The 57,671-nt window shown below is 46.9% G+C and carries 55 protein-coding genes (1 of these 55 running past the window's edge); 40 read left to right on the top strand and 15 right to left on the bottom strand.

Annotated features, from left to right (window positions below; all coding sequences use genetic code 11):
* The 8 genes from ACESLK_RS14075 to ACESLK_RS14040 form a co-directional block, all read left to right on the top strand.
* Positions 1 to 821, top strand: the 3' portion of a protein-coding gene (locus tag ACESLK_RS14075) for a glycosyltransferase family 2 protein (RefSeq protein WP_373230139.1). The gene continues 79 nt to the left of window position 1, outside the view; 821 of the gene's 900 nt are visible here — the last part of the coding sequence; its start codon lies off the left edge, out of view; its stop codon occupies positions 819 to 821.
* A gap of 9 nt (positions 822 to 830) precedes the next feature.
* On the top strand, positions 831 to 2,183 hold the full coding sequence (locus ACESLK_RS14070) for an oligosaccharide flippase family protein (RefSeq protein ID WP_373230138.1): 1,353 nt from the start codon (positions 831 to 833) through the stop codon (positions 2,181 to 2,183).
* A 1-nt stretch (position 2,184) separates the two neighbouring features.
* Positions 2,185 to 3,171, top strand: coding sequence for a polysaccharide pyruvyl transferase family protein (locus tag ACESLK_RS14065; RefSeq protein WP_373230137.1), 987 nt, complete (start codon positions 2,185 to 2,187; stop codon positions 3,169 to 3,171).
* A 50-nt stretch (positions 3,172 to 3,221) separates the two neighbouring features.
* Positions 3,222 to 4,595 carry a sugar phosphate nucleotidyltransferase gene (locus ACESLK_RS14060; RefSeq protein WP_373230136.1) on the top strand — a complete coding sequence of 458 codons (1,374 nt, stop codon included), beginning with the start codon at positions 3,222 to 3,224 and terminating at the stop codon, positions 4,593 to 4,595.
* Positions 4,596 to 4,622: 27 nt separating this feature from the next.
* Positions 4,623 to 5,963 (top strand): UDP-glucose dehydrogenase family protein, encoded by a 1,341-nt coding sequence (locus ACESLK_RS14055; RefSeq protein WP_373230135.1) that lies wholly within the window; start codon positions 4,623 to 4,625, stop codon positions 5,961 to 5,963.
* Positions 5,964 to 5,992: 29 nt separating this feature from the next.
* The gene (locus tag ACESLK_RS14050) at positions 5,993 to 8,212 is read left to right on the top strand and encodes a hypothetical protein (protein ID WP_373230134.1); all 2,220 of its coding nucleotides are present in this window, start codon (positions 5,993 to 5,995) and stop codon (positions 8,210 to 8,212) included.
* 405 nt (positions 8,213 to 8,617) lie between these two features.
* Positions 8,618 to 9,139, top strand: coding sequence for a hypothetical protein (locus ACESLK_RS14045; protein ID WP_373230133.1), 522 nt, complete (start codon positions 8,618 to 8,620; stop codon positions 9,137 to 9,139).
* Between the two features lie 61 nt (positions 9,140 to 9,200).
* Positions 9,201 to 10,094 (top strand): hypothetical protein, encoded by an 894-nt coding sequence (locus tag ACESLK_RS14040; protein WP_373230132.1) that lies wholly within the window; start codon positions 9,201 to 9,203, stop codon positions 10,092 to 10,094.
* Between the two features lies 1 nt (position 10,095).
* Here ACESLK_RS14040 and ACESLK_RS14035 read toward each other — a convergent pair whose 3' ends face one another.
* Positions 10,096 to 10,452, bottom strand: a complete 357-nt coding sequence (locus ACESLK_RS14035; protein ID WP_373230131.1) for a helix-turn-helix domain-containing protein — start codon at positions 10,450 to 10,452, stop codon at positions 10,096 to 10,098.
* A 202-nt stretch (positions 10,453 to 10,654) separates the two neighbouring features.
* Between ACESLK_RS14035 and ACESLK_RS14030 the strand changes: the two genes are divergently transcribed.
* The 6 genes from ACESLK_RS14030 (at position 10,655) to ACESLK_RS14005 (ending at position 16,398) form a co-directional block, all read left to right on the top strand.
* The gene (locus tag ACESLK_RS14030; RefSeq protein WP_373230199.1) at positions 10,655 to 11,287 is read left to right on the top strand and encodes a YigZ family protein; all 633 of its coding nucleotides are present in this window, start codon (positions 10,655 to 10,657) and stop codon (positions 11,285 to 11,287) included.
* Positions 11,288 to 11,539: 252 nt separating this feature from the next.
* Complete coding sequence (gene cysT, locus ACESLK_RS14025; RefSeq protein WP_373230198.1) at positions 11,540 to 12,346, top strand: sulfate ABC transporter permease subunit CysT; 807 nt, start codon at positions 11,540 to 11,542, stop codon at positions 12,344 to 12,346.
* Entirely contained in the window at positions 12,343 to 13,140 is a 798-nt protein-coding gene (locus ACESLK_RS14020) for a sulfate ABC transporter permease subunit (protein WP_373230130.1), read from the top strand. Before cysT ends, ACESLK_RS14020 begins: the two co-directional genes overlap by 4 nt.
* Before the next feature lies 1 nt (position 13,141).
* Positions 13,142 to 14,206 (top strand): ABC transporter ATP-binding protein, encoded by a 1,065-nt coding sequence (locus tag ACESLK_RS14015; RefSeq protein WP_373230129.1) that lies wholly within the window; start codon positions 13,142 to 13,144, stop codon positions 14,204 to 14,206.
* Between the two features lie 45 nt (positions 14,207 to 14,251).
* Complete coding sequence (locus tag ACESLK_RS14010) at positions 14,252 to 15,343, top strand: sulfate ABC transporter substrate-binding protein (RefSeq protein WP_373230128.1); 1,092 nt, start codon at positions 14,252 to 14,254, stop codon at positions 15,341 to 15,343.
* Positions 15,344 to 15,396: 53 nt separating this feature from the next.
* Positions 15,397 to 16,398 (top strand): GNAT family N-acetyltransferase, encoded by a 1,002-nt coding sequence (locus ACESLK_RS14005; RefSeq protein WP_373230127.1) that lies wholly within the window; start codon positions 15,397 to 15,399, stop codon positions 16,396 to 16,398.
* 17 nt (positions 16,399 to 16,415) lie between these two features.
* Here the strand turns inward: ACESLK_RS14005 and ACESLK_RS14000 are convergent, their stop codons facing one another.
* Positions 16,416 to 16,622, bottom strand: a complete 207-nt coding sequence (locus ACESLK_RS14000) for a hypothetical protein (RefSeq protein ID WP_373230125.1) — start codon at positions 16,620 to 16,622, stop codon at positions 16,416 to 16,418.
* Complete coding sequence (locus ACESLK_RS13995; protein ID WP_373230124.1) at positions 16,619 to 16,747, bottom strand: hypothetical protein; 129 nt, start codon at positions 16,745 to 16,747, stop codon at positions 16,619 to 16,621. Before ACESLK_RS13995 ends, ACESLK_RS14000 begins: the two co-directional genes overlap by 4 nt.
* A gap of 149 nt (positions 16,748 to 16,896) precedes the next feature.
* Between ACESLK_RS13995 and ACESLK_RS13990 the strand changes: the two genes are divergently transcribed.
* Complete coding sequence (locus tag ACESLK_RS13990; protein ID WP_373230122.1) at positions 16,897 to 17,262, top strand: helix-turn-helix domain-containing protein; 366 nt, start codon at positions 16,897 to 16,899, stop codon at positions 17,260 to 17,262.
* A gap of 147 nt (positions 17,263 to 17,409) precedes the next feature.
* Positions 17,410 to 17,631: a glycoside hydrolase family 95-like protein gene (locus ACESLK_RS13985; RefSeq protein WP_373230121.1), complete on the top strand. Its 222-nt coding sequence runs from the start codon at positions 17,410 to 17,412 to the stop codon at positions 17,629 to 17,631.
* Positions 17,632 to 18,016: 385 nt separating this feature from the next.
* On the opposite strand, the gene ACESLK_RS13980 is transcribed toward ACESLK_RS13985, so the two are convergent.
* Entirely contained in the window at positions 18,017 to 18,820 is an 804-nt protein-coding gene (locus tag ACESLK_RS13980; protein WP_373230197.1) for a Cof-type HAD-IIB family hydrolase, read from the bottom strand.
* A 140-nt stretch (positions 18,821 to 18,960) separates the two neighbouring features.
* Here ACESLK_RS13980 and ACESLK_RS13975 point away from each other — a divergent pair, with 140 nt between their 5' ends.
* From ACESLK_RS13975 to ACESLK_RS13940, 8 genes are all read left to right on the top strand, one after another.
* Positions 18,961 to 19,956, top strand: a complete 996-nt coding sequence (locus ACESLK_RS13975) for a Gfo/Idh/MocA family protein (RefSeq protein WP_373230120.1) — start codon at positions 18,961 to 18,963, stop codon at positions 19,954 to 19,956.
* Between the two features lie 392 nt (positions 19,957 to 20,348).
* Positions 20,349 to 21,113: a hypothetical protein gene (locus tag ACESLK_RS13970; protein ID WP_373230119.1), complete on the top strand. Its 765-nt coding sequence runs from the start codon at positions 20,349 to 20,351 to the stop codon at positions 21,111 to 21,113.
* Positions 21,114 to 21,218: 105 nt separating this feature from the next.
* Positions 21,219 to 22,565 (top strand): GH1 family beta-glucosidase, encoded by a 1,347-nt coding sequence (locus ACESLK_RS13965; RefSeq protein WP_373230118.1) that lies wholly within the window; start codon positions 21,219 to 21,221, stop codon positions 22,563 to 22,565.
* Between the two features lie 226 nt (positions 22,566 to 22,791).
* Positions 22,792 to 26,943 carry an S-layer homology domain-containing protein gene (locus ACESLK_RS13960; protein WP_373230117.1) on the top strand — a complete coding sequence of 1,384 codons (4,152 nt, stop codon included), beginning with the start codon at positions 22,792 to 22,794 and terminating at the stop codon, positions 26,941 to 26,943.
* A gap of 23 nt (positions 26,944 to 26,966) precedes the next feature.
* Complete coding sequence (locus tag ACESLK_RS13955; protein WP_373230116.1) at positions 26,967 to 28,457, top strand: hypothetical protein; 1,491 nt, start codon at positions 26,967 to 26,969, stop codon at positions 28,455 to 28,457.
* Positions 28,458 to 28,624: 167 nt separating this feature from the next.
* The gene (locus tag ACESLK_RS13950) at positions 28,625 to 30,370 is read left to right on the top strand and encodes a B12-binding domain-containing radical SAM protein (RefSeq protein ID WP_373230115.1); all 1,746 of its coding nucleotides are present in this window, start codon (positions 28,625 to 28,627) and stop codon (positions 30,368 to 30,370) included.
* Positions 30,371 to 30,391: 21 nt separating this feature from the next.
* Complete coding sequence (mgrA, locus tag ACESLK_RS13945) at positions 30,392 to 31,381, top strand: L-glyceraldehyde 3-phosphate reductase (RefSeq protein WP_373230114.1); 990 nt, start codon at positions 30,392 to 30,394, stop codon at positions 31,379 to 31,381.
* Between the two features lie 227 nt (positions 31,382 to 31,608).
* The gene (locus ACESLK_RS13940; protein WP_373230113.1) at positions 31,609 to 32,568 is read left to right on the top strand and encodes an acetylxylan esterase; all 960 of its coding nucleotides are present in this window, start codon (positions 31,609 to 31,611) and stop codon (positions 32,566 to 32,568) included.
* Between the two features lie 48 nt (positions 32,569 to 32,616).
* Here the strand turns inward: ACESLK_RS13940 and ACESLK_RS13935 are convergent, their stop codons facing one another.
* From ACESLK_RS13935 to mnmL, 6 genes are all read right to left on the bottom strand, one after another.
* A complete protein-coding gene (locus ACESLK_RS13935) occupies positions 32,617 to 33,135 on the bottom strand; it encodes a MogA/MoaB family molybdenum cofactor biosynthesis protein (RefSeq protein WP_373230112.1) in 519 nt (172 codons plus the stop codon).
* 48 nt (positions 33,136 to 33,183) lie between these two features.
* Entirely contained in the window at positions 33,184 to 33,705 is a 522-nt protein-coding gene (locus tag ACESLK_RS13930; protein ID WP_373230111.1) for a hypothetical protein, read from the bottom strand.
* 78 nt (positions 33,706 to 33,783) lie between these two features.
* On the bottom strand, positions 33,784 to 34,755 hold the full coding sequence (locus ACESLK_RS13925; protein ID WP_373230110.1) for a type I phosphomannose isomerase catalytic subunit: 972 nt from the start codon (positions 34,753 to 34,755) through the stop codon (positions 33,784 to 33,786).
* Position 34,756: 1 nt separating this feature from the next.
* Positions 34,757 to 35,158 carry a VOC family protein gene (locus tag ACESLK_RS13920; protein WP_373230109.1) on the bottom strand — a complete coding sequence of 134 codons (402 nt, stop codon included), beginning with the start codon at positions 35,156 to 35,158 and terminating at the stop codon, positions 34,757 to 34,759.
* Between the two features lie 53 nt (positions 35,159 to 35,211).
* A complete protein-coding gene (mnmM, locus tag ACESLK_RS13915; RefSeq protein WP_373230108.1) occupies positions 35,212 to 35,772 on the bottom strand; it encodes a tRNA 5-(aminomethyl)-2-thiouridylate-methyltransferase MnmM in 561 nt (186 codons plus the stop codon).
* Between the two features lie 19 nt (positions 35,773 to 35,791).
* On the bottom strand, positions 35,792 to 36,757 hold the full coding sequence (mnmL, locus tag ACESLK_RS13910) for a tRNA modification radical SAM protein MnmL/YtqA (protein ID WP_373230106.1): 966 nt from the start codon (positions 36,755 to 36,757) through the stop codon (positions 35,792 to 35,794).
* Between the two features lie 307 nt (positions 36,758 to 37,064).
* Between mnmL and ACESLK_RS13905 the strand changes: the two genes are divergently transcribed.
* Positions 37,065 to 37,250, top strand: a complete 186-nt coding sequence (locus ACESLK_RS13905) for a hypothetical protein (RefSeq protein ID WP_373230105.1) — start codon at positions 37,065 to 37,067, stop codon at positions 37,248 to 37,250.
* 141 nt (positions 37,251 to 37,391) lie between these two features.
* Here ACESLK_RS13905 and ACESLK_RS13900 read toward each other — a convergent pair whose 3' ends face one another.
* From ACESLK_RS13900 to ACESLK_RS13890, 3 genes are read right to left on the bottom strand one after another with little or no spacing between them, the layout of a single operon-like run.
* Positions 37,392 to 38,249: a YitT family protein gene (locus ACESLK_RS13900; protein WP_373230104.1), complete on the bottom strand. Its 858-nt coding sequence runs from the start codon at positions 38,247 to 38,249 to the stop codon at positions 37,392 to 37,394.
* 24 nt (positions 38,250 to 38,273) lie between these two features.
* Positions 38,274 to 39,500 carry a cation:proton antiporter gene (locus ACESLK_RS13895; RefSeq protein ID WP_373230103.1) on the bottom strand — a complete coding sequence of 409 codons (1,227 nt, stop codon included), beginning with the start codon at positions 39,498 to 39,500 and terminating at the stop codon, positions 38,274 to 38,276.
* A gap of 5 nt (positions 39,501 to 39,505) precedes the next feature.
* Positions 39,506 to 40,000: a cation:proton antiporter regulatory subunit gene (locus ACESLK_RS13890; RefSeq protein WP_373230102.1), complete on the bottom strand. Its 495-nt coding sequence runs from the start codon at positions 39,998 to 40,000 to the stop codon at positions 39,506 to 39,508.
* Positions 40,001 to 40,640: 640 nt separating this feature from the next.
* Between ACESLK_RS13890 and ACESLK_RS13885 the strand changes: the two genes are divergently transcribed.
* Positions 40,641 to 41,297: a phosphatase PAP2 family protein gene (locus tag ACESLK_RS13885; RefSeq protein WP_373230101.1), complete on the top strand. Its 657-nt coding sequence runs from the start codon at positions 40,641 to 40,643 to the stop codon at positions 41,295 to 41,297.
* A complete protein-coding gene (gene trmB, locus ACESLK_RS13880) occupies positions 41,294 to 42,052 on the top strand; it encodes a tRNA (guanosine(46)-N7)-methyltransferase TrmB (RefSeq protein WP_373230100.1) in 759 nt (252 codons plus the stop codon). Before ACESLK_RS13885 ends, trmB begins: the two co-directional genes overlap by 4 nt.
* Positions 42,053 to 42,167: 115 nt before the next feature.
* Here the strand turns inward: trmB and ACESLK_RS13875 are convergent, their stop codons facing one another.
* Positions 42,168 to 42,692: a phosphatase PAP2 family protein gene (locus ACESLK_RS13875; protein ID WP_373230099.1), complete on the bottom strand. Its 525-nt coding sequence runs from the start codon at positions 42,690 to 42,692 to the stop codon at positions 42,168 to 42,170.
* A 165-nt stretch (positions 42,693 to 42,857) separates the two neighbouring features.
* Between ACESLK_RS13875 and ACESLK_RS13870 the strand changes: the two genes are divergently transcribed.
* From ACESLK_RS13870 to ACESLK_RS13835, 8 genes are all read left to right on the top strand, one after another.
* The gene (locus tag ACESLK_RS13870; RefSeq protein WP_373230098.1) at positions 42,858 to 44,015 is read left to right on the top strand and encodes a glycosyltransferase family 4 protein; all 1,158 of its coding nucleotides are present in this window, start codon (positions 42,858 to 42,860) and stop codon (positions 44,013 to 44,015) included.
* A gap of 137 nt (positions 44,016 to 44,152) precedes the next feature.
* Positions 44,153 to 44,356 (top strand): hypothetical protein, encoded by a 204-nt coding sequence (locus ACESLK_RS13865; RefSeq protein WP_373230097.1) that lies wholly within the window; start codon positions 44,153 to 44,155, stop codon positions 44,354 to 44,356.
* Between the two features lie 22 nt (positions 44,357 to 44,378).
* On the top strand, positions 44,379 to 45,617 hold the full coding sequence (locus ACESLK_RS13860) for a glycosyltransferase family 2 protein (RefSeq protein ID WP_373230096.1): 1,239 nt from the start codon (positions 44,379 to 44,381) through the stop codon (positions 45,615 to 45,617).
* A 257-nt stretch (positions 45,618 to 45,874) separates the two neighbouring features.
* The gene (gene infC / locus ACESLK_RS13855; protein ID WP_373230095.1) at positions 45,875 to 46,465 is read left to right on the top strand and encodes a translation initiation factor IF-3; all 591 of its coding nucleotides are present in this window, start codon (positions 45,875 to 45,877) and stop codon (positions 46,463 to 46,465) included.
* 16 nt (positions 46,466 to 46,481) lie between these two features.
* Complete coding sequence (gene rpmI, locus ACESLK_RS13850; RefSeq protein WP_373230094.1) at positions 46,482 to 46,682, top strand: 50S ribosomal protein L35; 201 nt, start codon at positions 46,482 to 46,484, stop codon at positions 46,680 to 46,682.
* Between the two features lie 33 nt (positions 46,683 to 46,715).
* On the top strand, positions 46,716 to 47,075 hold the full coding sequence (rplT, locus tag ACESLK_RS13845) for a 50S ribosomal protein L20 (RefSeq protein ID WP_373230093.1): 360 nt from the start codon (positions 46,716 to 46,718) through the stop codon (positions 47,073 to 47,075).
* Between the two features lie 532 nt (positions 47,076 to 47,607).
* The gene (locus ACESLK_RS13840; RefSeq protein WP_373230092.1) at positions 47,608 to 49,650 is read left to right on the top strand and encodes a methyl-accepting chemotaxis protein; all 2,043 of its coding nucleotides are present in this window, start codon (positions 47,608 to 47,610) and stop codon (positions 49,648 to 49,650) included.
* 207 nt (positions 49,651 to 49,857) lie between these two features.
* Positions 49,858 to 50,130, top strand: coding sequence for a hypothetical protein (locus ACESLK_RS13835; RefSeq protein WP_373230090.1), 273 nt, complete (start codon positions 49,858 to 49,860; stop codon positions 50,128 to 50,130).
* Between the two features lie 58 nt (positions 50,131 to 50,188).
* Here the strand turns inward: ACESLK_RS13835 and ACESLK_RS13830 are convergent, their stop codons facing one another.
* Entirely contained in the window at positions 50,189 to 50,632 is a 444-nt protein-coding gene (locus ACESLK_RS13830; RefSeq protein ID WP_373230088.1) for a GNAT family N-acetyltransferase, read from the bottom strand.
* A gap of 551 nt (positions 50,633 to 51,183) precedes the next feature.
* Between ACESLK_RS13830 and ilvB the strand changes: the two genes are divergently transcribed.
* The 5 genes from ilvB to ACESLK_RS13805 all read left to right on the top strand — a co-directional run bounded on the left by ilvB (position 51,184) and on the right by ACESLK_RS13805 (position 57,487).
* Positions 51,184 to 52,929 (top strand): biosynthetic-type acetolactate synthase large subunit, encoded by a 1,746-nt coding sequence (ilvB, locus tag ACESLK_RS13825; protein ID WP_373230087.1) that lies wholly within the window; start codon positions 51,184 to 51,186, stop codon positions 52,927 to 52,929.
* Complete coding sequence (ilvN, locus tag ACESLK_RS13820; protein ID WP_373230086.1) at positions 52,926 to 53,408, top strand: acetolactate synthase small subunit; 483 nt, start codon at positions 52,926 to 52,928, stop codon at positions 53,406 to 53,408. The genes ilvB and ilvN overlap by 4 nt, the downstream gene beginning before the upstream one ends.
* Before the next feature lie 176 nt (positions 53,409 to 53,584).
* Positions 53,585 to 54,577 (top strand): ketol-acid reductoisomerase, encoded by a 993-nt coding sequence (ilvC, locus tag ACESLK_RS13815; protein ID WP_373230085.1) that lies wholly within the window; start codon positions 53,585 to 53,587, stop codon positions 54,575 to 54,577.
* 125 nt (positions 54,578 to 54,702) lie between these two features.
* Positions 54,703 to 56,253 (top strand): 2-isopropylmalate synthase, encoded by a 1,551-nt coding sequence (locus ACESLK_RS13810; protein ID WP_373230084.1) that lies wholly within the window; start codon positions 54,703 to 54,705, stop codon positions 56,251 to 56,253.
* Between the two features lie 37 nt (positions 56,254 to 56,290).
* Positions 56,291 to 57,487 (top strand): aminotransferase-like domain-containing protein, encoded by a 1,197-nt coding sequence (locus tag ACESLK_RS13805; RefSeq protein WP_373230083.1) that lies wholly within the window; start codon positions 56,291 to 56,293, stop codon positions 57,485 to 57,487.
* Positions 57,488 to 57,671 lie beyond the last annotated feature (184 nt).

Here is a 57,671-nt window from a genome sequence, read left to right as displayed (position 1 = left end):
ACTTTGCTAAAAAGGAAATCGAAATTATCGTCATCGACAATAGATCGACGGACAATACGGCTGAGGTTGTGAACGGATTGCGGCAGCGGCACGGACCAAGGGTACGCTATATTCTCGAAAATAAGCTTGGACTGTCGGTTGCCCGTAATCGAGCGATCAGGGAGGCGAGCGGCGAATACATCCTCTTCTTGGATGACGATGCGCTTGCCTCAAGCAAATGGGTGCAGCATATTGTGGACGTCTTTGAAAGAGATATAACCATCGGCTGCGTCGGCGGTAAAATCGACCCAATCTGGGAGGCAGAGGAACCGGATTGGATTCCGGAGGAATATCGCTCGGTTTTCACCATTCTCGATTTTACAAATGGGGTAAAGGAAATGCCTTCTCCATCGATTCCTTACGGTGCGAATATTGCTTTCCGGATGAGTGTCTTCAATCATATCAAACCGTTCCGCGAGGATTTGGGAAGGGTTGGTAAAAATCTGCTGTCGAGCGAGGAAAGCGAGCTGATCGCGAGGCTACGCGCTAGGTATAAGGTCTATTATACGTCGTATGCGTCGGTTAAGCACAAAATCGCCAAAGAACGAACGACCAAGAAGTGGTTCCTGAAGCGGATTTTCTGGCAGGGGGTGAGCGATGCGGTGAAGCGGCAGGATAAAAGCGTTCTGGCCGTCGTGAAGCATACGATCCGAATGCTGCAGGCGGTTGGTACATCGCTGCTCTCCATCTTCCATTTCAAGAAATTTATAAGGCAGGTCGTTAAAATTTATTACCGCAACGGATCGCTTGTCGGTATCCTGCGCTATAACAGTAGGGGTTGACGGAAATCTATGGCACAACTCGCCATTCATAAAGCGTGGAAAGGAAACGGCCTCGTTCAAACGGTTCTTCGCACCAGCGCAACCAATTTTCTAGTCATGGTCATTAGTACGTTGACCTCGATCGTGACTGCCCGGATGTTCGGTGTCATCGGTAAAGGGGAATTCTCGGCCATTCTTTTCTGGCCGACGCTGCTGGCGGGGCTGGTCGGGTTCGGCCTGCCGACCTCGCTTATTTATAACATGAAGCAAAACAAAAGCGGCGGAGGAGACTTCGTGAGAGCGGGTTTCCTGTTCCAAATTCCCGTCAGCGTGGTCGTAGGCATCATCGCTTGGATTTGGCTTCCGGTTTGGCTTGGAAATTATCCTGCCGCCGTCATCCAAATCACGCGTTGGTTTACGGTGCTGATGCTGCCGATTTTACTCGCAATTAATTTAATTTCGGCGCTGGCTCAGAGTACGGGCAATTTCAAAATTTATAACGGCGTACGCTTATATGTTCCGCTATGTAACCTGGCCGGACTGGCCGTTCTTTGGTCGGTCGGCAATTTCAGCCTTCATTTTGCTGCACTGGTCTTTCTGGTAACCAGCGTGATGGTCATTTCTTGGTCCTTGTACAACATTAGGGACGTAATCCGAATAGATTGGTTCAAAGGCTTAGGAAACCGAGTGGCTGCAAGGGCATTGTTCGGATACGGCAGTAAGGTGTTCGGGGTCGAATTGCTCGGCACGCTGTATTCCCAATTCGATAAAATTATCATTCTTTCCATGCTGACTGCGAGGGACCTTGGGCTTTACACCGTCGTCTACGCGCTGTCCCGTATATTCAACGTCGTCCAGATGGCGATTACGAATGTCATTTTCCCGAAGGTAACCGGTATGGATAAGGACAAAGTCATCGCCACGGTCGGCCGGGCATTCCGGCTGTCCTTGATTATTATGACGATCGTCGTTATCCCGAGCATGTTCATAGGCCGCTTCCTAATGGGCTTCCTGTTTGGAGCGCCGTTTCTTGAAGCCAGCACCGCATTTTATCTCCTTTCCGTTGAATGTATTCTCGGAGGGGGCTCGTGGATTCTGGCATCCTCGTTTAATGCGATGGGGCGGCCCGGACTTGTTCTGATCAGACAGTTGATTGCGCTTGCGGTAACGATTGGATTGTTTTTCGTGTTTACGCCGTTGTACGGGCTGAACGGAATTGCTCTTGCTTTATTAATAGGCGCCGTTATCCGGTTGATTGTGACAATGGCATCGATGCGAATCGTCTTTAACGTGCGGATGAGCGGCATGCTGTTTGATAAAAAAGATTTTGGTTTTTTAATGGAGCGATTAAAAGCGCAAAAACAGCGTAAAGGAGAGCGTTGAAATGCAAAATGTACCGAACGTTCACCCGATGGATGTATTGAAAAAGGAGCTGCTCCACATTTTGAATGTAATTCCGCCGGGCTCGAGCATTTATTATATCGATTACCCCGTTTATAACAACGGCGGAGACATACTGATCATGAAAGGCGCGGAGGCATTTTTCAGAGACAATGGCATTCGCGTGAAGGCGCGCTACAGCGTTCATGATTTTCCTGAGACGCTGATGATTCCTAAAAACCACATTATCGTGCTGCACGGCGGAGGGAACTTCGGGGACCTTTATCCAGTGCATCAGAGGCTGCGCGAGAAAATCGTTGCGAGCTATCCTAATCATCGTATCGTCATATTACCGCAGACAATCTTTTATAAGAAAGAATCGGAATTCGATCGGACGGCTCACATTTTTAATAGGCACAATGATGTTCATCTTTTCGTCCGAGATCCCTTATCTTATGAAATGGCAACAATGAAGTTCCACCTATGCTCTGTTTACTTATCGCCTGACATGGCTCATCAGCTGTGGCCGATCCTGCCCAAAAGCAGCCCAGGCAAAGACTTGTTATGCTTCTTCCGCACAGACATTGAGAAAACGAAAGAGCAGGAGCAGCTAGAAGAGTCCGGTCGGGGCGATTTTCTGGATTGGGCTTCCTTGTATAACCGAGTAGAGAAAAAGTCGATTAACATGATCGCCAATATGATGAGAAAAGGGAGCAGGATGCTGCCGATGCAGGCAATCTGGGGCAAGTATACCGATTACTTGATGGATAAAGCGGTAAAACGCTTCAGCGGATACCGGAATGTGCAGACCTCCAGGCTGCATGGCCACATCCTGTCCTGCTTGTTGGACAAGCCTAACACTTTGCTCGATAATTCGTACGGCAAAAATTCCAACTATTATAATACCTGGACCAGGGGAATCAAATCCGCTCAATTAGTCGAGATGAGCAAGGGACAGTCAGTCGATTCGACTGCTTCACAAATTAGTTAACAGTTAACGAGATAAATATTGCTTCACAAAACTTTATGGGGGGAATTGCCATGAAAATTGTTCTTCTTTCAGGAGGCTCAGGGAAACGTCTGTGGCCGCTGTCGAACGAGTCGCGATCCAAACAGTTTTTGAAGGTGCTTAAGAATGTCGAGGGTAAGCCGGAGTCGATGGTACAGCGGGTATGGCGGCAAATTTCCAATGCGGGATTGCAGGAGCATGCTTATATCGCGACCAGCAAGCCTCAGGTTGAAATGATTCACAGCCAGCTCGGAAGCGATATTGATGTCATCGTCGAACCGGAAAGAAGAGATACCTTTCCAGCTATCGCACTGGCGGCCACCTATTTATATTCGATACAAGGCGTCAGCCTGAATGAGACCGTCGTCGTGATGCCGGTCGATCCTTACGTGGATGAATCTTTCTTCCACAAGACCAAGGAGCTTGAGCTTGTCCTGAACGAATCCGGCGCGGATTTAGCTCTTATGGGCGTGAAGCCGACGTTTCCCTCGGAGAAATACGGTTATATCGTACCAGACAACGACGATACCCGGGCGGATAAGCCTTTCGTAAGCGTGAACAGCTTTAAAGAAAAACCCCGTGAAGAAGAAGCGGCAGCTATGATTGAGCAGGCTGCGCTTTGGAACTGCGGGGTTTTTGCATTCAAGCTTGATTTCCTTATTAATATCTTGATCGCTCATGAATATCCGATCCAGTACGACGAGATGTTGAAGCAATATGGCAGGCTTCCGAAGATCAGCTTTGATTACGAAATTGTGGAGAGATCCAATCATATCGTAGCGCTGCCTTACGAAGGTGATTGGAAGGACCTCGGAACGTGGAACACGCTTACCGAAGAAATCGAAACCGCGTTAACCGGTAAAGGAATCATAGCCGGTGACTCGCATAATACACATGTGATCAATGAACTCGATATTCCGATTACGCTGCTCAATTTATCCAACGTTATTGTAGCGGCGAGCCCTGATGGCATTCTAGTGTCAGATAAGTCATCAAGCCCGATGATCAAAGAGGTGATGAAGCATTCGGATCAGCGTCCGATGTATGAGGAGCGGCGCTGGGGACGTTACCGTGTGCTCGATTATTTGAAATATCCGGACGGAAAAGAAGTGCTGACCAAAAGAATCTGCGTCGCACCTGGCCAAAATCTAAGCTACCAATACCATCTGCTTAGAGACGAGGTATGGACGATCGTTTCCGGTCACGGGGAAATGGTCCTCAATGGCAAAAGCTTTGCGGTAAAGGCCGGCGACGTCTTGATAATTTCTAAAGACAGCAAACACAGCTTGCGGGCGGAGACGGAAATGGACATCATCGAAGTGCAAACCGGGACGGAGCTTATTGAAGAGGATATCGTCAGGCTCGCCTTCGATTGGAACGAGATTATGCAAATCTGCAGCGTGTGAATGGATCGCAATAAAGGAGCGAAGAGAATGAACATTACGGTTATCGGAACCGGTTACGTCGGGCTCGTATCGGGCGTCTGTTTCGCGGAGCTCGGCAACAAAGTCATCTGCGTGGATAACGATCCGGGTAAGATTGACACATTGAACTCCGGCGGCATTCCCATCTATGAGCCGGGGCTGAAGGAGCTGGCTGCGGCTAACCGAATGGCGGGCAAACTTTCGTTTACGACCGATTTGCCCGGCGCCGTGCGTCAATCGGACATTATTATTTTAGCAGTCGGGACGCCTCCGCTGCCGAGCGGTGAGGCGAATCTCGCTTTTATCGATCAAGCTGCTCTTGAAATCGCGGAAGCGATGAACGGCTACAAAATTATTGCTGTTAAAAGCACCGTTCCCGTTGGAACGAACGAGCGGCTCGCAAACCTAATACGATCCCGTACGGACAAGCGCTTTGACAGCATCTCGCTTCCGGAGTTTTTGCGGGAAGGCTCGGCGATTAAGGATACGCTGCACCCCGACCGGATCATCATCGGAGCGGACTGTCAGAGTGCGGCGGACACGATGGCCCTGCTTCATAAACCTCTGACCGAACAAATCGTTGTGACGGATATCCGCAGCGCGGAAATGATTAAGTACGCGTCCAATGCGTTTCTCGCAACTAAGATTTCATTTATTAATGAGATTGCCAACATTTGCGAGAAGGTCGGGGCGGACGTAACGCAAGTGGCGGAAGGAATGGGTTATGACAAACGGATTGGCTCGTCGTTCCTGAAAGCCGGGATTGGCTATGGAGGCTCCTGTTTTCCGAAGGATACTCGTGCGCTTATTCAAATCGCCGGCCATGTCGATTACGAATTCAAGCTGCTGCGCTCGGTTGTGGAAGTGAATCAGGATCAACGTTTCAACGTCATCCGGAAGCTGGAGACGATATTCGACGGCGGGCTCCATGGAAAGACGATTGCCATATGGGGTCTGGCATTCAAGCCGAATACCGATGATGTACGCGATTCTCCCGCTTTGGAAATCATTCAGCATTTGGTAGACAACGGAGTGAAAGTAAAAGCCTATGACCCTATTGCCATTGATAACTTTCAAGCTTTATTCGGAAAGGAGGGGGTTGCATGGTGCGATAATGCAATGGATACTGCACAAGGAGCTGATGCGCTTTGCTTGCTAACGGAGTGGGATGAATTTTCCGGGGTTGACCTCAAACAGCTGCAAACGGTATTGAAACGACCGATCTTGATTGACGGGCGCAACGTGTTTAAGGAAGAAAATTTGCTCGGAACCGACTTCATTTATTATTCCGTTGGCCGCCCCAGCTTAAATCAAGGCGTAAAACAGCAAATGCCCGTTCTTCTATTTTAGTCCTAAATATTATGACAGAGGTGAAGAAGATGACTACAACATTTAGAAAAAAAGTGACCTTATCTGCGCTTGCGGTTTCCATGCTTACCGCTTCGCTAGGAGGATTGCCGCTCAGCCAGAAAGGGCTGACCGAGAAGCTTGGACTTATTCACGTGGTGAACGCCGCGGAATCGGAATTGCCATCAAGCGTTTTTCTGGAACGAATGATCCGAGTTCAAGCCGCGCTTGCAGCCGGTGATCCGGCGGATGTGCAGGATGTCAGGAATTTGCGCGATGAAATTGCCGGACTCGACGTTGCGGCAAACCAGTATCTGATTGATCCTATATGGAACAAAATTAGCGACAATCTCCCGGCGTCCGTCGACCAAGCAGAGCTAAAGGCCAGCCTGTTCCGAATCGTCAAGGCGGTCGGCTCGTTCCGATATGACCCGCAAGCTTCGGAATTGGAGAAGATCCGCACGAATCCTGAATTCCGTGCAACTCTGAAGACGATCGCAGCCGCAGGCGGCAACGCGAACATTAAAATGGATGATTTCCTCGTGTTTCTGTTCGGTGACGGCGGCACTCGTAAAGGTGTTGAAGGCACGATCGCCGGTATACTCGCGGAGAAGTCAATGCTTGAGCTGGCTCAGCTTCTCGGGGATAAGCAGGGTATTACTGCGGTCTTGCTTGAAGCGACGGAGAAGCTGCTCGGTGAAACCGATGCCTACAAGTTCAGCTCGATTCTGAATAATCTAGGCGTTACTCCACAGGATGTTCGTGCGACAGTGCTGGGTTTCCAGCTTAAGCTGCAAAAGGATGTGCCTGCTATTAATGCGATGACGGTCGCTTATATCCGCTCAGCTGCGAAATCGGAAGTGGAAATAAGCGAAGATGGCCGTCAGCACAAGTACAGTCTTAATGTCTTCGGAGTGAACGTGCCGTCCATGGTGCTGCAGTGGACAAAGGTATCGGGTAGCCAGGACATAAGTGTAACGCCGAACGGTACCGTTACGATTCCGGAAGGAGTTAACAGTGGCTCGGCAGTCATTCAGGCTAAGCTTAACAACCCTTACGGCGGTGCGGCCAAAGTCATTTTTGAGAAAGAAGTGACGTTAACTGCGGCGGAAGATCAGGGAAGTACCTTCCCGGCTGAACAATTCCTTGAAAGGATGAATAAGCTGCGCGCCGAGCTCCTTGCAGGTGATCCTGCGGATGTGCTGGATGTGCGGAAATTGCGGGATGAAATTGCCGGTCTGGATGTTGCGGCAGACCAAGTGTTAATTGATCCGGTCTGGAACAAAATCGCCCCTCATTTACCGGCTTCCGTTAACCAAGCGGAGATGAAAACAAGTTTATTCAAGATCATTAGAGCGGTCGGTTCGTTCCAGTACGACCCGCAGGCGTCGGATTTGGAGGCTATTCGGACTAATCCGGAATACCGGGCAACATTGAATACAATCGCGGCCGCAGGCGGCGAAACGAACTTGAAGATTGACGATTTCCTGATATTCCTGTTTGGGGATGGAGAGGAACGCAGGGGTGTTGAAGGAACGGTTCTCGACATCCTAGCGGATATGAAACCGAAAGAGCTTGCCGGGCTGCTCGGCAACAAGGTGGAAATCAATGCTGTCTTGAACGATGCAATGGCTGAGATTTTATCCAAGAAGGACGATTATACGTTAAGCGAGGTACTGGACAACCTAGGCGTAACACCGGTTGATGTACGTTCTACCGTTCTTAACTTCCAAGTTAAGCTAAAGTATGATGTACCGGCTATGAATGCATTAGCTGTAGCTTATATCCGTTCGGAAGCGAAGCCAACAGTGAAAGTCACTGCGAACGGACGCCATCATCAATATGGATTGACGATTCTGGAAGTTGAGATTCCTTCCTCTGTCCTGAAATGGACGAAAGTATCCGGAAGCAAGGATGTCACGGTTGACTCGAAAGGAAAAATATCGATTCCGAATAAAGTAGCGAAAGGAACCGCCGTTATTCAAGCATCGCTCCTCAATCCTTACGGAGGTCCGGCAAAAGTCATCTTCGAGCAAGAGGTGACACTCGTCAACGGAAAGGACAAGGGCGATGACAAGGGCGATGACAAGGACGATGACAAGGGCGATGACAAGGGCGATGACAAGAATGATGACAAAGACAATGACAAGGATGATGACAAGGATAATGACAGGGACAATGCAATTAATGATAAGAGAAATCAGGTTAAACTAATGATTAGCCTTATTATCCGAAATTTGATGGGTTCCTAAGATCAGGCGAGGCTTTCCCAAGGTAATCCGTGCAGGAATTCTTTTCTTGGTTTTTTAATGCTAAATCCCACTTTGCATTTCGATTTTATTTATACAAGACAAACTGCAAAAAGTGCAGCTTGTTTCGCGAAAACTGGTTTTTGGAACCGTTGAACTGCAAAAACTGCAGGTGTTCGAGGTTAGTTTGAATCATTCTAAACGAATGGGTCTGAACACCTGTAGGGAATGCAGGTTGATAGGCGAATATCCCGTTTTTAAGCAATATTAACTGTAGTAAATACAGGTTCTCACTAAAGGGGCTGTCTCTCAGGTCATTAAAGGCCTTATGGGACAGCCCCTTTATTACTTTAAAAACAAATATCCCATCAGCCTTCTCGAAAGATTTTAAGGAAGGAAGGTTTACTTATGAAAAATAAAAAATTCAATAAAATGATCGTACGGTGCATCTGCCTTGTCGTTGTGCTCAGTATTTTTGGTTTGTTTATGGTCAATTATGCGGTAAACCGGGTTATAGATTCCTTTGCGGCTGGTGTCCCGAATAATCAAACGCTGGTTGAAAGCGGAGATCAACCTCCAACACCATCAGAATCCACCGAAGCCAAACAAGAGAAAGGCAATGACAGCCTTGGCAAGCCGACTGGCACGGTGACCAAGGAGAAGGCCAAGGAAGTGCGTGAAAAATTGACTGTATCGGATAAAACGACTGTTGTTTCCGTGATTATAAAAAGTCTAAGCGTATCTGACATGAAAAAACTGCAGGATATTGCCAAAGGAGGTCTGACCGTAGAGGAGAAGCGGGAAGCGAAGGAGCTGCTGCTTGCTCAGTTGTCGTCCGATGATTATAACGAATTGTCAGCGCTTGCGAAGAAATACGGGATCAGCAGAGGTAATACCTATGATGAAGCCAAACGAGAGCACAACTCATAACCGGATCATTCTCACCCTAGACTTTAGCTTTTACATTTTAACAGAAAGTGGTGTCAACATAATGATGGGAAAACAACGTATACGCAGGAAAAGGCGGCGTGGATTCCGGAAGCCCGATGCCGTTATCGTTACTTTAACCTCCGTGACTGTTATTCTTCTTTTTGTATGGGGCGGATTGCATTGGAAGGAGTCTTCGGGGCGAGCGCTATTCGTTAATGCGAATGGAGCAGAGCGGGGCGAACAAACACTGCAGGAGGAAGGCGGTCTGCAAGCAATGGATTCTGAAGGTATGAACGCAGGGGTAGATGAACAGTCTTCAGCAACAGCCGAGACTTTCGCTCCCGTGCAACAACCAAATGATAAACCGGACGCCACGGGAGGAGTGCCGCAATTACCGGAATCTGACGAGCCGGCTCAAGACACGGTCACGAAGATGGACGAGGTCGAGCAAAGCCCAGTAAATTCTGAATCACCAAGTGCAACGGAAACCAATCACTCAAGCACGAACCAAACCGATCCGGCAAGTACGAACCAAACCGATCCGGCAAGCACGAACCAAACCGATCCGCCAAGCACGAACCAAATCGACCCGCCAAGCACGAACCAAACTGATCCTCCAATAAGTCAGGCACAGAAATACGAACAAAAGATCATCCAGGTTCAAGCGAGTTGCACGAAGGATATGAACGAGGTGTTAAGCGGAGCGGAATCAAGTATCCAGCAGTTGGATAGGACAGATCCTGTCGCTGTTCAGGCATGGAAAGAGAAATTGACAAAGGAGTTGGCGGATGCTGAATCCAAATGTGACGGTAAATTCCAAGAGGTATCTCAAAACGCGGAGAAAAACTCTGTATCGCCGAAGGTTATTGAGGAGTGGAAACAAACCTTCAGTACTTTGAAGGAGAAGCTTCAAATTGAGTCGAGGGCGAAGCTGCAACAGTTAATGGGAGGATAAATTATTCTCCCTTGGGCAAGGTCCGGTCGCGAAGCACGCGTTCGAGCAAATTGCGAATCAAATCCAGGTCATCCTTTTCCAAAGGAACCCCATCCCAATGAAGCTGTTCGTAATTCAAATATTCTTTCGCATTATGGTTTAGTTCTGTTGGAGGTTCCGGATATTCGGTAAGCCCTAGAAGATAATCCGCCGACGTGCGAAGTTTTCGTGATATCGTTTGAATGGATTCGATAGTCGGCTGCCGGTATCCGGATTCATACCCCGCATAGGTGCTTTTTGCAACCCCAACGTAATCGGCTATTTCTTGCATGGTGAATTTCCGCTTTTTCCGCAGCTGCTTCAGTCGCTTAGCGAACATCCTCAACCTCCTCCCGAACTCATAAATTTCCTCTTCCATTTAGCTTCATCCAATTGTATATAGTCCTAGTAAATGCCCGTACAATTATAGCATATTTTCCAGTTGCTTGCACCAAGGTACAATGTTGCAACAGAATAAGGAGCGGTGTGGTATCATAAGTTCGATCCGATTGATTACTGTTTACATGGAAGGAAGAATGCTTGTGTTGGCGCGTTATTCAACAATAAGGTATTACGGCACCACGGAAATTGTTATTAAGAAATCGCGCTTTATCGGTCATGCCAAGCCAGTGGAATCCGAGGAAGAAGCGGTCGCTTTTATAGAAGAACTGAAGAAGAAGTATTGGGATGCCACGCATAACTGCTCCGCTTACTTGATCGGAGAGCGGGATCAATTCCAGAAGGCTTTGGATGACGGCGAGCCAAGCGGAACGGCAGGAAAACCAATTCTGGAAGTGATCAAACATCGTGGCTTGAAAAATGTAGCTGTAGTCGTTACCCGGTATTTCGGCGGAATTATGCTGGGGGCAGGCGGCCTGGTTCGTGCGTATACCGACGGAGCGGTTGCCGGCATTGATGCGGCTGAAACCATTGTGAAGGTGCTGCATCGCGAGGTGATTGTCGATGTGGACTATACTTGGTATGGTAAGCTGGAGAACGAGCTTCGCGGTCGCGGCTTCAGAGTCGGTGAGGTTGCGTTTACGGACCGGGTGAGGGTACAGTGCCTTCCTGAAGCGGGGGAAGCAGTAAGGTTTCAAGCTTGGATTACAGATGTGACACAGGGACAAGCCTTGATAGAGCAAGGTGCCGAAATGTATTTTATACAGGGGGACTAGAACGTTTCGTTCTTCCTGTGGTCGTGGAACATGGCACCATTAAGGTGTCTTTTCTTTATGGAAAGACAAAACACCACTCATAAGGTTTACGAATAGGCTACATTAGATTTTTTTATGAAAAGACGTTTGACACGCTAATTTGCATTGACGGGGGAAGTTGTCATCTGGTAAAGTATTAATACCAACTAATTTAATAGGAATTATTCTATATAGCTCTTAAGGCTTCAGGAGGTACATGACAACGTGAGTTCCATGGTGCAAGGCAGATGGTGGAGTTGGGGATTTCGCAGCGCCGTCATGCTCTATTTTATGGTATTGATCGTTTTTCCTATTCTAGGAATTTACGGACAGTCCTTGTCCGCAGGCTGGTCTGCTTTTGCATATAATATTACAGAGCCCCTTGCTTGGAAAGCGGTACTCTTGACGGTAAAGCTTGCAATCATAGCGACAATTTTAAATGTATTCGTAGGAACGATGTCTGCATGGGTTCTGATACGTTACCGATTCCCAGGAAGGCGCATATTGAATAGTCTTGTTGATTTACCGTTTGCTCTTCCTACTGCTGTAGCAGGTCTTATGATCCTGCTCCTTTTAGGTCCTCACAGCTACGTTGGAGAGTTAGCGGAAAAGCTTGGCTTCACGATTTTGTTCCATCAGCCGGCTATTATTATAGCTATGGTTTTCGTTACTTTTCCATTTGTCATCCGTGCTGTTCAACCGTTGCTTGAGGAGATGGATGCCGCTGAGGAGGAAGCCGCTTATACGCTTGGCGCATCGAAAGCTGTTACCTTCTGGCAGGTCATTCTGCCATCCATGCTTCCTGGAATTCTTAGCGGGGCGATGCTTGCGTTCTCTAGAGCATTGGCCGAATTCGGCGCTGTCGTACTCGTTGCTGGCAACATCCCGGGTAAGACCTTGATCGCCTCTGTATATATTTTCGGAGAGATCGAGAGCGATAATGCGATAGGCGCAACAGCCGTCAGCGTATTACTGCTTAGCTTCTCATTCCTCATTCTGTGGCTAGTCAACTACGTGCAGATGCGGAGGAAAAACGGATGAGGCGGCTATGGATTGGACTAACTGTTTTTGTATTCGGATTATTACTAATCATACCGGTTGTTCGGATCGCAATGGGGGCCATGAACGAAGGCTGGAGCGGTTTTACTGCTGGCTTATCCAGACCTGAAACTCTTCATGCCCTATTCATGACAGGTTTGATCGTGGTCATCGTCACCGTGGTGAATACGGTTTTCGGCGTCATGCTCTCTCTCTACTTAGTTAGGGCAACCTGGCTCGGCAGGCGCTTGAAGCAGCTCCTTAATAGTGTTGTCGATTTACCTTTCGCTGTATCTCCGGTCATCGGAGGTCTCATGATTGTTCTATTGCTAGGACCGGAAACAGCACTCGGAGCCCTGTTCAATAAGGCGGGCGTTGATATTGTATATGCATTGCCGGGAATGATTATAGCGACATTGTTCGTTACTTTTCCATTAGTTGTTCGTGAGGTCATGCCAGTGCTTCAAGAAATCGGAAGCCAGCAGGAAGAAGCGGCATCAACGCTCGGCGCAGGCGCGTGGACGACCTTCTGGCGGGTGACTTGGCCTTCCATACAGTGGAGTGTCGTTTATGGAGTCGTTCTTACAGTTGCAAGGGCGCTTGGAGAATTCGGCGCTGTGCTAGTCGTCTCCGGGAACATCCTGTTTAAGACACAGACGGCAACAACACTCGTCTATCAAGATGTGGAGAACTTTAATCTGACCGCTGCGAATTCTATTGCCCTTGTTCTCGCCGCAGGCTCAGTAACCTTGCTGTTGTTTATGGAATGGGCCAAGTCAAGAAAGGAAGTGCATTGACGTGCATGTAGAAGTCCGCGGTTTGAATAAGAAGTTCGGCAGCTTTCAAGCTGTTCAGGATGTAAACTTCGAGATCGAAAAAGGTCAATTGATCGGATTGTTGGGTCCAAGCGGCGGCGGTAAAACTTCAATCCTGAGAATGCTTGCTGGATTGGAGTCGGTGGATAATGGGGATATTATTTTTCATGGCAAGCGCGTCAATGACCTTCCGCCTCAAGAGCGAGGAATCGGATTCGTTTTCCAAAATTATGCTTTATTTAAACATATGACTGTTGAAGCTAATATTGCTTTCGGTCTTGAGGTAAAGAAGTGGCCTAAGCCAAAGATCAAAGCACGAGTCGCTGAATTGGTCGAGCTCACTGGCCTATCCGGATTCGAGAAGCGTTTGCCGCACCAGCTCTCCGGAGGACAGCGTCAACGCGTTGCATTCGCGCGAGCATTGGCTCCAGAGCCTCAGCTGCTTCTTCTCGATGAACCGTTTGCGGCGATTGATGCGAAGATTCGTCATGAGCTTCGTTCCTGGCTTAGAGACATGATCGATCGCCTTGGGATCACTTCAATATTCGTTACGCATGACCAAGACGAAGCGATAGAAGTCGCTGACCAAATCATGATTATTAACAAAGGGCGTTTGGAGCAGAAAGGCACCCCTTGGGAAATTTATAAGAACCCGCAAACTCCGTTTGTTGCAAGCTTTATCGGAGAATCAACGATTGTTGAAGATGTTTCCTCCTTGCGCGGATTCGAGAACGCATCCGCTTGGCCGGGAACGAAAGCTCTTATCAGACCGGAATATGTGGAAATCGGCAAGGCTTCGGAGTTCAAGATTTTCTCCGCTACGGAGCTTGGGCGTGTCCGTCATTTGCATTTCCGTGGGAGTGAATGGCTTGTAGAAGTCGAGGTGGGCACCTCGCGATTAGTGACTTATCGTTCACTGGAGAAGGAAGTTCTTCATCCGGGAGCAGAAATTCAAGTGCTTATTCATCGTGCATACCTGTTCAATGATAATGACAGCTGGGTTATGGAGAACAAGCTCAAGGAAGATCCAATGCCGGTTCATATCTAAAGGGGTAGTGCGGGAGCCTTCGAAGGCATCGCAGGGAGGACAGCTATGAAACCGGGAAACCGAAAAAATAGATCACGACTAAAAACTGCAATATCCGGAATATTTATGCTGTTGACGCTATCGCTTCTCTTGGCAGGTTGTACAGGAAATCAGCCGCTAGAGGGGGCTTCAGCTACAAATGCGACAACAAATGCGCAAGGAGATGTCACGCTTGTTCTGGGTGCCTATTCTGTAGCCAAAGATGCGTTAGCAGATTTATTGCCTGCCTTCAAAGCCGATTGGAAGGCTAAGACGGGACAGAATGTTTCCTTTCAAGAATCTTATGAGGCATCCGGAACCCAAGCTCGGGCCATTATCGGGGGATTCGAGGCAGACGTCACTTTGCTTGCCCTGGAAGGTGATATGGAAAAGCTTGTGAAAGCTGAACTCGTTCATCCGAACTGGAACAAGGATACTTACAAAGGGATGGTCACTCGTTCTATTGTCGTTCTAGGCACGAGAGAGGGAAATCCGCTTGGGATTAAAGGGTTCGAGGATTTAACCAGACCGGGGGTAAAGGTGCTTTATCCGAATCCGAAGACGTCTGGAGGAGCGCAGTGGGATATTAATGCGATCTACGGAGCGGGATTGAAGAAGTCGGAGGAAGATACAGGCTCGAAGGATCCGGCAGCCGCGAAGAAGTTTCTAGCGGATATCCATAGTAACATTGAATCCATGGACAAGAGTGGACGTGCATCGATGGCTGCTTTCGAATATGGAGTCGGCGACGTCATCGTAACCTACGAGAACGAACTGCTCGCGCGTATCGCGAAGGGCGTGCAGTATGAAATTGTCATGCCTCGAAGCACGATATTGATTGAGAATCCAGCTGCTGTAGTTAACCGTAATGCAGATCGTCACGGTGTTCGTGAGGCGGCTGATGCATTCGTACAATATTTGTATTCTGAGCCTGCTCAGAGGATTTTCGCACAGCATGGATTCCGGCCGGTACAAGATGAATTGACTGCAGAGCTGCAGGACAAATTCCCTGAACCGCCTGGGCTGTTTACAATCGAATATCTCGGGGGTTGGGATGAGGTTCGCGACACCTTATACTCCAAACGCGGAATCTGGTATCAAGTTTTGGCTGGTGACTGAAATACGCTATAATTAGAAGAACGATAAGCAACACAGCATTAGGAGGACTCATTTTGCCAAAACCAACTAGTATTCGCGCCATGCAATTCATTGTTTATTTCAAGCTTGTAATGATTCTTATTGTTCTTGTTTTATCCTTTCTGTTGTTTGCTATACCTGCTGATTTCTCCGGAGGCTGGAATGATTTCAGAACGGACACCCTTAAGTCTATGTTTGGTATTGCGGATCAGATTTTTACGATCGGCCATCTCGGAACAGTTGCCCTCAATTTCTCTATTCCGATTGCAGCTATGGTGCTTATGCTCTTCTTTATCCGAAGACGCAAGCAATTCCCTGCGCTAATCACCGGTTTTGTCGTTCTATGGTTTTCTTCCAATAATCAAATTCAGCTCCTGCTGTCCATAGTTATTCTTTTGTTGTTCTTCTTACGTTCAACTCGACTCTACTTCCGCAGCGCGAATTCGGTCGAGCCGGAGCAAGAAATCGCGGCACAGCCCGAACTGCCGAATACCGTAAACGGCGAATTACAAGATACGCCGAAGCTTGCACCGAAGTCTTTGACTAAGAAGAAAGATGTACAAGTTACAATTCGCGAGGCAACGCCAGAGGACTCAGAAACCATTCATTCCTTGATGCACATTGCATTTGAAGAGTATAAATCAGCGATACCGCCTTCCAGTGCGCTTACGGAAACGGATGAATCGGTTCAGGAAGCGATGCGAAGCGGTAAAGAGTCTGCTGTAATCCTGTTCGAAGACGATACGGCTACAGCAATGGTTCGCTATAAGTATATCGACGATGCCATTTATTTCTTCCGTCTCTCGGTTATTCCTTCTAGACGCAGAAGAGGGTATGCTCGACAGTTAGTGAAATGGATTGAGAAGCAAGGGGTATCGAAGGGCCTTAATATCAGTCGATGCAGAGTCAGACAATCCATTCAGAACAATCTTGTCCTTTATCAGAATATGGGTTATGAAATTGTTGATCAGGAGCTTATCGTAAGGCCTGATGGAACAGTTAAAGCTCTGACATTGGAGAAGAAGCTCGGCGTTTAAAGCTAACAGACATTAAGTTAGATCGGATTTTCTCCCATTGGCAGTAAAATGACGGATACCGACAGTTGATCCTCTTCGACGATTAGCTCGGTGCCGTCAATTTGGTATCGTTCACCTTTAAGCGTCACTCTATTGACAAGCCGAAGAAGAAACATCATTTGCTCGATATCCGATACAATGGTTTCTGAGATGATGTTATCAGAAATGCGCCACTGAACCTTCATAGGCTCGGATCACCCGAAGAGGATTGCTCCTTCTTTTCACGCCGAGAACGCAGCTCCAATACGATTAAAGTAACAATGCAAAAAGCCCCTAATACCCAAAACCACCATGGTCGATCGATATTCATAGCTTTCTCTCCGTTCTTCTTCAAATATTTTACAAACTCTATTCTATATTGAATTTATTGCAAATGTAAACAAAAATATTGAATATTCTTCAAGTATATATGGACCGATACCTTTATCCCTTATACTGAGGGGAAGAGGGGATGAATTTGTGACTACTTTCGGCAAGCGGCTTAAGGAAGCCAGAGCGCAAAGGAAGCTGACTCAGAATGAGGTAGCAGGTAAGTTGGGTCTCGATTTCACGACCATCTCTAAATATGAAAACAATAAGTCTCAACCCGATAATGAAATATTAAGGGAACTTGCTACTATGTATGAAGTTTCGCTTGATTGGCTATTAACCGGCCGGCTGAGCGGCGTTGAACCGGCTAACCAAATATTCGCAGGCGGAACCCTCGAACCATTGACGGACGAGGAAGCCCAGCATCTTATGGATAGTCTGGAGATGTTTCGTTTACTCAAAGCCAAACGCAATAACCAACTCAATAAGCTGAACAAAAAAAAGCCAATTCTCTGAATCGGCTTTTTTCAAATGAATGAAAATCTGTAAGGCTAAGGATGATAAACAAGTTGTCAGTATCTTCAACCTTTATTTCGGAGGTGCAGCGGGTATTGTGGAAATGCTCTGCAAAGTCATGCAGGTGAGATTTACCTGCTTCCAGCTTTGCCGAAGGCTTGGGCGAATGGTGCGGTATCCGGCTTGAAGGCTCGCGGAGGCTGGCAGATCGATATGAAGTGGCAGAATGGATTGCTGACGGAGGCTGCCATTACAGCTTCGTATTCTCAAGCTTGTCGGGTGCGTGTAGAAGCACAAGTAGAAGCGAGTCGCAGGAAAGTTAATTCAAATAGAGTCAGTATCTGCAGGAACAGTGGATTGGAATGCTGAAGCCGGCCAATCTTACGTCATTCATCGTCGATGAAGGAACCGCCCAGACGGACTGGCTCAAGGTGGAGAGAACGCGAGGAATCTATGCTCGATTGATCTGATCTCAAACTGCATAAACTACAGGTGTTTTTTGCCCAATTCCTGTTTCTTTAACTTTTACCTGCAAATAGTGCAGGTGTTTTTAAGAAAATCAAGGAAATGGATAAGTTTCACGAAAAACACCTGTACGAAATACTGGTTATCTGATCAATAATGGAATTGCGGAGGGAAATACCTGTACCCAATGCAGGTTGTGCGACTGTGGAGGTCGCGAATCAGCTGTACTATGGCGTTATTCATCTTAAAAATAGAAAAAAACCCTTGCGTAAAGGGTTTTTTTGCTAGCTTATACGTTCAATACAAACTTATCAATGACATGCTTAACTCCATCTTCATTATTGCTTAGTGTGATGAAATCAGCGATTTCCTTTAGCGCGGGAACCGCATTTGCCATCGCAACGCCCAATCCTGCCGCTTCGACCATCTCATGATCGTTCATGGCATCGCCCATCGCGATTGTCTCTTCCATCGGAATACCATAATGAGCGGCAAGGAATCGAAGCGCATGGCCTTTAGTTCCTTCAGGATGCATGAACTCCAAGTAGTTAGGCTTGGATTTGGTTATATGCGCTCTGCTGCCGAAGAAAGCCTTGATCTCTGGAAGTATAACATCCAATTTATCCGGATCATCGATGATGATGAGCTTAGTTTGTTTATCGTGATTAATGATCCGGTTAAAGTCTGGCTCAATCGTGTAGGGGATGTTGGATTGTTTGGCGTAGCCGCGTATTTTATCATTATCCTCAGGCGTATACAGCTTGTCGTCTATATAGCTTTGCAGATGCAAGCCGTTCTTTAGGCAATATTCATATACCTGCATCGCAACATCCACAGGAACGGAGCGCTCGTAGAGCACTTCTTCGTCCAATAAATTTTTGATAAGCGAGCCTTGATAGGTAATGATCGGCACATTTAGTCCGACTTGGCGAGCGATTTTCTGTGCGGAGTCAAACATTCTTCCCGTTGCGATAGTGAGGTGAACCCCGTGTGCAATGGCTTCTTTCATGGCTTGCCGGGTCGGTTCTGATACCGTTAATTCATCTGTTAACAGCGTGTCGTCGAGATCCATAGCAATAAGGCGATAAGGCATGATGTTCTTCCTTTCTAATAAGAGCAGGTTAGTTGACGTACGGATTATTGTATTATTGTAACGCATATCGTTCTTGTCGAAAAGGCTGGGAGCCGTGCTATAATGGTTTAGAATTCGAGAGGTTGAAGGGGGACTTGAACGTGAAAACATTGCGCTGGGGAATATTGGGATGTGCAGCGATAGCGGATCGAGCAGTTATACCGGGTATTCAAGCTTCGGAAACCGGGCAGTTAGTCGGAATTGCCAGTCGTGACGAGAGCAAAGCCAAGAATAAGGCGGAGCAATTCGGCATTCCTAAATTTTACGGGAGTTATGAGGCATTACTCGCTGATCCAGATATCGACGCGGTCTATATTCCGCTGCCGAATCACTTACATAAACAGTGGACCATTGCAGCAGCGCAGGCGGGTAAGCATATTCTGTGCGAGAAGCCATTGGCATTAAATGCTCAGGAAGCACAAGAAATGGTCGATACCTGCAAAGAAGCGGGAGTTCATTTGGCGGAAGCCTTTATGTACAGACATCATCCTCGTATAGCTAGAGTGAAGGAAATCGTAGCAAGCGGCGAGATCGGAGAGCTTAGAGTCATTCGTGGTACTTTTACCTATAATGGCGCAGCGAATGAAGGAGATATCCGGCAAGTAAAAGATTGGGGCGGCGGAGGACTGTTTGACGTTGGCTGTTATCCTCTGAGCGCTGCCCGTCTCATTATAGGTGAGGAACCAGAAGCGGTTACGGTGCATGCCTTATTTTCTCCCGAGCACGATGATGTAGATATGATGGCATCTGGTTTGGTTGAATTTCCAGGGAATGTCGCTCTAACTTTCGATTGCGGGATGTGGGCCGCCTTCCGTAATGACCTAGAGATCGTGGGAACCGAAGGAACGATTGTCCTTAAACCTTCTTTTCTGCCTTCAAAGGAGAATGATACTATCATGGTCCAAGTCGGCGACAAAACGCGCCAAGAAGGTCCTTATGGGATTGACGCTTATGTCTCGCAATCCGACCAATTCGCCCGTACCGCATGGGGAGAAGAGGAAGCCGCGTACTCCGCGCAGGATGCGGTCGGTAATATGAGGCTCCTAGATGCTTGCATAGCATCGGCTCGTACGCGTACCCGAATTGTTTTAGCCTAGAGTAACCGGTTATGAACGAAGCTCGCTGCAAATGCGGGCTTTTTGTTTGCAACTTAAAGCTCCAATGAATCGTTGTAAAATATAGGGTTTGCTATGGTGAATATCATCGTCGTATTTCCATCTCCCCAGATCGTATTCTTTAGGAGGTAATTATTATTAAAATTCCAATAAAGAATCTGGTTTCCATTCTTCTATTATCCATCATAATTAGCGGCTGCAATGCCAAAGGTACAGACACTGAGAGTCCACCGCCTTCATCAACAACGCCGGGCCCTACGGAGTCTTCAACCCCAGAAGCTGGCGAGACGCCGAAAGTTACCATACTGCAGGAATTCAAGGAGCGAGCACTCGCGAACGCACCGGCCGATGAATTGTTCAGTTCCCTCAAGCAAATGATCGGAGAGGTACCGGCTGCGGAAGCCGACGAATTTATCCGCACGCTGGAGGCTTATTATGAAATCAACTTACCTGCGGTGGAGAAGAAGTTCGAGGCTGAAAATATCCAGCAGGAGTTATCTGCTTTGGAATGGCCATTTAAGGAAGCCCAGATCCCCAATATAAAGGACGAATCGGTGCGATTGTTGGTGGAGCAGTCTTTGGCTGGAGGGTACAAGCTTGAGACAACGGAAGGGTATGTATTTCCTGTCGTGGACTATAGTAAGCTTCTTAATTTTAGCGGCCAAGTGACGACTTCTATGAAAACGTATTTAGACCTAATGGCGCTGGAATCGAATGAAAAAACAGCGAGTGACGGTGGATTAGTCATCTCCTTGGAGGAGCTGTCCCGTCGCACATTGACCGCCGAAAGCTTTGTGGTAACCTTTCCTGATACAGCCGAAAGAAAAAAGGTTGAAGATCGTTTTATCCGATATCTGAATTACTATTTGGTAGGGCTGAACAATACGCCAATCTTCGACTATGAAACCTTTATCCTCTTGCCTGAGGTAAAAATCCAATATGAACAAATGGTCGCTTCGCATTCCGGAACGGTTGTCGGTCAGCTTACGAAGCAGATGTTGTCAATCCTTAGCAATACATCAGATGCCGTATTCACCAAGAATAAAGAGGGAGAGCAGACGGACATCTCAGCTATGAAGAAGTTTCGTGAACAATTAGATTCAACAGCACGCTCCAAGCTGCCAGCCAGCAAAAATTAAGATAAAGAAATGCCAAAATCACATAAAAGGATTTACTCGCAGCCTATCGAATTCATAAAGGATAGAAACCGTTTTCTAAAACTTTATATTTCGGAGGGGTTACCTTTGGCACGCTTAGATTTTCCGAAGGATTTCGTATGGGGTACGGCAACGGCATCGTACCAAATTGAAGGAGCTTATCAAGAGGATGGCCGGGGTCTCTCGATTTGGGATACTTTTTCCCATACGCCGGGCAAGGTTTTTAATAACGATAACGGAAATGTTGCATGCGACAGCTACCATCGCTACGAGGAAGATATCGCTCTCCTTAAGCAGCTTGGAGTGAATGCTTACCGTTTCTCGATCGCATGGCCGCGTATTTTCCCGAATGGTACAGGTGAGGTTAACGCGAAGGGATTGGACTACTACCGCCGTGTAATTGACGCTCTGATTGCTGCGGGAATTGAGCCTTGCGTGACCTTGTATCACTGGGATTTACCGCAAGCCCTAGAAGACAAAGGCGGCTGGAATAATCGTGAAACGATCGATGCTTTCGTTAAGTATGCAGAGGTGATCTTCAAAGCCTTCGATGGCAAAATCAAACAATGGATTACCTTCAATGAAACTTGGTGTGTCTCATTCCTATCTAACTATCTGGGAATTCATGCACCGGGCAACCGGGATCTGCAGCTGGCGACTAACATCGCCCATCATTGCATGGTCGCTCATGGTGAGACAGTGAAGCTGTTTCGCAAGCTTGGCATGAGCGGAGAAATCGGAACGACGCATAATCCAACATGGGCCGAGCCGTATACTACAAAAGCTGAAGATATTGAAGCCGCGAAGCGTAATCGGGCTTGGCAGAACGAATGGTTCTTCGAGCCGACCTTGAAAGGGACTTATCCGCGAATTCTTGTGGACTGGTTCGCAGCGAAAGGAGTCGAGGTGCCGATCCTGCCGGGTGATATGGAGACGATCAGCCAACCGATCGATTTCATTGGCATCAACTTCTATTCGGGCAGCTTCGGCCGCAACAAGAAGGATGAAGGCTTGTTTGACTTTGAAGAGGTTCAAATCGGCTTCCAAAAAACTTACATGGATTGGAATGTTTATCCGGACTCCTTATATAAGGTACTGACTTGGATTCAGAAAGAGTACGGCGATATTCCGATTTACATTACAGAGAACGGTGCCTGCTACGAGGATGAGCTGACTGCGGACAACCGCGTCCATGATACTAAGCGTACAGAGTACTTCCATAAGCACTTCATTCAGTGCCACCGGGCTATTGAATCAGGTATTCAGCTGAAGGGCTACTTCGCGTGGTCGCTGCTCGACAACTTCGAATGGGCAGAAGGCTACCGCAAACGGTTCGGAATCGTCTACACGAACTATGAAACGTTGGAGCGCCACCCGAAGGACAGCTACTATTTCATCCAAGAAGTCATTAAGAACGATGGATTTGATGTATAAAGCAACAAGCTGGATTCCCCCAAAAAGATAAATCACAAACGAAAAGGTCATGAATTTCAACACTTGTTGAAATACATGACCTTTTTCTATGCATACGATTATATTGATTCGACATGCTGGGGTTTTTAGTTGTCGAATAAAGGTGGATTTTTTGTGTGGACGAGAGAGTAACTCGACTGTTATCATCTTTAATGATACAAAACGTAACATTGAGGGAGCGATCCATTTGAAAAGAATTTTAGCTTTATTTCTATCCGCAGCACTCGTTTTTTCGTCCTTTAGTACGGTTTCTGCGCAATCGACACACGATATCGACAATCACTGGGCCTCGGAAATACTGCAACAATGGGTCGACAAGGGATGGATTTCTGGATATGAGGACGGAACGATTAGACCGGATGCGTCGTTAACTCGGGCTGAGTTTGCTGCACTCATCAATCGGGTGTTTCAACTAAAGGAAAGTGGGGACAAGCTACCTTTTGTAGATTTAACCGAAAAACATTGGGCATATAAAGATATTGCGGTTGCGTACAAAGCAGGCTATTTGAAAGGGACAACCAACCATAAAGTGCTGCCGAATGGCAATACCTCTAGACAAGAGGCCGCAGTGATCCTAGCAAACTTATTGAAACTAGAAACACTACAAGACGGCGATATCTCGATGCTGAGTGATTCTAACGAGATCGCGAGTTGGGCCAGAGGAGCTGTTGCCGCACTTGCGGGTAAGGGAATCTTAGTAGACACAGAAGGCGGAATATTCCGTCCAAAGGCCTTGATCACACGGGCGGAAGTGATTGTTGCGATGGACGCAGCAATTAAACAATTAGAGCCCATAGCTAGAGTGTTCGATAAGCCGGGTGTTTATGGATCTGCAGAAACAGAGGAAACCATAGAAGGTGATGTAGTCATCTCTGCGGATGGTGTAACGCTGCAAAACTTCATCATTAATGGAAGCTTAAAGCTAGCCAAAGAAATTGGCGATGGTGACGTGAACTTGAACCGTTTGACAGTAAATGGTACGACGCGTGTTCAAGGCGGGGGAAAGAACAGTATTCATTTTAAGGATTCGAAATTAACGACGATTGTAATAGAGCGATTGTCCGCAACGGTACGTGTTGTTATGGAAGGAACGACAACGGTAACGCAAGTGAGCGTCCTGTCGGGAGCTATTATTGAACTAATCGATAGTGCTGTCATAGACGTTGTGAAAGTGTTGAAGGGTATCCCGAAGGCGACAGAAATTGATTTGATAGGTTCTTTTGAAGTCGTTGAAGTAGAGCAAGATGCTAATGCGGGGAAAATCAAACTAGGCAAGAATGCTAACATAATAAAGATAATATTGCATGCAGCTTTCCATGTAATCGGAGAGGGAACCATACAGTTACTTGTTGTCAATTCTGAGGGTATCGTCTTGGACAAAGCTCCGACGAAGGTTGAAGCGGGTGATGGCGTACCTAACAACATTAAGTATTCGGTAGGAGGAGAGCTTCGTACAATATCTTCGAGTACTGGTAATTTTGGAGGTGGAGGCGGGCCGATTATAACACCTCCTCCTGCGGAAGATAAGACACCGCCAATACTGAATGTATCCTCTGCTTCGGTTGAACAAGGGATATCCATAACGATTTCTACAAATGAAAAATCTAATTTTTATTGGGTTCCTGAGGGCACTTCCATTAACATCCAGAGCCTGAATACTAAGGTAGTAAGCGGTGAAGGTGGATTAGTGGAGCTTATTGAAAAGGATGAATTCACTTCTAGCCTTAATTCCTCTACCTTGGCTATTGGGAAATGGCTTTTCGTAGCCGTTGATGAAGCGGGCAACTTATCCGAGCCATTCAATGTTGAGATCAAGGCACCTATGCCCATCCCAACGCAGCTGGCCATTGAGAGCTTCATAGTCGGATATTATAATAACCAAGAGTTAATGGTGAATTTCAATAAAAAGCTTAAAACGGATTACAGTATGCAAGAGCTTATATTGCTCAAGGCTGAAATTACTATCGTGGATGAAGATGGGGAGTTGGTTGCAACCTTAAAAGAAGAAGATACGATAATGATGTCCGACAAGACGCTAAAAATCTTTTTCCCGGGCCAATTCCCTGGAAAGAACCTCAGAATCAAGATTATGGCTGGAGCAGTTCGAGATATTGACGGCCTCCCTCTATCAGAGGAGTATGTCTCGAGTCCATTTTCCAAGGGGATATCCTTCACTCAAGTTAGTGATGTTAATCTTCATGTAGGCGACCGAATCACATTTTCTACGGATGAAGCAACTGACGTGTTCTTCATGAGCATAGATGAGACGGGTATTGAAACGCTCGAGCAATACCATGAGAAGGTTCAAGAAGGGAAAGCTAGATTAATTAAAATCGAGCCTGGTCAATTACATATCATTCATACCAGAGGACTTCTTCCAGGAACGTATGCATTAAGGATATGGCAAGGCGTTAATGTATGGTTTAATATTCTACCATCCGTTGATCAGACTTCTCCCATTCTCATAGTGCCAGAAACGACAATAGATCGTGGAGATCCTCTATTTGTTTCTACGAATGAGTCAACGGATGTTTATTGGGTTCCAGAGGGAACAACATTGGATATACAGTCTTTAGAGGATGCAGTAGCAAAAGGCAATGGAGGGAAGCATGAAGGTATTATTAGCTCTGAATTATACACTCCCTCTATCCGATTGACAAATACGAAGGATGGCAAATGGCTTGTCGTAGCCGCTGATGATGTAGGGAATCTGTCTCAAGGGATTACGATAACAATTGCGGAGCCAGGTACTTCAAAGCCTAACGTGGTATTATTCCGACCAGACTACAATCATTTAACTTTTTTTCACTTTAACAAAGGGATTAAAACAAATCTGGAATTAGAAGAACTTAAAAACGCAATTACCATATCCAAGGACAATGGTGCAACTTATAATCCCTTTCCAGGAAACGTAAGCATCCACATAGGTGGCTCAGATCTAACAGTCATTTTTAACAACGGCTTCTCAGGCTCCAATCTTCGCATCAAAATTGCTGCAGGAGCAATTGAAGATTTATATGGAAATGAATTGACTCAGGACTATCTCTCACCAGCATTTTCTGCAGGAACTGTTCTACGTCCCGTCGATTCAAATTATATCACGGAAGGCCAGAAATTCTCATTCAAATCAAATCGTGAAGGCCCCGTATTCCTAATGGAGGCCGAGAAAAATGCAAGCTCTCTTGAGGGCTATTACGAATTGGTTAGCAAGGGTGAGGCGATTCTAATTGACGTTATTGCTGCGGATATTAACAAGGCCATTGAGGTAGATACATCGGGATTGGATAAAGGTAGGTACAACTTAAGAACTTGGAAGGGACCGATCTTGCGTTTAAACATATCGGTGACATATATTGATTTCTATCAAATTGAAATTGATAACAACCTAACTAACAAAGATATTGTGACCATAAACGATGTTGAAGCAGGGGATATCATTAACTTCTACAATGATTACATTACACATCCTTTGCCAGGGGGGCTTGTGCGGACAGTGACAGTTCCTATGGGGAAAACTTCGGTAATCTTATCGGATATGGAATTGAATGATCAGGGTGGTTTCCTCTATGTGACCATTACCAAGCCAAATCTTCTTGAAAGTGATAGGTATGCAATTAGTTATTTACCCGCTACTGATTTGGATGCCTTACCGACATTGATTATGTTGAGTACTCCGACTGGTCAAGGGGAACCTATAATTTTCCGTTCAAAACAAAGGGGGACTGTTTACTTCGTCCCTTCCGGAATGGAGAGAAACCTTGATTTACTGAACGACTTAGTTAAGAGAGTGGGCACAAAGATTGAGGTGAATAGAGGGGATATCAACCTAATTAATCCAGCCTTTTATTCAACTGGAGAGTGGTGGCTGCTGGCTGTTGATGAAAAGGGGAATATCTCTGAACCTTATCCTGTTACGATTCAAGCACCTTTACCTGATATACCTGTGCTAACACCACTGGCGGTCTTGGGCTTTGAGGTTGGCTATTACAATAACCAAGAGTTAAAGGTGGAGTTTAACCGGGATCTAAAGATTTTGCTTACACCAGAGGAATTGGCGATCCTTAAAGGGGCAATTAGGATCATAGATGACAATGGGGAATCCGCTCTCAAAGCTGAGGATTCGATCGAGCTGACAGGAAACACGCTTAAGATCTTTATGCCCGGCAAGTTCCCAGGTCAGAACCTGAGGTTGAAGATCCCAGCCGGAGCTATTCAAGATGAGTGGGATAACTTGCTTTTAGAGGATTACGTATCAGAACTATTCTCCAAAGGAATATCATTTAACATCATCGATGAAAAATTCAACGTTCATGTTGGGGAGTCATTAGATTTAAAGTAGATGGTTCTAGTCCAGTATTCTTCATGAATATCGATGAAACGGGAGTAGAAACATTAGAACAATATTATGAAAAGGTTCAAGAAGGAAAAGCACAATTAATAAACGCTGAAGCCGAACGGATTTACGAAATCAATACAAGAGGACTTTTACCAGGAAGGTATGCTTTAAGAATCTGGCAAGGCGTTAATGTATGGTTTGATATCCAACCATCATTGGACCAAACTCCACCTGATCTCACAGTACCTGTAACGACGATTGATATTAGAGATATTCTGTATCTTTCAACGGATGAGTTATCGGACATATTTTGGGTTCCTGAAGAAACAGCACTAGATATCAACTCATTAGAAGCTGCTGTAGCAAATGGAGAGGGAGGAGTGCAAAGGAACTTCATTGGCACTGATCTCTATGCGACATTTATTCATATTTCTGATGCGAGGGTTGGAAAATGGCTCCTCGTAGCCGCAGATGGTGCGGGGAACCTATCTGCAGGGATTACGATAACCGTTGCTGAACACGGAACTTCAAACCCTAACGTGGTGTTCTTAGAGCCTGTCTATAACAGTTTAGCTATCGTTTTCTTTAACAAAAAGATAAAAGCCAATTTTGAGATCGGTGAACTCAAAAGTGCGATAACAATCTCCAGGGACAATGGTGCAACCTATCAACCTTTACAACCATTCGAAAACATTTTTATAGACATAGATCGGCTTAAAATCTCTTTAAACGACTTTAATGGCTCGAATCTTCGCATCAAAATTGCCGCAGGAGCCATCGAAGACGAATATGGTAATGAATTGGCACAGGACTATATCTCGCCACCATTTTCCGCAGGAGTAGAAATTACTTTTGTAGGTCCGAATTATGTCGCAGCAGGCAACAAATTCTCCATTAAATCAGATCGTGAGGGTCCCGTATTCCTTATGAAAAGTGGAAAATATGCAAGCTCACTTGATGACTATTACGATATGGTGAGTAAGGGTGAGGCAATTCTGATAGATGTGAAGGCTTCGGATATTAACAAAGCCATCGAGGTAGATACTTCAGGCTTGGTAAAGGGAGAATATATCTTAAAGGCTAGGAAGGGACTTCAATTGTCCTTATATATTTCGGTGACCCCACTCGATGCGGACCAAATTCAAATTGAAAACAATCGATCGGACAATGATGTTGTGACCGTTAGTCATGTTGAAGCAGGGGATGTCATTCGCTTCTACGATGTAAAGCTAAATACCGGAGAGTTGATTGTGCGGACAGAAATTGTCCCTGAAGGACAAACCTCGTTAACGATTACTGATATGGAATTAAAGGTGGAGGGGGGTTATCTCATTGTGACTAATACCAAACCAAATTTCGATGAAAGCCCTTGGGTTACAATCCAGTATCCATCCGCTTTGGATATAACGCCCGAACCCATACCAATACCGGCACCAGTACCCGTACCCCTGCAGATGGAAAGCTTCGAGGTGGGGAACTACAATAATCAAGATACAGCGAATGGGGTAGAGTTGTAATTGGTAACTGTCGAGACAACTAACGTCTCGGCAGTTATTTTTGCGTGAAGTTGATGAAGTATATTGTAATGCTTTTGATCCAAAACGCATGTTCGCTATGCGGTTTCTTCCAAGGACGATTTCAGTTACAATAGTGTAGATGCCTTACTAAGAAAGAGGAATACACAATGAACGTCGTCGTTGCGACGCTAAACGCCAAATTCATTCATACCTCGCTTGCCCTGCGTTATTTGAAGTCCTTCGCTCAGGATGAGTTCGAGGTGGATATTGCCGAATATACGATCAAAGACCCTTCGATGGGTATTGCTGCCGACCTGTTCTCAAGGAAGCCCGACGTTATCGGATTTTCCTGTTATATCTGGAACATTGAAGAGACTATTATTGTGGTGGACATGCTTCGCAAGGTACTGCCGGAAACGAAGATTATGCTGGGAGGTCCGGAAGTATCCTATGACACTGAATTCTGGATGAACCGTCTTCCAGCTGTAGATTTCATCGTTATGGGCGAGGGGGAGGAGACATTCCGGGATTTACTGCGGCAAATTGCAGGAGAGCAGAAATATCATTTCGTGTTCGGAATGGCCTACCGCAAGGATGGGAAGGTCGTCATTACTCCCCCGCGGCCTAAGCTTGATTTGAATGTTATTCCTTCCCCCCATCGCTTCGAGCAGGATCTCGTCCCCATGCGAAATCGTGTTGTTTATTTCGAGACAAGCCGCGGCTGTCCGTTCAGCTGTGCGTTTTGTTTATCCAGCATCGAGGTGGGCGTGAGGTATTTCGACATGGCTTGGGTAAAGGCTGAGCTTACGTACCTGATCGACAATGGCGCAAAGCTGATTAAATTCGTGGATCGGACGTTTAACATCAAACGTGATTATGCGATGGAAGTGTTCCAATTCCTCATCGACAATCATCGGGGCTGCGTGTTCCAATTCGAGATTACCGCCGATATTATGCGTCCTGAAGTTCTTGATTTCCTTGCTGAGAATGCTCCTCCGGGTGTATTCCGGTTCGAAATCGGTGTCCAATCTACGAATGATCCAACCAATCTTGCGGTACAACGCCGCCAGAACTTCGCCAAGCTGACACGTACAGTCGTGAAGGTGAAGGAAAGCGGCAAAATCGATCAGCATCTTGACTTAATCGCCGGCTTGCCTCACGAGGATTACGATACGTTCCGCAAAACGTTTAACGACGTGTTTGCTTTAAGGCCGGAAGAGCTCCAGCTCGGCTTCCTGAAGATGTTGAGAGGAACGGGACTGCGTAACGATGCCGACAAATTTGGTTATATTTATTCGGAGAGAGCACCTTACGAGATGCTTGGCAACGATCTGATGCCATTCTCCGATATCGTGCGGATTAAGAGGGTAGAGGACGTTCTGGAGAAATTCTGGAATGCCCATCGTATGGACCGTACGATGGAATATTTGATAGAAAAAGCGTACCCGTCGCCCTTCGATTTCTTTCAAGCATTCGGAGATTACTGGGAATCCAAAGGCTGGAGCCGAATCGGTCATCAGCTGGAGGATTTGTTCTTACGACTCTGGGCTTTCTTGGAGGAAGATGCGCAACCAGAATTGGACCCGGATGTCGCATTCGGCCTGCTTAAGATCGATTACTATCTGCAGCATAAATATAAGCCGCGTAAGCTCTGGTGGGAAGATCGCCTGGACAAGAAGGATTGGACTGCAGGCTTGAAGTATGCGGCAGATCGGCTGGGCATGGAGGAACGTGAGCTGCAGAAGAAGGGGACGATTGATCGTCTTCCTTTCGATTATAGGGCTTGGGTGGAGGAAGGGCGGGTGGATCGCTCTAATCCAACAGCTCTTGTCTTTCTTTATTCAGGTGAAGAAGCACCCCCTAAGCTGGTGGCGCTGCCGCAGTTGGACGGACAAGCGGCAGTTGTTAAATAAGAGGCGAGAGGTGATCGGTTAATGGTTTACCAAGCAAGCTCTGATCGTTATTCATCTATGAAATACAATCGCGTAGGTCGTTCTGGCCTGAAGATCCCTGCGGTATCACTTGGGCTTTGGCATAATTTCGGCGGTATAGATGCCTTCGAGAACGGCCGTGCGTTAGTTCGCCATGCTTTTGATCTGGGAATAACCCACTTTGACTTAGCCAATAACTATGGACCGCCTCCAGGCTCCGCCGAAGAAATGTTCGGTCGTCTAATGGCAACGGACATGAAGCCTTACAGAGATGAAATGATCATTTCCACAAAAGCCGGGTACGGGATGTGGGAAGGGCCGTACGGGGATTTCGGATCCCGCAAATATTTGATTTCCAGCCTTGATCAAAGCTTGAAGAGAATGGGCCTTAATTACGTTGATATCTTCTATCACCATCGTCCTGACCCTGAGACACCTTTAGAAGAAACGATGGGGGCATTGGATTACGCTGTCCGCTCCGGTAAAGCTCTTTATGTAGGGATTTCCAACTATCGTGCGCCTCAAGCCAAAGAAGCGATTGCGATATTAAAGCAGTTGGGTACGCCGTTACTCATTCACCAGCCTCGCTACAGCATGTTCGATCGTTGGATCGAAGATGGCCTTCAGGATGTTTTGGAAGAAGCCGGCGTTGGTTCTATCGTGTTCTCGCCATTGGAGCAAGGCTTGCTGACGAATAAGTACTTAGGCGGCATTCCAAAGGATTCTCGCGCTGCCGGGGCTTCTGTATTCTTGAACGAAGGTAACCTGACTCCAGAGAGGCTGGACAAGGTACGCCGGTTAAACGAAATTGCTTTGGAGCGCGACCAGTCTTTGGCACAGATGGCTCTTGCTTGGGTCCTTCGCGGGGAGAGAGTAACGAGTGTATTGGTCGGAGCAAGTCGAGTCGGTCAGCTTGACGACAACGTTGCGATGCTGAAGCGCTTGGATTTCTCTTCTGAGGAGTTAGCGAGAATTGAAGCGATATTGAAGTAAAGCTGAAGATTCTTAAAGGACTGATCTCCGTACTTAAATGAAGTGAAAACATTGAAAAATGGTTGAGAGGGAGTTATTACTTCTGCTCAGCCATTTTTTTGGTAAGTAAATGATGAACAAGGAAAGCCATCATCACCATAGTGTTGCAACGGGTCAACGACGACAAGTATGATAGGTTCTGATGGATAACGAGCAAAAACCAGTGTTAGAAGGAGCTGACAAAATACATGAGCAATGCCATTACGAGGCGGATTGAGGATTTGGAGAAGCTGTCTCCCCCTCTAACCGCACAAGCAGATCTGGATAACTACTGGGAACAGACAATAAGTCAGTTCTCTAGTAAACCCTTGAATGCTACAAGATCACCTCTCGAAACGCCGTTAGCTGAAATGGAAGCTTATAAGGTTACATATGAAGGGTTTGACGAGACTCCGATTCATGGTTGGTATTTACTGCCTCGTTCATCGCGAGGAGAGAAAATTCCTTGTGTCGTACTCTATCATGGTTATACAGGGAGTAAAGGGTACCCGGAGGATTATGCGGCTTATATTCTGATGGGAATCGCGGTATTCTCGATCGATATCCGGGGACAGGGTGGAGAGACGGGTAACCGTCTTGATCAATCTTATGGCATGACTAAGGGCTGGATTACTCAGGGAATTCTAGATCGGGAAACCTGTTACTATAAAGCCATTACATTGGATGCACTTAAGGCACTTGAGTGGGTATGTGAGCAGCCAGAAGTGGATTCAAAACGGATCTGCGTATCAGGTGGAAGCCAAGGCGGGGGATTAGCGATGATTGCGGCAGCCTTGTCAGATAAACCGACAATTGCAGTCGCTCATATTCCGAATATGTGCTATATGGATTTCGGGATTCTGAACTCCACCAGCGCATTATCGGAAGCCGCAGCGTTCCTCGAACGATTCCCTGAACATCTCGACACAGTTCTAAAGACGCTGAGCTATTACGATAATATGAATCTCGCACATCGTATCCGGATTCCTTTACTGGTGACGGTCGGACTGAAGGATATGGTTACAATGCCCGAGACGATCTATGCCGCCTATAACCGAGTTCAATCGGAGAAAACCATTTATCCTTATCCGTTCACTGGGCATGCCGTTACGGGAGACCAGAACCGTAAAGCATTGGACTTCATTACTAAACATCTTCTGCAAGCATAAAAAATAATCTCCAATACCGCTAAGGAATAATAACGGTATTGGAGACAACTACTTATCCTTATAAAGCTCCCGCATAACGTGTCCCAATTCGGGGATAATCAGCCGTGTCATCGCCAGGCGGACCGCACCAGTCGAGCCGGGCATCGAGAATACGGCGGTTTGACCGATGGTACCCGCGATCGCCCTAGACAGAATAGCTGCCGAACCGATATCCTCGGTAAAACTCAAGTAGCGGAACAGTTCCCCGAAGCCAGGCATCTCCTTGTCCAGTTGATCGCGAACCGCTTCATAGGTCGTATCTCTTCCGGCAATTCCTGTGCCTCCGTTCAACAGAACAGCTTCCACTTCTGGATTTTCTGCAGCACTGCGGAGCAGTGTCTTAATTCCGTCATACTCGTCGCGAACGATGGCATACTCTGTAACGGTATACCCTTTCTCCTCCAACAAATCACGAATGAGTTGCCCGCTTTTATCTGTTTCCGGAGTACGTGTATCAGACACCGTTATTATCGCACACGAGACGCTAACAGGGGCTTCGCGTCGATGTTCTTCGGTTGATGTGAGCATAGAATCCTCCCAAAAAAACGGCGAATCCCTTAGGATCCGCCCTCATTTTTAATCCGCTTTTGCCTCGGAAGATAGTGAAGACACTGATGTTTGTTTTGGCTCTTCCAAAGGATAATCCGCTGAACTAACCGGAGCTTCTGTTGCCTCCTCGACCTTTATCGGTACGGGTGCTGGCTCCCTAACGAAACGATCAACGACAGCAGGTACGAGCAGGGTTAATGCACAAGCTAAAGTCATCCATACAGTGAAGCCATGGTGCTGCCCCTCAGTAAAATCGGAAAAGACAGAATCGCGATACCAAAGGATGAAGGTATTCAGAAGCAATCCGACCGCTGCGGCGACAAAACCGAAGCGAGTCGCAGATCCTCGTTCCCTGAACAGCTTAAGCCGAATAACCAACGCGATTCCGATGAGTAGGAGAAAAGTAAGCATTTCTAATAGAAACAAGGAGGAACCAAAATAATTGTTACCTACCTCGAGCACGACCCAACCTCCGAATAACAGGAAGAAAAGGGTGGCGACAGCCCACATTGCGACTCCCAATCCTAACAATATGATTCCCTGACGCATGAGACCCCGACCTTTCGTCTATTAGCTTAAACTGATTTCCCTGCTCGATTTATTCGACAAAACCAGTATTTTTTCCTCTTAAGGCACTAGGCTGCGAAGCACCGTCATTGAACCATCAAGGGTGTAGTTGCCTAGATTGGCCGGAAGCAAGAAGCAGTCGCCCGCTTTGGCATCGACAAGTCCGTTAGACCACCCGATACTGCCGGAGCCTTCGCACACGATGAGAATAACGAAGCTGTCTCCCGATGTACCCAACGACCATTCTCCTTGCACGACCCCTTTATCAGTTGTGAAATAGGATGAATCAGCCAAGGTGAGCCATTCGCCGGGCTTAACACCGTCCGTATCCATTCGAGTAGCTCCAGATCCCTCGAAGGCCGTAACATTCAAGGAATCCTCGACATGTAATTCGCGTGGCTTACCATCTAGTCCCGGACGGTTGTAATCGAATAGTCGATAGGTTGTATCCGAGTTTTGTTGGATTTCCGCTACAAGTACACCTGCGCACAATGCATGTACGGTTCCAGCTGGAATGTAGAAGGTATCTCCCGCTTTAACGGTTACCTCCTGCAGGCAATCCATTATCCGTCCTTCATCAATGGACTTAGCCATTGATGCCCGGTCTACACCTGGCTGTAGTCCATAGATGATCTTAGCTCCTGGCTTGGCGTCGAGAACATACCACATTTCTGTTTTTCCGGGCTCACCCTTTGGGAGTCCTTCGTAATGATCGTTCGGATGCACCTGAATAGACAAGTCGTCGTTACAATCGAGCAGCTTTATTAATAGAGGAAAACGTCCGTTGCCGGATTTGCCGCCTTTTGCTCCAAACCAAGTTTCACCGAATAGCTCGCGAATTTCGTCCAGTCCTTTACCTGCTAGAGCACCGTTCGTAACGTGAGACACACCATTCGGATGATCGGCAATCATCCAGCCTTCTCCGATTACGCCTTGGGGGACGTCGAAGCCAAACCGCTCAAGAGCGCGGCCGCCCCAGACTCTTTCCTTAAATTCAGGTTTAAAATGCAATGGGTAAGGTTGTATATTCATATTATTGATTGCCTCCTCTAGTGGATTGGAAAAATTCTATTGCCTCGCCATCCGGGCCGTCGAAAAAAAAGTAGCGACTGCCATTAGGTAAAGCCGTAATTTGCTCGTCTAAGCCAGACATCTGTAAGGAACGGATACGATTAAATTCTTGCTCAATATCATCAACGGTAAAGGCAACGTGATGCACGCGGCCCGCCTTGGCAAGCTCACCCGTGAAGCCTTCAATGAGCTCAATCTCGGTATCTTGTGACTTTGGAAACGATAGAAAAGCTAGACGAATAACACCGTTCGTATGCAGCAAAGTTTCTGTGTGCGTTAGACCAACCACATTTTCATAGAACGGAATGGAAACCTCCAAAGAGCTAACCATAATACCCACATGCTCAATCTTAAGTACTGCCAATTCAATTCCCTCCAAGTTTGCGATCAATCGTGCACGCAAGCGCCCACGAATCGTCAGCTTTTGATCAAAGCGATTAAATAGGGCGCTGTCGGTTTCTGTGGAAACCGATAAACAATGGTCTGGGCGAGGGAAGGTGATATGTCGGAAGCCCAGGCATAAACGGCGTTTGCTTCCTGATCTCCGCCCTCATGTCCAGGATAAACAACTATAGTAAGCAATCCGCCGCTTCGAAGCAACAGGACTGCGGTCTTCAAAGCAGATAATGTAGTTGACGACTTAGTAATAATGTCATGCGAAGCGCCTGGAAGGTAACCCAAGTTGAACATAATGACACTGATCTGTCCATGATGTTCAACCGGTATACCGCTCGCCATATTCTCATGACTGGTATGCAGAAGATCAACAGGTGCAAGCCCTTCTGTTTCAGAAACCGAATTCAAACGCTGACGTGTGTTCTCAATTGCTGAGGATTGAATGTCAAAGGCATATACTTTCCCTTCAGCGCCTGCTAACTGAGCAAGGAATAGCGTATCAGCGCCATTCCCTGCTGTTGCATCAACAACGATATCCCCCGGTTTGATTCGTTCAATTATCCATCTCTGTGCTTGGCTCAAGACGAAGAGAAATCCCATCTTATCGTCTTCGTCCCTTCCATGCTTTACCCTGCCAGCTGTTTCTTCTAACCAACTCGGCATCTATGGCATTTAGCACTTCCCATTTACGCAGGCTCCACATCGGACCGATAAGCAACTCCCTTGGAGCATCCCCCGTAAGACGATGGACAATTATCTCTGGAGGCAGAAGCTCAAGCGTATCGACGACAAGGTCAACATACTCGTCCTGCTCCAAGAAACGAAGCAAGCCATCACGCCATTGGCGGACCATGGGGGTTTTGCGCATGAGATGAAGCAGATGGACTTTAATGCCTTGTACATCCATTTCCGCGACAGCCTGTCCCGTTTCCAGCATCATCTCCCGCGTCTCGCCGGGCAAGCCATGGATAATATGTGCACACACGCGAATGCCGCGGGCTCTTAGTCGACGTACCGCATCCTCGAAGCAAGCTGTATCATGAGCTCGGTTAATTAGCTGTGAAGTCGACTCATGAATCGTCTGCAAACCCATTTCCACCCATAGGTAGGTGCGCTCGTTAAGCTCAGCGAGATAATCCACGACATCATCAGGCAAGCAGTCGGGTCTTGTGGCAATGGATAACCCAACAACCCCGGGCTGCTCGAGAATGACCTCATAATATTCACGCAGCGTCTCTACCGGCGCATAAGTATTCGTAAAAGCTTGGAAGTAGCCGATATACTTCGCTTCAGGCCACTTCAGATGCTGTCGGTCGCGAATCTCGTTAAACTGTGACACGAGATCATTACGCCGGCTCCCTGCGAAATCGCCTGAGCCTCTAGCACTGCAGAAGGTACAGCCTCCCGCAGCAATACTCCCGTCCCGATTCGGACAGGTGAAGCCGGCATCGAGCATAACCTTGAAGGTTTTCGTGCCGAAGGTTTCGCGCATCTCGTAATTCCAAGTATGAAACCTTTTTTCAGCCCATAATAGGGGAGTTATTGAAGCATTTTCAATCGTCGTCATGCTGCATCCGTCCTTTGAAGAAGTCGGTATTATTGTAGCGAAAAACAGGGCAAAATGCGAGGATCGTCGTTATTATCCATTAATCGGATCAATCATGTCTGTTTCCATCCCAAATGAACATCAAAAAAAGGGCGTTATCTTCATGCTTTAAACTTGAAAAAGCTAACATGATATGTTATATTGAAATTGCGCCAAATCAACAAACAAACCTTACATCTTCAAATTCCTCGTCGCACTATTCATACCATTACCATATCTCGGGCAAGTTAATACAAATGATAAACATTCGATTGGAGAGGTGATTCACATGAGTGCAGGTGTACGAATTCCCCAAGGGGACGATACGGTTAAGGTAGAACTGACAGTGAAAGAAGCGATGGCGTTGGCAGGAGCGAAGTTCCCCAATAACCATAATATCGAAGTGTCGGCTAGAAAGAAGCTAAATCTAATTATCGAAGACCATTATATTGAAGATCATCGTCCTGTGAACTAAGGCGAGAATCCTCAGTTTAAGAGACCGAATGCCCAAATCCAGGGTGTTCGGTCTTCTTTGTGTTGACAACTAAAAGGGGAAGCTATTCGAAAGCCATATGACTTCGCGAATAGCCTCGCTTACGGGTATAAGGAAACGTTCCTAAAGCTGTTTCTTCATTTGCTGCTTTATTGTGGCACCCGTTAACGTTCCTTCATTAATACGTTGGAAGGACAATTTGCATTCTGGATCTATGTCCCATAACAGCTTCTTGATTCTTGATAGCTCCAATCGATGAATGGTGAAGATCAGAATGTGATGATCGGATCCCTTTCCCGTATCCCAATCGGTGAGCACGGTGACTTCTTTCCCCAGTTCAATACGAAGAGCTTGAGTTATTTCTTCAGATTGGGAAGTTGAGATCCACGCCATTCGAGTTAAGGAAAATCCATTCATGGAGAATGAAACTGTTTGATAAGATAGAGCGAATGCGATAACGGAATGCATGGCCGCATCCCAACCGAAGACGAATCCTCCCCCTAATATAATGATCCCGTTGAAAGACCAGATCATAAATCCGACTCGATTGGGTTTATGAGGACCCATTAGATAAACTGCGCCATCTGCAACATCAAGAATACCATCAAAACGCAAAATTACACCAATGCCCAGACCTAAGAAAATTCCACCTGCCACGGAGGCGGCTAAGGGTGTGTCAATAAGAGCTGGGGCAGGATGTAAATAAAAAGCGCTTAAGGACAGAATCGATAGACCGAACAAGGTGATCAGACGGACTTCGGGATCGAGATACCGATAACGGAATAAGATGAAAGGCAGGTTAAGCAGGAAAAGAAACAATCCAAGTCTCATATCGCTGAAGTAAGCGACTAATAAGGAGACACCTGTCACGCCGCCGACAATAAGATGATGAGGAACGAGAAATAATTCCAATCCAACCGCACATAGAATTGCTCCCAAGATTACAATCCCAAATCGGTATGATACGCGCAGCTTCTTCATTGCTGCTTCATCCTCTCTTATGGATTAAGAGTTTTCTGCTTTGGCTTTTACTTTGGTACTGGCTTTGCTGAACCGGAATACTGTATCCAGGACCTTATAGATGAACTTATTTTCTTTAGTTAACAGAGGGCCGAGTATTGCTAAGATAAGTACGTAAAGGGCAGCGAATGGCTGTATAATCGGCATCAAGCTTCCTGTCTTAGCTATGTTCGCCATAATAATAGAAAATTCGCCGCGTGCGACGATGGTTAATCCAATGTTGACTGAAGCTTTGGAAGAGAGCCCCGCGCTGCGACCGGCGAGCATGCCTGCTGCAAAATTACCGATAAGTGTGAGAATCACTGCTGCTAGTGACAGCCAAACTGCGCCGCCTAACTTTGTTGGATCAATGGTTAAGCCGAAGCTAAAGAAGAAGATTGCGCCGAAGAAATCTCGGAACGGTAGAATAAGCTTCTCTATTCGCTTCATGTGCTCGGTTTCCGCTAGTACCAAGCCGATTAATAAGGCACCAATCGCTTCCGCTACATGTATGGTTTCTGAGAAACCTGCAACGAGGAACAATCCAGCAAATATAACAAGTCCGAATACTTCATTGGAACGAATATTCAGCAGCTTGTTTAATAAGGGGACTGCTTTACGCCCGACGATCAATAAGGCAAGCATGAAGCCGAGTGCGATCAATGCGGACATAGTTACCCCCCAAATGGATGCAGAGCCGCTTAGTACAAGTCCCGACAGAATCGAAATATAAACAGCAAGGAATACATCCTCGAACATGATGATTCCAAGAATCATTTCTGTTTCCGGATTGGCAGCGCGTTTGAGATCAACCAGCACTTTTGCGACTATAGCGCTGGAGGATATCGTGGTTATTCCAGCTATGACGAGTGTTTCCTGGAGAGGGAAACCGCTAGCCCAACCAAACACGAGTCCCAGAGTGAAGTTAATGCCAATATAGATCGTGCCACCGATGGCAATAGAGCGACCGGATTTGACAAGTCTTCCGACGGAGAACTCTAGCCCCAAGTAGAAGAGAAGGAACAAGACGCCAAGCCTGCCCATAAATTCGATTAACGGGGTGCTCTCGATAAATCGGAAATCGAGATGCCAGAGCTCGACTGAATGAGGTCCAACGGCCATTCCGATTAGAATATAGAAGGGAATGACGGAAAATCTAAGTTTTGACGACAACAAACCGGCCAGTGCAATCAACGCGATCGCCAAGCCTACTTCCAATATGATGTGATTCATAATGATCAATCACATCCATTCAATAATATCTGTTTGAGTAATTTGTGTTGTTGACGTTCTCCGGCAACGACTAATGTCGCATTCGAGGTTAATCTGTAATCCGGCCCCGGATTAATATGCTTGCTATGATTGGATTCGATGACGGCGAGGATGGATGCACCGGAGTTTTTGCGAATATGAAGCTCCCCGATTGTTTTTCCAAGACACTTGAAATCCGGCTCCAGCTTATACCATTCAATGATGAGATCGTCGAAAGCCACCTCAATCGATTCAAGCTTCTTAGGTTTATAGGTCATTCCCCCGATCATAGCGGCGACTATACGAGCTTCATCATCATCAAGGGTGATCATCGATATGCTTTCCTCTAAATCATCGTTATCAAAGTGATAACATTCCCGTCTCCCATCGTCGTGTACGATGATGACCAATTTGTCCCCACTACGAGTGTTTATTTGAATCTTTTTCCCGATACCGGGCAAATCAATTTCTTGAATTTTCATTTTGTGGTTCCTCCTGAATGCATGAATTGCTTCCTTATTTATCATTTTCGTATAAGCCAAATAAGATGCAGTCGATTAAATCTCTTGAGCTGCAACAATCAATTGGAATAAGAAACGAAACAGGAAGTGAACTTCAAGGGCATCAGTAGGATTTTGCGTAATCGCAAATTTATTAAGGGGAGGAAAACGGATTTCATGTGAGGCATGCGATAGGGAGGATACGGGGAATTGCTAAATAAAACAAAGAGAGATAAAAGGGCAGCGAAAAGCAGCAATTTGTTCATGCTAGGCGCTGCTGTTCTTTTTGTGGCTTTAACGCTGTTCGGTGCGTCGTGAGCGAAGTGAGAACGTGATGTTTGTTCTGATTGATCGACTATCATCATAGTTGGCATGCTGAACAGCGTAAAGGCAACTAACAGGAATAGGACGAATTTCCAGCTATGAAGGTTGTTTATAAGCTTCACCATCAGGGTTCATCCTTTCCGATGTTTTATTAAGAATACCATAAAACATGATTTTCGCTCAAACCGATAAAAATTTGTTGTTCATTTTAATCGTTACCTACTGTCTCTCTACACATTAGGGTTCTTTCATGATAAACTTCATTTTATCGTGTTTTCTTTAGGAAGGAGACGTAGTTATGAGTGGGTTGGCTCATCTGCGGAGAGCTTATGCATGGGGGCTATTAGCTTTCTTATGTTTTGCTGTTATTGCCATCATAGTGAGGAACACTAGTATCAAGGGCTTTGATTTGTCAGTTATGGCTTGGGTTCAAAGCTTCGAATCGGACAAGCTTACACTTATAATGGAGGGCTTTAGTTGGATCGGAGCGACAGTGCCGGTAACCCTGCTAACGATAGCATTAGCAATGTTCTTGTTTTTCGTCTTTAAGCACCGCTATGAGCTTTTACTTCTCCTTGTCGTTGTTGGCGGATCAAATGTGCTGAATGTTAAGCTTAAACATGTGTTTCGCCGTGAAAGACCTGACCTGCATCGTATAGTTGAAGAGGCGGGATACGGGTTTCCTAGCGGTCATTCCGTTGCCGTCATAGCGTTATATGGCGTATTGATTTATTTATTATGGAGGCACGTGAATAGCAGGAAAGGCAAGGCGGCTTTGATATTTATCGGCTTGCTTATGGTAATTGGTATCGGGTTAAGCAGGATATATTTAGGCGTGCATTTCCCAAGCGACGTTATAGGCGGGTATTTAGTAAGCGGTGCATGGTTAGCGATGTGTATAGAGATATTCAGGATGTTTAGCAAACCGAACAATGCAGGAGGACAAAAAGAATGAGACTACGCGGCAGAAAAAATATTAGGGAAAGCCTGGAGCGGCAGCCGGATCTTGTCGTGCTGGAGCCTCAGAAGCTGAAGGGGAGATGGCACGAATTTTTCGGGAATGACAACCCGATCCATATTGAATGCGGTATGGGCAAAGGTCAATTCATAAGCCGAATGAGCTTCAATAATCCGAACAATAATTATATTGGAATGGACATCTATGATGAGTTATTGCGTCGGGGAAGCGAGAAGGCTCGAACATTATGGAAAAGCGAAAAAGGAATCGACGAGGTACCGAACCTTGCGTTAGTACGGGGTAACGTAGAGTTTCTTGAGAAGATGTTCGAGCCAAGCGAGCTGGAGCGCATCTATCTCAACTTCAGCGATCCTTGGCCGAAGTCCAAGCATGGCAAGCGCAGGCTTACCCATCCTCGTTTTCTATTGAAATACAAGGATTTGCTAAGTGACATTGGAGAAATCCATTTCAAAACAGATTCGCTTAGTTTGTTCGAATTCTCATTGAACAGCTTTTCAGCAGTTGAGCTTCAAATGCGCAACATTTCTTTGGACTTGCATCGTCATGGAGTTCGCGAGGATCTTGTTATGACGGAATACGAGACGAAGTTCGTTGGACAAGGAATGCCAATTTATCGGCTTGAAGCGGTGATCGGCGAGAAAGTTCGGCAGGAGTTTCGTCGTCTGGTAGCGGAGAATTTGGAAGATCAAACTCGCAGAGGCAGTCCCAGGGATATGGACTCAGGTGAGTGAGTCTGATTCGAAGGACGAATAATAGGAAGCGGCCGCACCCAAGTGAGAGTAGGGTGCGGCCGTTATAATAATCGTGCTTGCTAAATTTAGTGAGCACGTTATTTTTTTTCGCGGCTCAAATCCAGATAGTGAGAATAAGAGCGGTCGTGCTTCCTAGTAAGGCTCCTGCAACGGTGTCGCTTGGGAAATGAAGCCCGAAGTAAATGCGCGACAAGGCAACTCCGATTCCAACGGGCAGCAGCAGCGGGATAAACATCGGTTCAACGAGCATCCATGGTGTCAGCATGGCGAAGGCAGCGGTTGTATGACCTGATGGAAAGGACGGATCCTTGAGCGGATGGCGATTAGTATTGATTTGCGGAAACACTTGATAGGGACGCAGACGGGGCGCGCTTCGCTTGGCAATGGCGACAGGAAGATGGCTGGCGACAACTGCGGCGAACGCCTGCCAACCAGCGGTGCTCCAAGGCTCTGGTGCAAACAACGCTGCGGCTAGCGAGAGACAGAGACTGAATGTCGCGCCTCCAATGAGCGATAACAGCTGGAACAGCCAGTTCAGTGTAGAACGATTCCAGCGAATGTTGACATGTAAGAAAAGCGGGCGTTCTACTTCCTGCAACATGCGGTATATTCGGCTCATTGCTCCCTCTCCTTTGGGCCATACAGGTTAATCAGCCAACCGGGCCGATTTGTCTCTTAACTTAAGAATACAATACAATTGTCACCGCTGTATTAACGTGCTTTTGACACCACGTTAACGTCCCGCCTCTAGAATGGAGGAAACGGACGAAAGAGGGGATCTCCCATGCCAGAAATTCGGTTGGCTTTGTTTACGGACACCTATTTTCCGGAAATGAACGGAGTAGCCAAAACATTGGAGCGTTGGGTACGGTATTTACGAAAGCAAGGGGTCGAATGTCTCGTGTTCGCACCTTCGAGGCCGCGAAGGGAGAAAACGATATCGGAGGAAGCGGAGAGACTGACAAGTCTGCCCTTTTTTCTATATCCTGAATGCAGGCTTGCAGTTCCTCAGACGGGTAACGTGGAACGAAAACTATTGGACTTCAGACCTACGATCATCCATGTTGCGACTCCATTTGGCACGGGTATGGCGGGGCGATATTTGGCGATAAAACACGGAATTCCGCTAGTTGCATCCCACCATACTCATTTTGTGCGGTATTTGCCGTTTTACAATCTTCAATGGATGGGCAAACTTTTATGGAGATATTTGCATTGGTTCCACCGACCTTGCAGTCGAATATATGTGCCTTCACAATCCGTTCTGGAGGAATGCCGCCAGGATGGCTGGGAAGGTTTAGAGATTTGGAGCCGCGGAGTGGATACACAGCGGTTTCATCCTTCTGTAGACCGTGAGGAGTTTCTGCGGATTCATGAAGTACCCAAATCACGGTTTATTGTTCTATATGCCGGACGAATTGCTCCGGAAAAACAAACAGAGGTAGCTGTGGAAGCGGTTTCCAGATTTACAGACAAGACAAATGCAGACGCTCTGCTTGTTATTGCCGGTGATGGTCCAGCGACACAAGAGATTAAAGCATTAGCTCAAAGTTTGGGAGTGGAAACACGGTTTCTTGGAGCCCTTCCGCAAGGTCAGCTTCAACAATGGATGGCTGCTTCGGATCTACTGCTTTTCCCCTCCGCGACGGAAACATTCGGCAACGTTGTATTGGAAGCGATGGCGTGCGGCCTGCCGGTTCTAGGCGCAGCGGGCGGTGCAGTACCCGATACCGTGCGTCATGGCTTAAATGGGTTACTATGTCCTCCCGGTGATATTCAGGCATTCGCTGACCACGTTGAGCTCCTGTACAAAGATGCTTCCTTACGGGCAAGATTATCGGTAGCGGGTGTTCAGGAAGCGAAGTGCCGCTCTTGGGATGAGGTGTTCAAAGGCCTCCAGACAAGTATGGAGGAAGCGATGGGAGTTTTAAGTGCAACTTAATATAGGGCTAAATCGTTAATTTGGTGGGCGGTGTTCTGGGTCTCTGGATAGAAAATGATTGGAAAACGCTGAAAAGGTGCCTTGCGGAGTAGTAAAACCTGCAACTTGAGTTGCTCCGCTGCCGAGAACCCCTCATCTTGGCTGTAAGCCGCGAATATGAGGGCAGCATCCTTTTGACAAATCTGCATAAACCTAAGAGAATCAGGGATGTGTCTTCGGAAGGCATAACAGAGAACAAGAAAAGCTGGCTTGAGAGAAAAAAACAAAAGCTAAAGAGAGAAAAAGCAAAAGCTAAAAGAGAGAAAAAGCAAAAGCTTAAAGAGAGAAAAAAAGAAAAATAGGGTTTAGGGGGTATAACTGAATATGTTAAACAACATCTTTTTGGTCGTTCAGGTATTCTTTTTCCTGATTGGCGCGTATCAGGTTATTTTGTCTTTCTTCGGATGGTATCGTAAAAGAGAACGGATTACGCACAAGCCGACCAAGTCTTTCGCTTTACTCGTCGCTGCTCACAATGAACAAGCCGTTGTTGGGGCGTTAATTGAAAATTTACTTAAAATGGACTATCCCCGCGAGTTGTTCGACATCTTTGTTATTTGTGACAACTGCACGGATGGAACGGCGGATATCGTGCGTCAATACCCAGGGGTCCACGCTTGCGAACGCAGTAACCCTAACCAACGGGGCAAAGGCTTTGCGATTGAATGGATGCTTAAAGTATTATGGAAGCATCCAAGGCAGTATGATTCCATCGTGATGTTCGATGCTGACAACTTAGTGGCAACCAACTTCTTGCAATACATGAACGAAGATCTATGTAATGGACACCGGGTGATCCAGGGTTACCTGGATACGAAAAACCCGAATGATTCCTGGGTTAGTGCGGCGAACGGGATTAACTATTGGTTTTGTAATCGACTATGGCAGATGCCGCGTTATAACCTAGGATTATCCAACTTCCTTGGCGGTACGGGAATGTGCTTCGAGACTAAGCTGTTGAAGGAAATGGGCTGGGGAGCAACAAGCCTTGTCGAGGATTTAGAATTTACGATTCGCTGCATTCAGCGTAACATCTATCCTAAGTTCAACTACGATGCGCGTGTATTCGATGAGAAGCCGATTACGTTCAAAGCTTCTTCCCGTCAACGCCTTCGTTGGATGCAAGGGCATTTCGATATTACGCGCCGTTATATGCTTCCGCTGCTGTGGCAAGGAATCAAAGAGCGTAGTTTGGTTAAGACCGACGCCGCCCTCTATGTTTTTAACGCGTATAACTTCTTGCTTGGTTTCTTTATTACTGCGACACTATGGTTCGATCTTATGCTGCCTGGCAAACCGTATTTCGATTCGATTTATTCTATAGCGCCTGCGTGGCTGGCCATTCCGATTTCTCTGTATATTTACTTGCAGGTTCCCCTTGCTATGATGCTTGAGAAGGTGAATTGGCGCGTGTACATTAAGCTAATTATGTTCCCGGTTTTCTTCTTTACTTGGTGGCCGATTACATTCTGGGCCTTCTTCACTCAAAACAACAAAACCTGGAGCCATACACAGCATACACGTGTTATTCGTCTTGAAGAAGTTCAAGGCAAGCAAATGTAAGGACTAAATAGCACTAACTGCTGTCCCAAGATTCTGATGACCTGGGGCAGTTTTTTATGGAATTATGCGTTGACATCCTTGTTGTTGAGTGGTATAGTGTTCGTTGTGACTGATTCATGGAAATTATTCAGCACGCACAAGCAGAAGCACCCGCTTCTCACCTGAGTTGGCCATTGCCGACGGGTATGCGAGCCGACGATATACGGTAACATTGGGAGCTTTGGTTTCCTAACATAACCGTTTACGTTAGGTCTAAGATGCGGGTCGATGCGACTCGTATTTTTTTGTTTTTTCTGAGCAATTCACTCGGTAGTTCATTTCGGAGGTGGAACATTATTAGCAAGGATCATCAACTCAACGAGGAAATCCGGGCGAAGGAAGTCCGACTGGTCGGGCCTGAAGGCGAACAAATCGGTATCAAACCATTCCGTGAAGCGATGCAGATGGCAATTGACGCGAACCTTGACTTAGTTAACGTAGCACCTCAGGCGAAACCGCCGGTGTGCCGCATTATGGACTATGGCAAATTCCGTTACGAGCAGCAAAAGAAGGATAAGGAAGCCAGGAAGAATCAAAAAATCGTCGACCTCAAAGAAGTTTGGTTTCGAGCTAACATTGAAGAAAATGACTACCAAACGAAATTTCGTAACGTAGTGAAGTTTTTGAATGAAGGCGACAAAGTCAAATGTTCCGTACGTTTCCGTGGTCGTGAAATCACGCATGCCAAGCTCGGTCAGAAGATTCTTGAGCGGGTAGCGAATGAAGTAGCAGATATTTGTGTAGTAGAGCGCATGCCTAAGCTGGAAGGCCGCAGCATGATTATGATTTTAGCTCCGAAAGCCCACTGACAGGAGGATACAATTCATGCCTAAGATGAAAACACATAGCAGCTTGAAAGATCGTTTCAAAATTACTGGTACTGGTAAAGTAAAACGCTTCAAGGCTTACAAAAACCACTTGCTCTCTCATAAATCGGGACGTGCAAAACGTGTACTGGCTACTCAACCGTTGATGGCTAAAGGCGATGTTCGCCGCATGCAGCAACAACTTTCAAACCTGAAATAATCGTATATGAACACTTCCGGGAGGTAATGAATCATGGCAAGAGTTAAAGGTGGGTTCGTAACACGCCGCCGTCGCAATAGAATGTTGAAGTTAGCTAAAGGTTACTGGGGCGCGAAACATCGCCTGTTTAAGAAAGCTAAAGAACAGGTAATGAAATCCCTTATGTACGCATACCGCGATCGTCGTCAGACGAAGCGTAATTTCCGCAGATTGTGGATCGTGCGTATTAACGCTGCAGCTCGCCAAAACGGTCTGTCCTATAGCAAAATGATGCACGGCTTGAAACTGGCTGGTATCGAAGTGAACCGCAAAATGCTTGCTGACTTAGCTGTTAACGACATTAACGCGTTCAACTCGCTAGCAGGCGCTGCAAAAGAAAAAATCAACGCATAGTATTAATGCGTACCAGAAAGCCCCGGGCAACCGGGGCTTTTTTGAACTTTCAGACTTACAAGCAGTTGTGCAGCACAATTGACGATTGGAAATATTGGAAAATCATCCTCGGAATAACTAAAGAAGAAACCTTATGATCGAAATTGTCCCCGAAGAGCCATATTTACTCTGCGATTGAAAAAATCCATATGAATTCTTTCAAAATGTCCATGTAACCTTTCGTTAAATACTGATAAGATATTGGAACAATGTATCATCTTAATGTTAAACATGGATTCGGGAAGTAATGCAAAAATTGCATGAACACAGATTGGATTGCCTGGTAGCGGCAATATTTGGATAACAGCAGTCTGACAATCAATCAGACCTGCTGTTATTTCCGTTTAATGAAGAAGGATTATCCAATGAACAGGGCAAGGCGTGGGAGAAAATCGTGAATAGGTTTGACTATAAGTTTGGCCGGAAACGGGAGAGCATCGCTAAGTGTAAGTTAATTTAACAGAGGTTTACTGACAAAATGGAGGGCTTCATAATGAAGACGATTCGAATGAAAACAATGCTAACAATTTTACCTCTGGTGCTGTTAACTTTAATTTCTGTATCAATGGTGTCCTATTTCAATTCGAGGACTATGATACAGGATCAGATAGAAAGGACAATGACCGAGCAGTTGAATGGGACGATCAATCAACTCGACAATCGATTTATTGCGCACGGAAAGACGGCTGAAGTATTCGCTAGAACTATTGAAAATTTTGCTTCAGACTTCTCGTTTGATCAGTATGACGCAATGATCGGGAACACGCTTCAGTCCAACGGTGACACATTCGGTATAGGAATTTTTTTCGAACCCAATCGTCACGAGACCGACAAGAAGTATGCTTCTACTTATGGATATAAAGATAAAGACCAGATTATTTTCACGCAAGATTACAGTGCAGCGGAATATGATTACCTGAATCAAGAATGGTATAAAACAGGCGTCAATGCATCTGGCGGAGTGGCATTCACGGATCCGTTCTATGATCCGGGCACGGATGTGACGATGGCTACGGCTGCAGCTCCCGCTTTCGACGCTAAGAAACAATTGTTGGGCGTAGTGACGGCGGATATTAACTTGGTCACGATTCAAGACATCGTGGAGAATACGAAGGTTGGAAGCACAGGATGGGCGCTTTTGCTGGATCGCAACAATAATTACATAGCGGGGCCGGAACGGGATAAGATCATGAAGCTTCAAGTCTATCAGGATAGCAATCCGTCGTTTGCGTCTTTGTCCGAACCGTTGATAAGCAACGCATCTGGACAAGCAACGTATTCGGATGAGAAAGGGCTAAACCACGTCTATTATAAGAAAATACCGAACATGGAATGGACCTTGTTGCTTGTCATTCCGGATAAGGAATTAAATGCCCCTCTGCAGAAACTGGTGAGTACGCTGTTGATTGTCAGCTTAATAGGGATCGCCGTGATCATTGCTACTATCATGTTGTACAGTTGGTTTATCACAAAAAATATCAAAAAGGTGAACGCTTTGTCCGTAATGCTCGCCCAAGGAGATTTCACGCAAACCTTATCGTCAAGAAGCAGAGATGAATTCGGCCAAATGGCTAAGTTTTTTAATATAATGAGCCAGCGGATCAAAGAAATGTTGGTTGAGGTATCGAGTCACTCTCTGAATGTCGCCTCCACCTCCGAACAACTTATGGCGAGTGCAGAACAGACGAGCAAGGCTACTGAAATGATTACGGCATCCATACAGGAGGTTGCCGGAGGTGCGGAGACTCAAGTGCAAAGCTCCGAGGAAGCCGCTAGGGCAATGGGGGAAATGGCTGTGGGGATACAGAAAATCGCCGAATCCGCATCAGCCGTCTCCGAATCGTCGTTATTAGTATCCAATAAAACGCAGCAAGGCAGCGAAATCATCCAAAACACGGTCAAACAGATGGAATCCATTCGCGATTCCGTCGATCAATCGGTGCATATATTCGTTGCGTTGGACGAACAATCACAAGAAATTGGAAAGATTATCGATGTCATCAGTGGAATTAGCACGCAAACGAATTTGCTGGCGCTGAATGCGGCGATCGAAGCGGCAAGAGCAGGTGAACATGGACGTGGGTTTGCCGTCGTAGCCGGAGAAGTGAGGAAATTGGCCGAGCAGACTTTGCAAGCTGCCGACCAGGTATCCTCGATGATCGGAAAGATCCAAGCCGAAATGCAGCGTGCCGGAGCTTCGATTCAGCAAGGGACGAGGGAAGTTCATGAAGGAACCAAAGCCGTACAGCTAACCGGGGAGTTATTCCGTGATATTCTTACGCAGATGGAGCAGGTGGCCGACGAAGTTCAAGAGGTTTCAGCCGCTTCGGAACAAATGTCGGCAAGCAGCGAACAAGTAACGGCCACTGTCGAGCAGCTGGCACGCATCGCACAGGATGCATCGGATAATGCGCAAAGTGTGGCGGCGGCCTCCCAGGAACAGTTAGCGTCGATGGAGGAAATTACGTCCTCCGCGAACTCTTTGAGCAAGCTGGTTCAGGAATTACACGACTTGATCGGAAGATTTAAAATATAAGAGAAACCTTACGATTCGGAAGAGTCGACTGATTTTCCGCCAGAGGGGGCAGAGGTACAAGCATAAGCGGCACCCCTTACATAAGATGCAGAACATCGATGATGACTACCGAGTCAAGCTGAACCGTTGCTTAGACTGCCATTCATGGGACGATTCCGTGACACGGTTATTGAATCATCGGTTGCATCTAGGGAGGAGGGTTAAGAGATGGCAAGTGTTACTCGCGCTCAAGCCCAGAAGTTAGTCGGCAAACAGATTTATGCGGTTCGTAAGGACGGTTCGGTTGCTTCAGGAAAGCTTGTTCGTATACAAGGAAACCAATTAGTGCTAGAACAGCCTAAAGGCAAAAAGGTGCAGACAAAAGCCTTTATATTGCCGCTTGTATTGTTCGATTTGCTTGCCATAGGAACGTTGCCATACGGTGGTTATGGTGGTTACGGTGGTTATGGTGGTTATGGTGGTTTCGGAGGTTGGTGGTAATATTTGTTGAACGAACAGCAGGTTTGACAATTAGTCGGACCTGCTGTTTACTTTTCATTTAAACAAGAACTTTGGCTAATTCAATTACTTTTAATGATTCAATGGTTCGCTGTGGATAATAACCAAGGCGATGATAAAACCGGAGCGCACGATAATTGTCCTCATCCACGAAGACACGGGATATTGTGCATCCTTTTTTGAGTCCAAATTGCTCTGCTCGTTGCATAAGCTCTGTTCCCCATTGTCTATTCTGGTATCTAGAATCGACTGCCAGTAAATCAATTAATAATGTCTGGTAGTGAAATTCCATATGAAGGAAAGCCAAGGGAGAGCTCCTTCGCGACAATGAAACAACTAATGTAGCGCCTTTACGAAGACGACGTGTAATCTCAGAATGTAACCGACTATCCCTTGGGTGCTGCCACGGAGATATCGGTACAAGTTGGGTGCGGACCAGCTGTATAATCCCATTATCGTCTCGTTGCTGCTTCCATCGAATCAAGTGGGATTTCCTCCCCGGTTCATGTTGCTCGACAGGTTCGTAATTGAAGAATGCCGATTTTTATAACGTATGAACAAGTTATCTGTACGGTAACGGCTAAGTTATGTATTGACGAATGCCTTGGCGAAGAATATAATAAATGCTGAATCTACTGAAATAGAAAAAGCCGTGATGAGGAAAAAGCAATGGGGCTCTTAAGCTCAGAGAGTATCGGATTTGCTGAGACCGATGCCTTAACCCCTGTATGCGAAGTCTCCTCGGAGCTATTCGCCTGAACCGCCTAACAAGGCTCAATAAGGAGAATCGGGTTTGCGCACGTTATTGCGCATAAGGTGTAAGATTGTCCTCCGCTCTCGCGTCGGCAGACTTATACTTACCAAGGCCGCCATTGTGAGGTGAGCGGCAAACTCGGGTGGTACCGCGGAAGCAACAGCCTTTCGTCCCATGACAGCCATATTGGCGTTGGGATGAAGGGCTTTTTTTATGTGACGAATAATAGGTGAGGCCAGAAGCGAACTTAAATTATTCGCACTTAGAAAGGAGGAATAAGGATGAGTACACAAGGCGTTACATCAAAATCCAAAGAAGAATTGATTGAGAAGTGGAGTAAGCCGGAAGTAATCTCAGGGTCGGAAATGCTGCTTCGCAGTTTGCTATTGGAGGGAGCGGAGTGCGTCTTCGGATATCCGGGCGGTGCCGTTCTGTTCATCTACGATGCGATGCACGGCTTTACAGATTTCCAGCATCTGCTTACACGCCATGAGCAAGGAGCCATCCATGCAGCAGACGGGTATGCACGTTCTACTGGTAAGGTAGGCGTTTGTATCGCAACTTCAGGACCGGGGGCAACTAACCTGGTCACGGGAATAGCAACGGCTTTTATGGATTCAGTGCCGCTTGTTGTAATTACGGGTAACGTAGCGACTAGCTTTATTGGAACGGATGCGTTCCAGGAAGCGGATATTGTCGGGATTACAATGCCAATTACCAAACACAGCTATCTGGTGCGTAAGGCGGAGGACTTGCCTCGCGTGATCCATGAAGCCTTCCATATTGCGAACAGCGGACGCAAAGGTCCAGTGCTGATCGATATTCCGAAAGATGTATCTGCCGAGAAAACCTTATTCCAGCCCGTATCGCATGTTAGCTTGCGGGGATATAATCCAACGGTTCAACCGAACAAGATGCAAGTGGACAAAATGCTGCGCGCAATCGAGCAAGCAGAACGTCCAGTCATTCTTGCCGGCGGCGGCGTTATCTACTCCGGGGCACATGAGGAATTGTTCGAATTCGTAACGAAGACGGGCATCCCGACGACAACGACCTTGCTCGGTCTCGGAGGATTTCCAAGCGGAAATGGGCTTCATATGGGTATGCCGGGTATGCACGGAACGTACACTGCGAATACGGCTATCCAAAGTGCCGACCTCCTTATTAATATTGGAGCAAGATTCGATGACCGCGTGACAATGAAGCTGAAAGGCTTCGCTCCGCTTGCGAAGGTTGTACACATCGATATCGATCCAGCGGAAATCGGCAAGAACGTTCCGACCGACATTCCGATCGTTGGCGACGTAAGAGCCGTTCTGCAGCTTGCTAACGCGAGTGCGAATAGAGCAGGGAAGGCAGATGCTTGGCGCGCTCAGGTAAGTGAATGGAAGGCTGCTAAGCCTAACAAATATAAGGATTCAGATGTCGTTCTTAAGCCGCAATGGGTTGTTTCTATGATTCACGAAACAACCAAGGGTGACGCCATTGTAACAACGGATGTGGGTCAGCATCAGATGTGGGCGGCTCAGTATTATCCATTAAACAAGCCTCGTTCGTGGGTAACCTCTGGCGGGCTGGGGACGATGGGCTTCGGTTTTCCTTCTGCCATAGGCGCTCAGATGGGCAATCCGGACCGAGTAGTCGTTTCCATTAATGGAGACGGCGGGATGCAAATGTGCGCACAGGAGCTTGCGATCTGCGCGATCAATAACATTCCGGTTAAGGTAGCCATTATTAACAACCAGGTGCTCGGTATGGTTCGTCAGTGGCAGGAAATCATTTACGATAACCGTTACAGCCATATCGATCTAGCAGGCAGCCCGGACTTCGTTAAGCTTTCCGAAGCTTATGGCGTTAAGGCATTCCGTGCTTCCAATAAGGAAGAGGCGCGAAGCGCTTGGCTGGAAGCCTTGGCACATCCTGGTCCTGCGGTCGTAGAGTTCGTGGTCCGCAAGGAAGAGAACGTCTTCCCAATGGTTACGCAAGGCTCTACTATTGGTGAGATGCTGATGGGGGATTCCGAATGAGTAAACATACGATAGCTATTCTCGTAAACGACCAGCCGGGCGTGCTGCAACGGGTGTCAGGCCTGTTTGGCCGCAGGGGCTTTAATATCGAGAGCATTACAGTTGGTTCTTCCGAGGAAGCGGGACTCTCCCGTATGGTAGTCGTCACGACCGGTGATGACCATACGTTGGAACAAGTCCAGAAACAATTGTACAAGCTCATCGATGTCATTAAAGTAATTGATATCAGCGGAAATCCTATGGTTGGACGCGAGCTTGGCTTGATCAAGATCGGTGCTGAGCCTTCGTCCCGGCCGGAAATTCTCGGCATTGTAGAAACTTTCCGCGCCGCAGTTGTCGACATTGGTCCCACGACCTTAATCGTACAGGTTGTAGGGGATTCCGAGAAAATTGACGCTATGATCGAATTGCTTAAGCCTTACGGTATTCGTGAATTATCACGTACAGGTGTAACGGCTATGAATCGCAGTAACAAATAAAGCGTCAGCCTACAAAGCAACAATATACACCGCTCAGTACTAGATAGATCTTTTTGCAGCCTGCTCGAAGCGGGTGTTCGAGGGGAGAGAGCCGAATATCGGTTGTCTCTTTTGGAACGCCCGCTTCGGGGGTCGCCAATAAAGCTTGCAATTATATGAAGGAGGAACACAATCCAATGGCAGTTAAGTTATTTCATGAGAAGGACGCTGATCTGGGCGTTCTTAAAGGCAAAACAATCGCGGTAATCGGTTACGGCAGCCAAGGGCATGCCCAAGCACAAAATCTTCGTGACAGCGGTCTTAGCGTAATTATCGGTCTTCGCGAAGGTAAATCCGCGGACAACGCACGTAATGATGGCTTCGAGGTTCTTTCCGTTGCTGACGCAACTCGCAAAGCGGATGTCGTACAAATCCTTATGCCGGATGAAACTCAAGCCAGCGTTTACAAGAATGATATCGAGCCAAACTTGAAAAAAGGCGCAGCTCTCATGTTCTCCCATGGTTTCAACGTACATTTCGGACAAATCGTAGCTCCTGCGGATACTGACGTCCTTCTAGTTGCTCCTAAATCTCCGGGCCACATGGTTCGTCGTACTTACGTTGAAGGCTTTGGCGTACCGGGGTTGATTGCGATCCATCAGAACGGTACAGGCAAAGCATTCGAAATCGGAATGGCTTATGCCAAAGGAATCGGTTGTACTCGCGCGGGTGTAATCGAAACTTCCTTCCGTGAAGAAACAGAAACGGATCTCTTCGGAGAGCAAGCTGTACTTTGCGGCGGCGCAACTGCCCTCGTTAAAGCTGGTTTCGAAACTCTTGTTGAAGCGGGTTATGCTCCTGAGATGGCTTACTTCGAGTGCTTGCACGAGTTGAAGCTGATCGTTGATATGATGTATGAGGGCGGATTGTCCTCCATGCGCAGTTCCATCTCCAACACTGCGGAATATGGCGACTATGTTACCGGGCCTCGTATTGTAACCGATGAGACTAAGAAAGAAATGAAGCGTGTACTCGAAGACATTCAACAAGGTAAATTCGCTCGCGACTTTATTCTTGAGAACCAATCGGGCCGCGCATTCTTGACAGCAACTCGTCGCAACGAGTCTGAGCATCCGATTGAAGTTGTCGGCGCTCAACTACGCGGTATGATGCACTGGATTAAGAAGTAATAAGTAAATCCCATACGAAACCCCGGCATGCTTAGCCGGGGTTTTTGTTAAAGAACGGCAACCAATATGCTATAATTTGATATAAAGTCATGAATGGCTTCGGGAGGTGCGGGTAGGACCCAACCATGAGAAAAATTTATATTTTTGATACAACACTTCGCGATGGAGAGCAGTCCCCAGGCGTAAATCTCAATACGCAAGAAAAAGTGGAAATCGCCCTGCAGCTGGAAAAGTTGGGTGTGGATCGGATCGAAGCGGGTTTCCCTGCAGCATCTCCGGGTGACTTGGCAGCGGTTAACGCAGTCGCTCGAGCGGTCAAAAATGCAACGATCGTGGGCTTGTCCCGTTCTCGGGAGCCAGACATCGATGCGGTAAGAGAAGCTCTTAAGGGTGCTCAAGATCCCTGCATTCATTTGTTTCTAGCAACCTCTCCGATCCATCGCAAGCATAAGCTGCGGATGGAGAAGGATCAGGTGCTGGAGAACGCTGAACGGGCGATCCGGTATGCCAAGCAGTATTTTGATAAAATCGAATTCTCCCCGGAGGATGCCGGACGTACGGAGCTTGATTTCCTTTGTCAAGTAACGGAAATGGCGATCAATGCCGGTGCGACCGTCGTTAACATTCCCGATACGGTTGGCTATATGACGCCGCAGGAATTCGGAAACATTTTCAAGACGCTTAAAGAGAACGTGAATGGAATCGAAAAAATTCAGTTATCCGCGCATTGCCATGATGATCTCGGAATGGCGACGGCGAACGCTCTAGCGGCTATTCTTAATGGAGCCGATCAAATTGAAGGTACGATTAACGGCATCGGTGAACGAGCCGGTAACACATCGCTTGAGGAGGTTGCGCTTACGCTGGCGACCAGGGCGGAACTCTTCCAAGCTACGACTTCCTTGAATTTGAAGGAAATCGCCAGAACAAGCCGTCTGGTCAGCAAGCTAACGGGTATGGTCGTACCGGGTAACAAAGCGATCGTTGGTGCAAATGCGTTCGCGCATGAATCCGGAATCCATCAGGATGGAATGCTGAAGGAGAAGACAACTTACGAGATTATTTCTCCGGAAACGATCGGCCTTAAGGATAGCAAGCTTGTTCTAGGAAAGCACTCCGGACGCCATGCTTTCCGCGAGAAGCTTGTTGATCTTGGTTATGAGCAATTAACGGAGGAGCAAGTAAACGCTGCATTCGGCAAATTCAAGGATCTGGCTGATCGCAAGAAAACCGTTAGCGATGAAGATATCCGTGCGCTTCTAGAGGAGAAAATCATCGAGACACCGGAAGTATACGCATTAGAGCAGTTAAAGGTAATCTTCGACAGTCATTCGACTCCGAAGGCAATAGTAACCCTCAAGACAGCTCAAGGCTTTGTTAAACAGGAGTCCGAGGGTAATGGTTCGGTTGATGCGATCTATCAAGCGATTGACGCTCTGACTGGAGAAGCGGTTGAACTGGATGATTACACCATAAAATCCGTAACTGACGGTACAGATGCTTTGGGCGAGGTTCATGTCGTTCTAAAGCAAGGAGAGTCCTCTGCACATGGACGCGGAGTAAGTACGGATATTCTGGAGGCGAGCGCGCGGGCATACGTCGATGCATTAAACCGAATGATCGACAAGCGCAACGCGCCTACTCGGAATCGTCGCGACAACGTCACGTTAATTTAATCGATCAGATTGGATCATGCGAAATGGGGAAAGACAGATGAACTATCAATTTTCCGCCAGATTAGGCACTTTTTCCTCCTCGGCGGTTCGTGAGATTTTGAAGCTGACGCAGAAGAAATCTATTATCTCCTTCGCTGGGGGGTTGCCGGCAGAGGAGCATTTTCCAGTGGCCGCCATTGGCGAAGCCTTCCAAAGGGTGCTCGCAGCAGGAAACAAAGCGTTGCAATATGGTTTGACGGAGGGGTACTTGCCTCTGAGGGAAAGCATATGCGACTGGATGGGCCAGAAAGGCATTAAGGTTACACCTGATGATATGCTCCTAACGACGGGTTCTCAGCAAGCGATCGATTTGCTAACGCGAATTTACATCGATTCAGGCGATGTAATCCTGGTTGAAAGACCGACCTACTTGTCGGCATTGCAAGTATTCCGCTCTTATGGCGCTACCTTGGTATCAGTGGATACGGATAATGACGGAATGGACTTAGACGACCTTGCAGCCAAGCTGAAGCAATACCGCCCGAAGATGGTTTACGTAATTCCTACGTTTTCCAACCCGACAGGCAAAGCCTGGAGTTTGGAGCGGCGTAATGGCGTGCTTAAGCTATGCCGGGAGAGCGAAACCCTTATTCTGGAGGACGATCCTTACGGGGAACTGAAATTCGGAGATGCATCGGTAGCTTATCCGTCGCTGTTCTCCTTGGACCAGCATCCGACAGGCTCATGCGTTGTTTATACAAGCACCTTCTCCAAAACCGTAGCTCCAGCTTTAAGAACAGGTTGGGTTATGGCAGATCCGGAAATTATTCGTCATATGGCTCGAGCTAAGCAAGCGGCGGATTTGCATTCCAGCTCGCTTGATCAGCAGACATTGTATCAGTTGATGGAGCATTTTGATCTGCCAGCCCATATCGAGTTCGTTCGCAAGGAATACGAAGCTCGTATGCGCCAGATGGCTGGACTGCTCAATGAGCAGCAATGGCCGGGCGTCATATGGAACGAGCCGAAGGGCGGCATGTTCTTCTGGCTGGAGCTGCCCGAATCTGTCGATACCGCTGAGCTGCTTAAGACTGCAGTCGATCTGGGCGTCGCATTCGTTCCTGGTGCCAGCTTTTTCGCTGAGAATGCGAAGAACAATACGATGCGTATGAACTTCTCGCATACGGATACGGAAGGGACCGTCACGGGGATGAAACGTCTATCGCAGGCCATGGAGAGTGTTCTGGTTAGATAATTGCGATGAGTGAATGTCAGGATTGAAATAATAAGGAGTATGCCTTTGTGCATACTCCTTCAGATCGTCGAGAAACCCCCGTCTCTTGAGACGTAGGGGTTTCTCTTCATTTTTGGAGAGGGGATCATTAAAATCCGAGGGGGATATTACCCTAATTCCCTCCTTTCGAGTTGGAGGGCAATCT

Origin of the sequence: Cohnella sp., assembly GCF_041640265.1 — a bacterium.
Classification (GTDB): Bacteria; Bacillota; Bacilli; order Paenibacillales; family Paenibacillaceae; genus Cohnella.
This window is presented reverse-complemented; position numbering and strand designations above follow the sequence as displayed.

What these genes read in the sequence shown, in the direction of transcription:
- ACESLK_RS14070 (WP_373230138.1), top strand. Translation starts at nt 831, where the DNA reads ATGGCACAACTCGCCATTCATAAAGCGTGGAAAGGAAACGGCCTCGTT.
- ACESLK_RS14065 (WP_373230137.1), top strand. Translation starts at nt 2,185, where the DNA reads ATGCAAAATGTACCGAACGTTCACCCGATGGATGTATTGAAAAAGGAG.
- ACESLK_RS14060 (WP_373230136.1), top strand. Translation starts at nt 3,222, where the DNA reads ATGAAAATTGTTCTTCTTTCAGGAGGCTCAGGGAAACGTCTGTGGCCG.
- ACESLK_RS14055 (WP_373230135.1), top strand. Translation starts at nt 4,623, where the DNA reads ATGAACATTACGGTTATCGGAACCGGTTACGTCGGGCTCGTATCGGGC.
- ACESLK_RS14050 (WP_373230134.1), top strand. Translation starts at nt 5,993, where the DNA reads ATGACTACAACATTTAGAAAAAAAGTGACCTTATCTGCGCTTGCGGTT.
- ACESLK_RS14045 (WP_373230133.1), top strand. Translation starts at nt 8,618, where the DNA reads ATGAAAAATAAAAAATTCAATAAAATGATCGTACGGTGCATCTGCCTT.
- ACESLK_RS14040 (WP_373230132.1), top strand. Translation starts at nt 9,201, where the DNA reads ATGATGGGAAAACAACGTATACGCAGGAAAAGGCGGCGTGGATTCCGG.
- ACESLK_RS14035 (WP_373230131.1), bottom strand. Translation starts at nt 10,452, where the DNA reads ATGTTCGCTAAGCGACTGAAGCAGCTGCGGAAAAAGCGGAAATTCACC.
- cysT (WP_373230198.1), top strand. Translation starts at nt 11,540, where the DNA reads ATGGTGCAAGGCAGATGGTGGAGTTGGGGATTTCGCAGCGCCGTCATG.
- ACESLK_RS14020 (WP_373230130.1), top strand. Translation starts at nt 12,343, where the DNA reads ATGAGGCGGCTATGGATTGGACTAACTGTTTTTGTATTCGGATTATTA.
- ACESLK_RS14010 (WP_373230128.1), top strand. Translation starts at nt 14,252, where the DNA reads ATGAAACCGGGAAACCGAAAAAATAGATCACGACTAAAAACTGCAATA.
- ACESLK_RS14000 (WP_373230125.1), bottom strand. Translation starts at nt 16,622, where the DNA reads ATGAAGGTTCAGTGGCGCATTTCTGATAACATCATCTCAGAAACCATT.
- ACESLK_RS13995 (WP_373230124.1), bottom strand. Translation starts at nt 16,747, where the DNA reads ATGAATATCGATCGACCATGGTGGTTTTGGGTATTAGGGGCTTTTTGC.
- ACESLK_RS13980 (WP_373230197.1), bottom strand. Translation starts at nt 18,820, where the DNA reads ATGCCTTATCGCCTTATTGCTATGGATCTCGACGACACGCTGTTAACA.
- ACESLK_RS13970 (WP_373230119.1), top strand. Translation starts at nt 20,349, where the DNA reads ATGATCGGAGAGGTACCGGCTGCGGAAGCCGACGAATTTATCCGCACG.
- ACESLK_RS13955 (WP_373230116.1), top strand. Translation starts at nt 26,967, where the DNA reads ATGAATATCGATGAAACGGGAGTAGAAACATTAGAACAATATTATGAA.
- ACESLK_RS13950 (WP_373230115.1), top strand. Translation starts at nt 28,625, where the DNA reads ATGAACGTCGTCGTTGCGACGCTAAACGCCAAATTCATTCATACCTCG.
- mgrA (WP_373230114.1), top strand. Translation starts at nt 30,392, where the DNA reads ATGGTTTACCAAGCAAGCTCTGATCGTTATTCATCTATGAAATACAAT.
- ACESLK_RS13940 (WP_373230113.1), top strand. Translation starts at nt 31,609, where the DNA reads ATGAGCAATGCCATTACGAGGCGGATTGAGGATTTGGAGAAGCTGTCT.
- ACESLK_RS13935 (WP_373230112.1), bottom strand. Translation starts at nt 33,135, where the DNA reads ATGCTCACATCAACCGAAGAACATCGACGCGAAGCCCCTGTTAGCGTC.
- ACESLK_RS13930 (WP_373230111.1), bottom strand. Translation starts at nt 33,705, where the DNA reads ATGCGTCAGGGAATCATATTGTTAGGATTGGGAGTCGCAATGTGGGCT.
- ACESLK_RS13925 (WP_373230110.1), bottom strand. Translation starts at nt 34,755, where the DNA reads ATGAATATACAACCTTACCCATTGCATTTTAAACCTGAATTTAAGGAA.
- mnmL (WP_373230106.1), bottom strand. Translation starts at nt 36,757, where the DNA reads ATGACGACGATTGAAAATGCTTCAATAACTCCCCTATTATGGGCTGAA.
- ACESLK_RS13905 (WP_373230105.1), top strand. Translation starts at nt 37,065, where the DNA reads ATGAGTGCAGGTGTACGAATTCCCCAAGGGGACGATACGGTTAAGGTA.
- ACESLK_RS13900 (WP_373230104.1), bottom strand. Translation starts at nt 38,249, where the DNA reads ATGAAGAAGCTGCGCGTATCATACCGATTTGGGATTGTAATCTTGGGA.
- ACESLK_RS13895 (WP_373230103.1), bottom strand. Translation starts at nt 39,500, where the DNA reads ATGAATCACATCATATTGGAAGTAGGCTTGGCGATCGCGTTGATTGCA.
- ACESLK_RS13890 (WP_373230102.1), bottom strand. Translation starts at nt 40,000, where the DNA reads ATGAAAATTCAAGAAATTGATTTGCCCGGTATCGGGAAAAAGATTCAA.
- ACESLK_RS13885 (WP_373230101.1), top strand. Translation starts at nt 40,641, where the DNA reads ATGAGTGGGTTGGCTCATCTGCGGAGAGCTTATGCATGGGGGCTATTA.
- trmB (WP_373230100.1), top strand. Translation starts at nt 41,294, where the DNA reads ATGAGACTACGCGGCAGAAAAAATATTAGGGAAAGCCTGGAGCGGCAG.
- ACESLK_RS13875 (WP_373230099.1), bottom strand. Translation starts at nt 42,692, where the DNA reads ATGAGCCGAATATACCGCATGTTGCAGGAAGTAGAACGCCCGCTTTTC.
- ACESLK_RS13870 (WP_373230098.1), top strand. Translation starts at nt 42,858, where the DNA reads ATGCCAGAAATTCGGTTGGCTTTGTTTACGGACACCTATTTTCCGGAA.
- ACESLK_RS13860 (WP_373230096.1), top strand. Translation starts at nt 44,379, where the DNA reads ATGTTAAACAACATCTTTTTGGTCGTTCAGGTATTCTTTTTCCTGATT.
- infC (WP_373230095.1), top strand. Translation starts at nt 45,875, where the DNA reads ATGCGGGTCGATGCGACTCGTATTTTTTTGTTTTTTCTGAGCAATTCA.
- rpmI (WP_373230094.1), top strand. Translation starts at nt 46,482, where the DNA reads ATGCCTAAGATGAAAACACATAGCAGCTTGAAAGATCGTTTCAAAATT.
- rplT (WP_373230093.1), top strand. Translation starts at nt 46,716, where the DNA reads ATGGCAAGAGTTAAAGGTGGGTTCGTAACACGCCGCCGTCGCAATAGA.
- ACESLK_RS13840 (WP_373230092.1), top strand. Translation starts at nt 47,608, where the DNA reads ATGAAGACGATTCGAATGAAAACAATGCTAACAATTTTACCTCTGGTG.
- ACESLK_RS13835 (WP_373230090.1), top strand. Translation starts at nt 49,858, where the DNA reads ATGGCAAGTGTTACTCGCGCTCAAGCCCAGAAGTTAGTCGGCAAACAG.
- ilvB (WP_373230087.1), top strand. Translation starts at nt 51,184, where the DNA reads ATGAGTACACAAGGCGTTACATCAAAATCCAAAGAAGAATTGATTGAG.
- ilvN (WP_373230086.1), top strand. Translation starts at nt 52,926, where the DNA reads ATGAGTAAACATACGATAGCTATTCTCGTAAACGACCAGCCGGGCGTG.
- ilvC (WP_373230085.1), top strand. Translation starts at nt 53,585, where the DNA reads ATGGCAGTTAAGTTATTTCATGAGAAGGACGCTGATCTGGGCGTTCTT.
- ACESLK_RS13810 (WP_373230084.1), top strand. Translation starts at nt 54,703, where the DNA reads ATGAGAAAAATTTATATTTTTGATACAACACTTCGCGATGGAGAGCAG.
- ACESLK_RS13805 (WP_373230083.1), top strand. Translation starts at nt 56,291, where the DNA reads ATGAACTATCAATTTTCCGCCAGATTAGGCACTTTTTCCTCCTCGGCG.